Raw genomic sequence first — 57,671 nt, forward strand, 5'->3', positions numbered from 1 at the left:
ACTAAGAAACAGGATAAGCTTCTTCAATACGGCGAACGTATCTGGGGTATAACCAGCGGAACTACCGAAGAAAGGGTTGCCCTGGCTATCAAAAAAACAGAAGATTTCTTCCGTAGTCTCGGTCTGCATACCCGGTTGAGTGAGGAGAATATCGGTGATGCGACCATAGACGAGATTACACGTAGGTTTACAGAACGGAATGTTGCCTTTGGCGAAGACCGCGATGTTACTGCCCAGGTTGCCCGCGAAATATTGATAAGCTGCAAGTAAGATATGAGAAAAGAACGGATTCATGAGTTGAACAACCGGACTTATCTGCCGGGCAGGTATGTGCTTTACCGTATGCAGGCTTCGGTCCGGATAAGAAATAATCAGGCGTTGTTTCATGCAATCCGTTTGGCAAACGAATTGAACTTGCCCCTGAAGGTCGTGTTTCGGCTGGATGCTTCCTTCCCGGAGGCAAACTACCGTCATTTCGAGTTTCTTATTCAGGGATTAAAAGATTTTGCTTCCGGGGTATCACTCCTGGGTTGTGAATTTGAAATAAGAACGGGTACGTTGGAAGAGGCTTTCTTAGAGCCTCTTTCAAATGCTGCCTGTGTTGTTACCGACAAAGGGTACCTGCGCATCCAGCGCGATTGGTCCGGATGGCTTGGCGAACATGCACCCTGTAAGGTGATTGAGGTGGAGGATAATCTGATTGTGCCTGTCGAATCTGCTTCTCATAAAGGGGAGTGGGCGGCAAGGACATTGCGTCCTAAAATTACGGATAAACTACCTTACTTCACTTCAGAGCTGGAGGATGAGATACCTGTCTTGACCTGCCGTAAAGAGGCATCACCGGAACTGTCCGCACTAAATGAACGGATTCTGACCAATACACTTGAGAAGCTGCGAAGTGATGCGTGGTTGATTCCTGTTGCGATGAAGGGGGGAGAACAAGAGGCGAACCGATTGCTGAATGTTTTTGTTAAGGATAAACTTGCCTCGTACGATAATGACCGGAACGATCCGTCGTTGGTTGCCACATCAAGGTTGAGTGCTTATTTGCACTTCGGATTTATATCGCCCGTGGAGATATGGAAGGCAGTAGAGACATATCCGGAGTCGGCTCCGTTTATTGAACAATTGGTGGTTCGCAGGGAGCTGGCTCATAATTACATCTGGTTTACAAAGAACTACGATTCCTATAATTCATTACCCGAATGGAGTCGTAAAAGTCTGGAGCTACATGAACCGGACAAGCGTCCGTTTGTTTACGACCTCAACCTGTTAGAAGAGGCTGCAACGCATGATGCTTCCTGGAATGCCGCTATGAGAGAAATGATACAGACCGGCTTTATGGAAAACACCATGCGTATGTATTGGGGGAAGAAACTGATAGAATGGTCGGCCACTCCCCAAGAGGCCTATCATCGTATGAGCTATCTGAACAACCGTTACTTTTTGGATGGTCGCGACGCCAATTCTTTTACCGGGATAGGATGGTGCTTTGGTCTGCACGATCGCCCCTGGCAGGAAAGGCCGGTATTCGGTATGGTACGGTATATGAATGAAGCCGGATTATACCGAAAATACAACATGAATGCCTACATCGGGAAGTGGAGCTGACAGCTTTGTCTGTAACATTGCTTACCTGTTATTCTTTTCGGCCCAATCGTGAAGTAAATGTATGGCTTTTGCCAGTACCCCGGCCGATCCTTTAAAATTACCGGAACCACTGGGTATATTTCCCATACCATACCACTCATAAAAGCCGTTGTTTTTAATAACCCGATTTATCATCGGATTTATTTCCTGGTATGCTTCCTCAACAAATCCGTTGAGAATCAATTGTTGGATCATCCTTCCGCCAAACCAGGTCCAGTCGCCGCCGTTCTGATAGCCATAGGGATACATTCCCTTATTTTGGAAGAATCCTTCGGGGTAGGGAGGATAGAGTGTTAGTCCGATTGTTGGAGCACCCGATGCCTTTACATTGGCCACCATGGTTGCATTGGCTGCCGCAATTTCCTCCTTTGAAAGCAATCCGGCTTCGATCGCCATGGCTGTTCCGCCGTGGTAATAAATTGAATTCTCATCGAAATCGGATGGAAAAGGCGAGTCTTTTAAGTAAATGTGTGGAATAAACTTCTGTTTCGCTTCGTCCCATAGATATTTGCGCGTATTTACCTTAATATCGTCGCGAACCTTTGCCCAGCGCTCTTTAGCTTCGGGACGGTCGGTCAGCTCAATAAAGTGATTCAACGCAATGATAAAAAAGGCATTGTCGTAAATGTCTATTGCAAGATGTGAGTTCTCGTCCAGCTCCACTCCCCAGGGATGCTCCGGCTGTACGTCTCCCCAATCTGCTGTGGTTGTACCCCAAATCAAACCGTATGTTTTGTCCAGTCGCTCGTTCATTAAAAACTCCAGGGCCATCTCCAAACGTTTCTCTACCGTCTGGCCATTAATCTGCTTTTGCAAAAAGGATTTGTTACCACTTTTATTCACGTAGCGCCAAACAGCCTGCACTAGGGATGCCTCGTGATCTGTCTCCACCGTATTCTTATGTGCGGCATAGCGAGGTTCCGTATCGGATAATCGGTATTTATATCCTCCTTTATTATTCAGATCGGCCTTATTGATGTCGATAAATCCATCCACGATATCACCCGTTTTCCCTTGAAAATGGAAGAAGGTGATCAGATTGTCCTGTATGGTACTGTCCGGCATTACCTCCATGGCTAGCTCTATAAAGGTATTGTAGTCGCGAATCCAGACCTCGCCATAGCCGTCGCCCGCATTGAAACCTCCTTTTACAACCTCTCTGGCCATCGAATCCACCTTATGCATGAGGGTGTCATTCGTAATTTGATAAGCCAATTGTTGTTCCGGCGATTTAGTTTTTGCTCCGCTGCAGCCGGCAGTCAGGCATACAAGTGCTGCGGCAAGTGATAAGAAAGTGTGCTTAATCATCGTTTATTGTGCTTTTGTAAGTTGTTTATTCTGTGGCAAATATAGAGGGTTGTCCCGTTTTGCCCATTGTGTTTTGTTCCTATTCACTTATACAATCTTACTTTTTTCTTTACTTTTGTAGGTGTGAAACGAACATGTGTACAACTTTCTACCTGTTTCGGACCTTCCATCTTAAAATGTTATTCGTATGAAAGCAATGACTGATACAGACTATATATATTCTCTGATAGCCGAAGGAGAACATCAGAAGCAGGATTTTAAATTTGAGATTTCGGATGCAAGAAAGATTGCCCGTACTTTATCGGCATTTGCCAATACGGATGGAGGAAGATTGCTTATCGGAGTTAAAGATAACGGCCGCATTGCCGGTATTCGTTCGGATGAGGAGATTTATATGATTGAAGCTGCCGCACAGATGTATTGTGTGCCGGAGGTAAAGTATTCCATGCAGGTATACAAAGTGGAAGGTCGTTCGGTCTTGCTGGTCAACGTGGATCAAACTGATAAGAAACCTGTTTATGCGAAAGACGAATCCGGTAAAGAGCTCGCTTATGTACGCGTGAAAGACGAAAATATCCTGGCTACGACCGTTCATTTGAAAGTGTGGCAACAGAGTGGAAGTCCCACAGGCGTCTTGGTAGAATTTACCCAGAAAGAGCAACTTCTGCTTGATCTGCTTGAGCAGAATGAATATATTTCTCTCAATCAATATTGTAAACAGGGAGGTATTCCCCGCAGGGCTGCCGAGAATCTGATGGCCAAATTTATCCGTTTTCAATTAATCGAACCTGTTCTGGTAAATAGAAAATTCTATTTTAAACGAACAAATGAACCTAAATAATAACGAAGAAAATCATTTTACTAATTGAAGTATATGGAGTGTAGGCTTTATTGTACCCTGCGACAGCCTGTCAAATCTGACAGGCTGTACGAAGGTAATTGATGAATAGTGTTTAATCACAGGTAGAATCAGTGTGATGCATTGCATATATATAACAAGAAAAGGGTAAAACAAGTTACAAACTTTTCGAAAAAATGAATTTTAACAGTGAATTTAAAAGCTAATTTTATGTATCGTTAATAATTTAGTGGCTTGAAATTTGGGTTTGTGAAATATTTTTTTAATTTTGTAAACTAAAATTAAAGTTTTGACTGCTTACCTATTTTATATGCTATGAAAACTGTGACTCTGATTGGTTCAGGTTTTTCCTCTTTATCCGCAGCTTGCTATATGGCAAAGAATGGATACAAGGTCACTCTGTTCGAAAAGAATGAGACGATCGGAGGGCGGGCGAGGCAGTTTACCGAAGAGGGGTTTACATTCGATATGGGACCTACTTTCTATTGGATGCCTGATCTTATAGAACGTTTTTTTAATGATTTCGGTAAAACAAGTGCCGACTATTATGAATTGATTCGGCTGGATCCCGGATATAAGATCTATTTTTCAGAGAAGGAAGCGCTATCAGTATCTGCCGATTTAACGGAGATATATGCCATGTTCGATTCCCTGGAGCCCGGAAGCAGTCGGTTTTTACGTTCTTTTTTACAGGACGCCGAGTTTAATTACCGGGTGGCAGTTGATAAAGTATTGTATAAGCCGGCTAATTCATTTTCCGAACTTATCATGCCCGATACTGTAAAACGGCTTTCTCAATTTTTTACTACGATCAGTGCGCGGGTTAAACAACATATTAAACATCCTTATTTAAGGCAATTGCTGGAATTCCCGGTAATCTTTCTGGGAGCAAAGCCAAGTAATACCCCTTTGTTCTATTGCCTTATGAATTATGCCGATATGGTGTTGGGCACCTGGCATATCAAAGGTGGTATGTTCCGTCTGGCGGATGCTATGAAGCAGGTGGCCGAAAGTCTGGGGGTGGAGATCGTGACACAAAGTCCGGTCGACAAAATTGTGGTAGAGAAGGATAAAGCAACCGGTGTTGTGGTAAAGGACACTTTTCATGCAACCGACCTGATCATATCAGGAGCCGACTACCATCATACCGAATATCTGCTGGATGAATCATTCCGCAATTATAGCGAAACCTATTGGCAAAAAAGAGTGATGGCTCCTTCGGCTTTGTTGTATTATGTAGGCTTTGACCGGAAAATAGATCAGGTGGCACACCACACCTTGTTTTTTGATACCGACTTCACGCTTCATGCGGAGAATATATACGATCGTCCCGGTTGGCCCGATAAACCGCTGTTCTATACAAGTTTCCCCAGCATAACGGATCCTCAACTGGCTCCTGAAGGTAAAGAGACGGGTATATTCCTGATTCCTATCGCCCCGGGAATTACCGATTCCGAAGAGATTCGTTCTTTTTATTTCAATCAGCTTATCGACCGGATGGAGAATATCACGGGGCAATCGCTTAAAAAGGATGTGTTATTTTATAAGTCGTATGCCGGAGCTGACTTTATGCGCGACTACAATGCATACAAGGGTAATGCCTACGGATTGGCAAATACCCTGTTGCAGACGGCTTTCCTTAAACCGTCTGTTCACAATAAACAGGTGAAGAACCTTTTCTATACCGGACAACTTACGGTTCCCGGGCCGGGTGTTCCTCCGGCTATTATTTCCGGTAAAATAGCAGCGGGAGAAGCAAGTAAATACTTTAATAAATAGAATATGGATCCACTATACAGCACATTGTCTTTCGACATAAGCCGACTGGTCACCCAAAGGTACAGCACCTCCTTCTCTTTGGGCATTACCTGTTTCGATCCTCAGATAAGAGGTCCCATTTACAGCCTGTATGGTTTTGTAAGGTTTGCCGACGAGATTGTGGATTCTTTTCATGAATACGATAAAGCAAAACTACTGGACGATTTCGAAAGGGATTTCTATAAGGCCAAAGCCGAAGGGATAAGCCTGAATCCGATATTGAACTCATTTCAGCAAACAGTTAAGAGGTATAACATAGACGATGATTTGATTCAAGCATTTATTTCAAGCATGCGGAGCGACTTACTCAGAAGCAGTTATTCGGAGAAGGAGATAAAGGATTATATCTATGGCTCGGCCGATGTAGTGGGACTAATGTGCCTGAAAATATTTGTGGATGGTAATCAATCGGAATACGAACGGCTTAAGCCCTATGCCATGCGCCTGGGGTCTGCGTTTCAGAAAATAAATTTCCTTCGGGATATCGGTCACGATATCCAGGAGCTGCATCGGATCTATTTCCCCGTTTTGAGAAATCAACCTTTAAATGAATCGACAAAGAAGGAGATTCTTGAAGAAATTGAAGAAGACTATAAGGTAGCCATGCAAGGGATAAGGCAATTGCCTAAATGCGCTTATGCCGGAGTATACACGGCTTACCTGTATTATTATACGCTGACACGAAAAATAGAGAAAACCCCGGCAAACATTTTGCTTACCAAACGCGTGAGAGTCTCAGACTATGAGAAGATCTGGCTGTTTGTTAAAGCTTTTGTTTCCACAAAATTCAATTAATTATGGTGATACTGGTCGATGAAAATGATAATCCCATAGGGACGATGCCGAAGATGGAAGCACACGAGAAGGCAATGCTTCACAGAGCTTTTTCTGTTTTTATATTGAATGCAAACGATGAAGTACTGTTGCAGCAGCGAGCCAATGATAAGTATCATTCGGCCGGACTGTGGACAAACACCTGTTGCAGTCACCCGCACCCGGGGGAAGATACCCTCGGCGCAGCCCGGCGACGGTTGAAGGAAGAGATGGGAATGGAGGCGGATCTGCAGTTTGTGTTTAAATTCATGTACAAGGCTCCCTTTGATAATCTGCTTACGGAGCATGAGATTGACCACGTATTTATTGGCAAAACCAATCAATTGCCAGTAATCAACCCCGAAGAGGTTGCTTCTTATAAATACATGAAACCGGAAGAAATAAAATTGGATATGGAGCAGAATCCCCAATCATATACCGTCTGGTTCCGTATTATCTTCAACGAATTCTATAAAGAAATTTTTACCCACAAGTTGGCTGTGTAATGAAAATCGCTGTCGTTGGCTCGGGAATCGGCGGGTTGGCTTCGGCCATTCTGCTGCAAAGAAAAGGACATCAGGTAACTGTGTACGAAAAAAACAGTTGCCCTGGAGGGAAGATGGGCCAAATCAACGTGGATGGGTACCGCTTCGATACCGGTCCGTCGCTCTTTACGCTTCCCGAACTGGTGGACGAATTATTTGAATTATGCAGCGTACAGGAAACGGAACGTCTGCCCTATGTAAGGTTGTCCAATAACTGCCGTTACTTTTACCCGGACGGAACGGAGTTCAATTTTTATCAGGACAGGGAAGCCCTCTATTCCGAAATAGAGCGGGTGTTTCCCCATGATGCCGCAGCAGTAAGAAAAAGGTTGCTTCATGCCGAAGAGGTATATAACTTAAGTGCACCGGTGTTTCTTTTCAGTGCTTTCCATAAACTGTCTAATTACCTTACAGAGCCTTACCGCCACATGGTCTTTAAGTTGCATAAGCTCGACTTCTTCCGGACTATGCACGGCGCCAATGCGAAAGACTTTACCGATCCGCGGTTGATACAGCTGTTCGACCGATATGCAACTTATAACGGCTCCAGCCCTTTCCGGGCTCCGGCCACTTTGAATATGATTGCCCACCTGGAGAATAACAAAGGGGCCTTTTTCCCGGTTAAGGGAATGTACTCCATAGCCAACAGCTTATATGATCTGGCCTTGAAACAAGGGGTGAGGTTTGAGTTCAATACCCGGGTGGAGGAGATAATCCGCAACGGTGCTGCCGTGTCGGGTATCAGAACAGCGTCAGGCATCACCTCTGTTGACGCCGTGGTGTCCGACGTTGATGTACGCTCTGTTGCAAATCACCTGTTAAAGCATCCGCTGAAAAGAATCATCAATAAAATTGAACGCTCATCGTCAGCACTCATATTCTATTGGGGGATAAACAGATCCTTTCCCCGATTGGATGTACACAATATATTGTTTAGCAGCGACTACCGGGAAGAATTCAAACACCTGTTCAAAGAGAAAAGTCTTTCGGCAGATCCAACGGTCTACCTGTTTATCAGTTCCAAAATTGTACCGGACGATGCTCCGGCAGGATGCGAGAATTGGTTTGTAATGGTCAACGCTCCGTCCGACTGTGGACAAGCGTGGGATAAGCTGATTGCAGAAGCCCGGGAAAACATTGTCCGCAAAATAGATAAGATGCTGGGTGTAGATATCGGATCGTGTATTGTTACGGAGCGAATTGCCTCGCCACTTACCATCGCCAGGGATACATTCTCGGCAAACGGAGCATTGTATGGCACCTCCTCCAACTCATTGTTAGCGGCATTCTTACGCCACCCCAATACTCTGCCGGGCATTAAGAATCTTTATTTTGTGGGAGGAAGCGTACATCCCGGCGGTGGGATTCCTTTATGTATCGCCAGCGCTAAGATTGTGAGCAATGAAATACCGGATGCCCTATGATTAAGAGACTCAGACAATGGGAGACCGAACTGGGAACCACACATCTGGCCCGTTTCTATGCGGTAGGGTTGTTGATGTTTGTATTGCCCTATACGCGGGATCTGTTTGTGAAGATTATTCCGATTACATTGTTGCTGGTATTCGGACTGGCATTGTACCGGAACAAAGACTGGCGTGTTAAAACGGTGTTATGCTTTCTATTTATTGTGCTGACCTCATTCTTTGTTGAGGCAATCGGGGTAGCTACGGGAGTGCTGTTCGGTGCCTATGCCTATGAGACAGGACTGGGAGTTAAATGGTTGGATACACCACTTCTGATCGGACTCAACTGGCTCTTTTTAGTTTACGCATCCCATTCCATCGTTTCACAAATAACAAGCAATCCCATCCTTCGGATACTAACGGGCGGAATAGCCATGGTGGGGTATGATCTGGTACTGGAGGTTGCGGCACCGGCCATGGAGATGTGGTCGTTCCAAAGCGGCTATCCTCCGTTTATCAACTTCCTTACATGGTTTATTATGGCGGTAATCTACCATAGCCTATTTGTAGCTCTGAAAATTAAAGCGGACAATCCCCTTGCCGGGAAAATCTTCTGGGTTCAGATTGCATTCTTTATGTGTATAAGTCTCTTTCATATATTCTTTATGCCATGATTAAAGCAAATCATACATTCTGGGGAGGCCTGTTTTTTCGTTACTATACAGCGGTTAGGCTTCGAAGGCATTTCAGGTTTATCCGCTTTGAAGGCGATGTTAAGGACAACGGACTTCCCATCCTGATGATTGCAAATCATTTCTCGTGGTGGGATGGCTTTATACAGCTTTATACCAACGAACGTTTCTTTAAGAGACGGTTTTTTGTAATGATGTTGGAACAACAGCTTAAAAAACATCCGATATTAACGTATGCAGGGGCTTTTTCCATCCGGAAGAATGCCCGGGATGTGATTGAAAGTCTGGATTACGCTTTGAAGGTGCTGACCAGCAATCAGCAATTGCTCTTGTTGTTTCCGCAGGGAGAAATAAAGAGTTTATATACATCGGATATACGGTTTGAAAGGGGACTTGAATACCTGCTCGGTAAAAGGATGAATGAGATCCAGCTGGTTTTTAATGTGAACCTGATCGACTATTTCTCGGATAACAAGCCCGGACTTACCGTTTATCTTAAAGAGTTTCCATTGCGAGACATCACCTCGCTGGAACGAATTGAAGACGAGTTTAATCTGTTTGCTGCAGCATGTAAATTAAAACAACGAGAATGATGGTCTATCTGGGATATTTGTTCATGGGACTTACATGCGTACGTTTGCTTGTCTCTTTTTGTAATTGGTGGAGCCGGTGCTACCTTCCAAAGCCAAAGAAGTATACAAGCCGGGGAGGAGTCTCGGTACTGATTCCCGCACGAAATGAAGCGAACGCGATCGGTTTTCTACTTGAAGATCTGATGGGCTGCAAGGATACGATACAGGAGATTTTGGTATATAATGATAACTCGACGGACGATACCGCGAAGGTGGTGCGTACATACATGGAGAGATGTGCATACATCCGGCTGATCGAAGGCGATGAGCTGCCTTCCGGATGGCTGGGAAAGAACCATGCCTGCCACCGCTTGGCTACTGAAGCGCATGGAGACCGGTTGCTTTTTCTGGATGCCGATGTGCGGGTGGAAAGTGATCTGATTGAAAGGGCTGTGTCTTACATGAATGAGCAGGGGCTTACCTTGTTGTCTGTTTTCCCCAAACAGGAGATGACCAGCTGGGGAACACGCATCAGTATTCCGTTGATGAATCTGATCCTGCTTAGTCTGCTTCCCCTTTCGCTGGTACGTTTATCGCCGTGGACCTGCTTTTCTGCCGCCAATGGTCAGTTTATGCTTTTTGATGCGGCAACCTATCTTCATTACATGCCCCATAAGTTGTTTAAACACAACCGGGTGGAGGATATACGTATACTGAAATTCTTTAAAGAACGCAGGTTGAAGGTGGCCACTTTGCTGGGCGACCAATCGATCCGTTGCCTGATGTATCGCGACCTGGGCAGTGCAATCAACGGGTTTACGAAGAATATCTTTTATTTTTTCGGTGGAAGCCAATATTTAACCATCTTTTTTGTTTTATATACTACCATAGCTCCTGGTTGGATTTTTATGTTTAACGGGTTGGAGATGGGTATGATTTATTTGGTTTGTCTGGTGTTGATCCAGCTGTTTGTTTCGTTGGCCAGCAAGCAGTCGGTTTTGTATAATGTACTGTTGATGCCGGTAAAACAAATCGTGCTGGTGAGTATTGTTTATAAAGCGATTCAAAATTTTAGAAATAAAACACTTATATGGAAAGACCGAAATATATTGCAATAAGAATCTGGTTTGTTAGTCTGCTGTTGACCTTTTCTTCCGCCGTTGCGATGGGGCAGACTACCTATCGGGAACCCATCTATCTGGCCTATATACAGGGAGACATGTCCCGGTGGGAGGCTATCATCCGACTGATGGAAGAGCGTTCGGATGATATCACCGACGAAGAACGGAAAGAGCTGGTAGGCTATTACTATGGTTATATTGGCTTTCTTTTAGGAACAGACCAGAAGGATAAGGCCCAGGGCTATATCACTAAAGGAGAGAAACATCTGAACGCCCTGTTAAAGTCGGCCCCCAACGATGTAACCGCCCTTGCCTATAAAGGATCTTTTATCGGTTTCAGGATAGGAACCAATAAGTTTAAAGCCTTAACATTGGGAAATGAAAGTATTTCATATATAAACAGAGCCTATAAGCTGGACTCTCAGAATGTGCAGGCCATCCTGGACAAAGGCAATCTTTTGTATCACATGCCCGGTATATTTGGAGGAGATAAAAAAGAAGCCTTGCGTTTGTACGAGAAAGCGGTGTTACGCATGGAAAAACATCAAAACCTTAAACAAAACTGGTTATATCTGAATGTGCTTACAACCATTGCCAGACACTACGAAGAAGAAAAACAATGGCAGAAAGCAGTACAGGTTTATGAAAAAATACTGCAGCAAGAACCCGAGTTCAGTTGGGTTAAAGATACGTTATATCCTGCTGCGAAGCGGATTGCGGCTAAGAATAAGAAATAAAATTACACCCTCTTCTTTCTTTAACTAAATATTTTAGTTTGTTTAACTATAATATTTAGTTGTAAAACTAAAATGTTTAGTTTATTTGCATTGTGATATTTTTAAATAAAACAATTGCTATAAAATGAAAGAGATAACAACAAGAGAAGAAGAGGTGATGCGCCATTTCTGGTCGGCCGGAGCTTTGTTCGTAAAACAGATCGTTGATATGTATCCGGATCCTAAACCACATTTCAACACCATATCCACCTATGTGCGTAGCCTGGAAGAGAAAGGCTACCTGAACCACGAAGCACTGGGTACAACCTTCCGTTATTTTCCGGTGATAAGTGAAGAAGAATATAAGAAAGGAAACCTGGGAAATGTGATCAAAAAGTATTTCGATAGTTCGTATCTGAATGTTGTTTCTACTTTTATAAGGGAAGATAAGATTTCGGTGGACGAAGTAAAGAGGTTATTGGAAGAGGTGGAAAAACAATCAAAGGAATAAAGCTATGGAACCTTTCTTGTACTTTTTATTGAAGAACAGCATCTGTCTGCTTCTGTTTTACGGCTTTTTCTATCTGTCGGTAAAGCAGAGCGTATTCCACCGCCTGAACCGTTACCTGCTTTTTATCCTTTTTGCCCTTTCGATAGGTCTGCCCTTTTTCCAGGCAGACGGATTATCCCATCTGTATGACCGTGAAAAGATTGTGGTCAACACCCTTATCCTATCCGGCAAGGGGGCGGCAATTCCTGCCGCAGTACATACTGCTTTTCCATGGATGGAGGTTCTTGTTTATCTCTACTTTGCAGGCCTGCTGCTTGTTGCCGCCTATTTCGCGAGAGCCTGTGTACAGGTTGGGAAGATACTACGAGGCAGTAACGTGAGGTTATGGAAGGACGGCACAAAGATCTATGTAACGGAACAGGATGTAACTCCCTTTACCTGGATGAATAAAATAGTGATTTCCAATACAGATCTTGAACGGAACGGCGACCTGATAATCGATCACGAACAGGCCCACATCCGTCTGCGTCATTCAATCGACATAATTATAATAACCCTGCTGAACCTGCTGTTCTGGTTTAACCCCTTCGGCTGGCTGCTCAGACGTTTATTGCTTCAGATACATGAGTTCGAAGCGGACAGGCGTCTACTTAGTGATGGCATCGATGCAACCCAATATAAATTAGTATTAATCCGCAGAAGCGCTGGCGAGCAAACCTTTGCCATGGCAAGCAATCTGTCCTACCGTAGTCTGCAAAAACGTATTGAAATGATGACAAAAAAGAATTCAAGTTCTGCATCCCGACTCATCTATTGTTCGGGTATCCCGGTAGTTTTATTGGCTGCCGTTCTTTTGGCTGCACCGGCCGTTAATGCACAGAAACGTGCTAAGAGCGATCGCCCGGTTTCCGACTCAACCAAAGTTGTAATGAATGTTCAGATGGTTCATCTGGATAACAAACCCGGCTCGAAGGAGAATGTACTGGTAGTTACAGGTGTAAAAGGACAACCAACCAAGCAGGTAACCAAAACGGAAGTTAGAGATAATCAGATTGAGGTAACGGCCGATATCCGCACCCCCACCTCCATTGTTATACGTATGGACACATCCAGCTTGGAAACTCAGGCGGATGGTTCTTTAACACTTAAAGCAACACCGCTATTTATAGTAGACGGACTTCCCGTATCTTCCATCGATGCCATTAATCCGGATGATATTGAAAGTGTAAATGTGCTTAAAGGAGAGTCAGCTACCGCCATTTATGGTAAGCGAGGCGAAAATGGTGTGATTCTTATCACCATGAAGAAAGCGAAAGAGTAAGCCAATCCCAATAGTAAACAGTCCGGAATCTACCGGGACTTAAGCCGGGATCTCTCTATACTTTACTGCAGGACAAGTATAGTTTGTACATTGCGCCCATGGGCCCGTTTAAACGGCTCCATGGGCGCGTTTTATCGTCCCCGTGGGCCCGTGGTGCAGATGTATACTCTTTTGTGCTTAGTTCCTGTTTGTTTATGCCTTCCGGTTCGTATGATATGCGGTTAGATCTCCTGGGTTTGTTGTGGATTCCAGGTAACCCGGATTCGGTTTACACGTATGCCTGAACCTATAAAAATGAAGAGATTAGCGGTTTGTGTAAACGTTTGCCGCCCTTCGATTGTTCTATTCGCAGTTTGGTATTAAAACTTTATTTGTATGAAAACCCTTGTGAATACCCTGATGATGCGTGTGATAGAATATTTTGCATCAAAAGACATGTCTCAGATTACGCATACACTTTGTGTGCACGAATATACGCGTTTGATTGCTTTAAGGGAGGGTTACAAGACCCGCAAAGTATTGTTGCTGGAGCTGGCAGCCTTGTTGCACGACATTGGTTGTCCTCGTTCCAAGGAGCTTTACGGCAATTGCCTGCCCGTTAATCAGGAGCGGATCGGAGCCGAAATTGTGTCCGAATGGATGCCTGCCTATGGCAAACTGGCTCCTAAGGAGATCGATTGGCTGGTAAAGGTAGTAGGTACGCATCATCAGCTGCCCATGGCAAAGGAATATGGATTCGAAGCGTTGTTTGAAGCCGACCTGATTGTGAATCTGATGGAAGGATACTATCCAAAGGAGAAGGCTGCTCTGTACGAAAAGAATATGGTGCGGACAGCCTCGGGTAAGGCCTTGTTCGAATTATTCTTCCATCACGGAAAGATGGATATCAAGTCGGATTAAGCTGCAAGGGGGGATTCCCACTCACCTGGTGGGGAAATAATGTTTATTTAACTATGTTTTCAGTTAAATATCAGGAACATTTTGTTTATTTGCCAGATCTTAATACCTAATAATACACAGTAAGATGAATAAAAGTACCTATCGCAACGTAATTATGCGTGCAATGGCTCCCGCCCTGCTTTTTACCGCCCTCATTTTAAATGCACCATCTGCAGAGGCGCAGAAACGCATCACTACACCGACGTTCGTAAGCGGAGCAGACTCGGCCTCCATTACCTATAAATCGTCTAATTCTACCCTTGGAAATACTTCCGGAAGTTTGAACAGGGGGGTGACCCTGGTTACGAGTGCGGCCAGCGGACTAAAAAAGCCTTTGTATATTGTGGATGGCGAAAAACGGGCTTCCATCGAAGACCTTGATCCCAATACCATCGATATGATAGAGGTTTGCAAGGATAGTACAGCCGTTGAGAAATATGGAAAAGAAGCCGTTTTCGGAGCTGTGGTTATCACCCTTAAAAAGAAAACCTGCGATTGATTTGTGATTTATTGTAATTTGATGATGAAAATGATTTTGAATACTAACCTAAATGATACGGCGCGGTTGCACGCCCTGCAGCCGACAGATGCCGAAGATATTTTTCGGGCAATCGATTCTCAACGGGACTATCTTGGGAAATGGCTCCCTTTTGTAGAGTTTACCCGGTCTGTAGAAGATTCGGTTCAGTTTGTTACGGAGGCTTTGGAGCTTCCGGAAGATAAAAAGGAGCACCTGTTTGCCATACGGGTTAACGACTCCTTTGCCGGCCTTATCGGATTTAAGGATACAGACCGGATGAACCGTAAGACTGAGATCGGGTACTGGCTTTGCGAGCCCTATCAGGGGAAAGGGATTATGACTGCCGCGGTAAAGGCGTTGTGCGATTTTGCTTTTCAGGAATTGAATATGAACCGGATACAGATTAAGTGCGCTGTGGGTAATGAGCCCAGTAAACGCATTCCCCGCCGGCTCGGCTTTACTTTTGAGGGTATCGAGCGGGACGGGGAATTGCTCACCGGTGGCATCTATACGGATATTGAGGTTTACAGCCTGCTGAAGCTGGATGTAGCACCCCAATAAATGGTTTGCATGTTGCTTGAGTCTGCTTTAACTTTTCACTGTTTCGGCTCTTCGGCTTTTTAATGCGGCACTTATCTCCAGCATCTTTTTCTCGCTGAGGGGATACATGCTGATAAAGACGATGGAAAGCAGGGTTCCTGCGGCAGGCAGAAAACTCATAAACATCTTGATTCCCTGAATAGCTTCCGCTTGCTGCACTTCGTTGGCTACGAATCCGAAGTAGGAGAGCAGCCAGCCTGTTAGCGCACTTCCTATGGCCCATCCGAATTTCTGACTCATCGAAGAGGAGCTGAATATTAATCCGGTGGCTCTGTTGCCGGTCTTTAGCTCCGAATAGTCGGTACAATCGGCATACATAGACCACAACAGCGGGAAAATGCTGCCTGCACAAATGCTTATCAGTATCTGAAAGGTAAAAATCAGGGGCAGGTTATCCTTGTCGAACCAGAAAAAGAGAATACTTAGAACGGTGGCTATAGCCATCGAACCCATATAGGTCTGCTTTTTCCCGATACGGTTGCTTACGGGTGCTGCCAGTATCACTCCTGCGATGTTGGCTATCTGGCCCACCGACAGATAGAGTCCGCTCAACACAAACGACACCCCGAAGAATGAAATGGTCTGGAAGTCTTCTTCAACAATGAAGTATTTAAAATAATACACAGTGGCTCCGTCGCGGATGGAGTTAAATACCAGGGCGGCAACTCCCGCACCCAGAAGAATCCACCAGGGGCGGTTTTTCCATAGATCTTTAAGATCCTCCTTTAAGGGCGCCTGCTTTTCGTGAAGCGCCTTGACCCGTTCTCTGGTAAGGGCAAAACAACCGATAAACAGAAGGGCGCACATTACGGCTATCACTGCCACCGCTAGGGTCCAGCCTTGTTGCTGAGCGGCAATTTCTTTACTGTGACCGCTCCAGAAGTTTACCATCGGCATAAAGAGGAGCAGTGCAATGAAACTTCCGATATAGGCAAATGCCATCCTATAGGTGGACAATGTGTTACGCTCTTTCGGATTGTCGCTCATCACCCCAAGCAAAGAGGCATAGGGTACGTTGATGGCCGAATAGACCATCATCATCAACGAATAGGTAACGTAGGCATAAATCAGCTTTCCGTTATCGCCGAACGGAGGGGTGACGAAGGTAAGCACTCCGATTACAGAAAAGGGAATGGCCAGAAAAAGCAGGTAAGGACGGAATTTACCCCAGCGGGAATGGGTGCGGTCGGCCACCACACCCACAATGGGATCGAATGCCGAGTCCCACACGCGGGTTACCAGAAACAGGGTGCCAACTACCGCAGCAGGCAACCCGAACACATCCGTATAGAAAATCATCAGGTAGGAACCGAACAGTTTCCAAAACATGGACGAGGCCATGTCGCCGAAGCCATAGCCTATCTTTTCCTTTAATTTAATCATGGTATAGAGGGAGGGAAGGAATTACTCCCTTCCCAATGTTTTAAGATTCCGTGCAATCAAGTCTTTAAGTGTTTCAACCGAAGCGGCGGTGGTAAGTCCGTCGGCCGGCGTGTTCATGCAATAGTCCACCAGCTTGTCGACAGTCGACGTAGCCACATGCATCCGTGTGTCGGACGATGCGTAATAGATATACACGGTTCCGTCTTCGTCTTTGATCCATCCGTTTGTGAACAACACATTTGATACATCGCCAATCCGTTCTTCACCCTCCGGAGCCATAAAGAAACCGCCCGGTGTGGCTATCAGTCTGGTAGGATCTTCCAGGGAGGTCATATACATATAAAGTACATAACGCAATCCGGCGGCACAGCCTCTTACTCCGTGAGCCAGATGCAACCAGCCCTGAGGTGTTTTTATGGGATGCGGACCCTCACCGTTTTTAACCTCTTTGATGGTGTGGTAGTATCTGAGGTCTATTATCTTTTCTTCCTTCACTTCGGCGCAGGTCATATCATCCACCAGTGCCCAACCGATTCCGCCTCCGCTGCCGGCATCTATAAAGCCATCTTGCGGACGGGTATAAAGGGCATACTTGCCGTTTACAAATTCCGGGTGAAGTACAACGTTGCGTTGCTGACTTTTAGTCTTAAGATCCGGCAGTCGTTCCCAGTCGACAAGGTCTTTGGTGCGGGCTATGGCAGCCGTGGCTGTAGCCGACGACAAATCGCCTGCCGCTGCTTTGGGATCGTGCCGTTCTGCGCAGAAGATTCCGTAAATCCATCCGTCTTCATGGGCCGTAAGCCGCATATCATAGATGTTGGTGGCCGGATCTTCCGTGTCGGGCATGGTGATGGGGTAATCCCGGAAGCGGAAGTTGTCTATTCCGTTGGGACTTTCTGCTACGGCAAAAAAGGATTTACGGTCGGCTCCCTCTACACGCACCACGAGTATATATTTGCCATTCCATTTCATCGCACCCGAATTAAAGGCTGCATTCATCCCGATACGTTCCATCAGGTATGGATTGGATTGCTCGTTGAGGTCGTAACGCCAGAAAACAGGTGTATGTGCACCCGTAAGAATCGGGTTCTTGTAGCGTGTATATACTCCGTTGCCTCCGGCAACCGGTTCGTTCTTTGCCGTAACCAACACTTCGTGCTCGTGCATCAGTCTGGCCACTTTGTCTTGAAAAGTCATCATCAGATTTTATTTGTATAAGTTTAAATTATCCTGACTAAACAGGGTTTTCGGGTTTTCGTAGAATTTCACAAAATCGGCAGCCGAAGCCTGACCGGGATACGGTGCATAGAAATGATTATCACGTTCGCGGGCATTCCGCCATACCAGTACATAAGCAACCGGATACTTTTCAACAACAGGCAACAGAACCTCCGTCCACCAGTTACTCATAGGCAGAGCCTCCAGTCCCGTTTCCGTAAGGGCGATGGGCTTATCCAGCTCTTTTCCCTTTTCGGTCATAAAGGCCAGCATCATATCCAGTGTCTTTATATAATTATCGGTTCCTGCAACACCGCCGAACTGATACCCGTCCACACCCAGCAGATCCACATATTCGTTGCCCGGATAGCGTTCCATATACACATCTCCGATACCTTCCGTTCCCGGAGAATAGGCATAAAGCAGGTTATCTACCTTTTTCTCGTCCAGGCGGCTGCGCGTCAGCTGCCACAGCTGTTTATACTGATCGGGTGTACAAAGATTCTTTCCCCACCAGAACCAGCTTCCCGTATGTTCGTGCCAGGGACGGAAAAGCACAGGCACCTTTTCGCCGTCGTCTGTCTTCAACTGATTGAAGAAAGCTGCAATCCGGTCCAGCCAGGTAATAAACAGTTCGTGTTTTGAACCGCCGGGTAGAATCGCCGTTACTGCGCCCGGAGTTTTAACATCCCACGAATCTCCTCCGGTAAGGGGATTGTCCAGGTGCCAGCTTACAGAGACCATTCCACCGCGTTTGTATTGATTTATCATTTCAGTCCGGATTTTATCGAAGGAAATCTTATCCAGACTCTCTTTGCTGCCCAGTTCGATGTGTCCTAAATCGAAGCTCATCACTGCCGGATAATCTCCGCACACACTTTTAACATCGGAGCGGCTGGCATCACCTTCCCATTTGATTCCGTACAGCGGATCATCATGGTGACCAAACATAAACCCGGTTTGATGGATTTTTTTCAGATTCTTAAGCAGATTTTCGGTCTGGACGGTACGTTGTACTGTCTTCCCGGCATCTTCCTGTTGCTTGCCCTCGGCATTACATGCTAATAGCAGAAAGGATGCACAAACGATGGTTGCGATTTTTTTCATTTTTCCTACATTTCTTTGATTCCTGAAAGTCGGATGTGTGATCCGACAGGTCTTTACTCTTATGGACGCAAAAGTAGGTGAATGAGGCAGATTAAACCACGCATTATTTATCTAAAACCGATACAATTTTAACCAGCTTACTAAAAGAGGATTTTAGTCTTCCGGTAATTGTCTCTGAACTCTTTGGGCGAACATCCTTTTTTCTTCTTGAATATCCGGTTGAAATTGGACAAGTTATTGAATCCGCAGGCAAAGCAGATCTCGGATATGGAGTGGGTGGAGTCTACCAATTGCCTGGCGGCATAGCCCAAACGGATATCAATTATGAAATCGGAAAGACTTTTTCCGGTACGAAGTTTGAAGAACCGGCTGAATGCCACCGGGGTCATTCCGGCTAGATCTGCCATTTGGTGTAGCCTAATCTCTTCCGTATAATGGCTGTTTATATACTCCTGTACCTTCTTAACCCGCCGGCTGTCGGCATTCAGCTCAATCCGGGCAAAGGATGAGCTTGCCAATGTACGGGCATTTTCGTAATGAGAGAGTTCATACAGGATGGTAAGAAATTTAATGACCGCATAGAAACCCTCTCTTTCCGAAGCAAGGGTGTTTAGTTTATCGTACACTTTAAGAATGGCATCCATGGGAAAACTTATACCCATGGATGCCGATTCGAGCATTTTATGAATACTGTCGAACTGATTCTTGTTTAAAAGGCTTTGATTAAACAGATCGGATGAGAACTGAATTGTGATCTCCCTTATCTTAGAAGATACACACGTATGCTGCTCCCAAACATGTTCAAGGTCTTTGCCGGTAATCAACACCAGGTCGTAGTCGCCAATCACCTCTACCGAGTCGCCAACGATACGCTTTACACCTGCGCCTTTTTCGATAAATGTAAGTTCGTATTCGGCATGACAATGGAGCGGATATGTAAATTCCGTTTTATATCGTTCAACGATATAAAAACAGTCTTTATCCGAAAGCGGTGTTATTTCGCGAATAATATGATTCGAGTCTCCGGTTGTTGTCATCCTCTAAAAGGCGATGTTATGTTTTTATGTACAACTATTCAGTGTCAAAGGTACGATTCTGCGTCAATAAGCATAATCAAACCAGTCGAAATCTGCGTAGGCTTTCGACGATGATGAAGAGGCCGTCGCATAGAGTCCGATGTAGATGCCTGTAAATCCGCCTGCCGTTTCAGTGCTTATCAGCTTGGTATCCATTTTTCCTGCTTCATGAAAGGTAACATTGTCAGTCGAGTAAAGGAAGGTGTAATGCTCATTTCCTCCCTTCACGCGCAGATACAGTTTCCCTTTCGGTAGCGTTATCTCTTTTTCGATGTGGTTCATCAAGCCCAACCGGTAACGTAATACAAGCGACTGTTTGCCGTTGCCGAGCTGCCTGCAATACAGATCGTAATGAAAATCAGGGTTCATATAGAGTGTTACACCCGCCTCATCGTTTGCCGACCCTTGTTGTAACTCCAGGGCGGTAGTTGCCGTAAATGCAATGTGCTCCTGCCTTCTGCCCACAAAAGTAGGAGATGCGACCTGGTCTAACGTAACAGACGAAGCCTTTAGTCGCAGGAAACCTTTCCTCTCATCAAGGCTATAGCGTTTTTGATCCGGATTACGCAGGTAATTCCATTCAAAACCCAGATACGGTTCATTAAAATCGGTCCGCACCGGCTTATCCGCAGTTTTCTGTTGAGGGAGTGTAGGCACATCCATCTGCAGGGAGATGGTTCCGTTTCCATTCACCACCGGCCACGCATTCTGATCCCAGCGAACAGGAGCAAGGAATGTTTCTCTTCCCAAAAGATGGTGCGTTCCGGATTGAGGACGGAAGCCCAGCAATACCATCCACCAGGAACCATCGTGTGCCTGTACGATATCGGCATGACCGGTTCCCTGAATCGGATTATTCTGTGCATTTTCATTTCTGTGGGTAAGGATCGGATTAGCAGGATTCGATTCGTACGGTCCGTCTATCGATCTGCTCCGGGCTATGGTTACCATGTGTCCGTATTCGGTTCCTCCTTCGGCAATCAGCAGATAATACCAGCCATCCTTCTTGTAAATATGAGGGGCTTCGGGGTATCTTCCGCCGGTTCCGTTCCATATCTTCTTCGATTCGGTGAGTTGTTCTCCGGTAAGAGGATTGATTTCGCACAAACAGATTCCGTTGGGTATGGAAACCATGTAGCATTTATCTCCTTCAAAATAGAGAGAAGGGTCGATACCCTCTTGTTTCAGCCAAACAGGCTCCGACCATTCGCCGGCGGGATCTTGAGTATGAACAATGAAATTTCCTTTGTCCGAAACGTTGGTCGTTATCATGTAAAATGTTCCGTTATTATACCGGATCGTTGGGGCATAGATTCCACCAGATGCACCGCTTTTATCCAGTTTTAACTGCGATGGCTTTGTTAAGCAATGTCCTATCTGTTCCCAATGGATCATATCCTTACTATGAAACACCGGAACTCCGGGAAAGAATTCGAAGCTGCTTGTAACCAGATAATAATTGTCTCCAACCCGACAGACGCTTGGATCCGGGTGAAATCCGGGAATAACCGGATTCTGAAATCCGTCTTGTGCATGCATGTCCATAAAAGTTCCCAAAAGAACCCCCAATAATAATACTAGATTTCTCATTTTTTACAAATTGCAATTGTTTTTACTCTGTTATTGTGATCTTTAACTCATTGTGCTTGTCTGTGATATATGTCAACCGCCGCTGTTATATTACTTCGTACAGCTAAAAAAACACTGCAAGTATAGGTATTTACAGGCTGAAATACAAATCAATCCGGCTGGAATCCTATTTCTGAGATATTGAATGATAGCTAAAATAGACATCATTTAATAGATTTTATCTATTTCTTCCGGAACATTTTATGTTGTAAAACAGTTTAAGTGTTGTATCAAAAAGAAGAATCATAAATAAATATATTGAATAAAACGATGGAATTATTAAAAGTGCTCAACGAGCGATATGCAACGAAGAAGATGAATGGCGCAACCGTGCCTCAGGAAAAAGTGGAAGCAATTGTAGAGGCGGCCAGATTGGCTCCTACCTCTTCCGGTTTACAACCTTTCAAGGTGATCGTTATAACAAACAAAGAGCTAAAGGAAAAAATTGTACCGATTGCCTTTAATCAATCTCAGGTTGCTGATTGTTCGCATTTGTTGGTTTTTGCTGCGTGGGATAATTATACAAACGAACGTATTACACAGATATTGGATTATACCGTAGCGGAAAGGGGACTACCAACCGGTACGATGGATGAATACAAAAACAGACTTTTAAGTATATATGGTAACCGCGATGCCGAACTGAACTTTATCCATGCGGCTCATCAATCTTACATTGCCTTTGGATTAGCGATTGCTGCTGCAGGCGAATTAAAAGTGGATGCCACCCCTATGGAGGGTTTTGATGCCGAAGCATTGGACAAGCTACTGGGACTTCGCGAGCAGGGTTTGCGTAGCGTAACCATGTTGCCATTGGGCTATCGCGACGAGGCCAACGACTGGCTGGTAAATCTAAAGAAAGTAAGACGTCCGAAAGAAGAGTTTGTTTCCGAAATTAAGTAATGCCTTTTATAAGGTCAGTGCTTGATTATTAGATTGTTGTTTACATTTACGCTTTATTAATTTGACGACGGGGATGGATCATATGAGATGATTCATCCCCGTTTCTTTCTGATTTATTGGAGTAGGTTGCTTTATAGAATCAATTTGTGCCCTGTTTTTACATAATATATGTATATTTGGCCCGGTTAAATGCCAGAAGAAATTTACTTAATGCTAAACAAATAATATCATGAACAACACACTTATCGGTTGTCTCGGGGTGGGAGCCGCTGTTTTGTCTTCTCTGCAGGCTACCCATGCACAACAATCAGAACGTCCAAATGTTATTTTTATCCTTGCAGACGATATCGGTTACGGAGATTTGAGCTGTAACGGCGAGAAGACTATTCATACACCCAACGTAGATGCGTTGGCTTCACGGGGTGTCCGTTTTACGGATGCACATGCAGTTGCCGCAACCAGTACGCCGTCGCGTTATTCATTGCTTACCGGACAATATGCGTGGCGCAGGAATGATACCGGTATAGCTACGGGCGATGCTGGTATGATTATCAGACCAGAACAGCATACAGTGGCTGATATGTTTCAGTCGGGGGGATATGTTACAGGTGCTGTGGGAAAATGGCATCTGGGTTTAGGTGATAAGACCGGTACACAGGACTGGAATGGATTTATTACACCCGGATTAAAGGATATCGGTTTCGATTATTCTTATATCATGGCGGCCACAGGTGATAGGGTTCCATGTGTATTTGTTGAGAATCAGCGGGTAGTAAATCTGGATCCCAATGATCCGATTGAGGTAAGTTATACGACGCCATTCCCCGGAGAGCCATTGGGTAAAGATCATCCCGAATTGCTTACGGTATTGAAACCCAGTGTAAATCATGGTCACGACCAGGCCATCGTTAATGGGGTTTCTCGAATAGGATATATGAAAGGAGGAAAGCAGGCTCTTTGGAAAGATGAAAATATAGCCGATAGCATCACAACCAAAGCGGTTCAATTTATAGAAGATAATCAGCACAAACCATTTTTCCTTTATTTTGCAACGAATGATGCCCATGTGCCCCGTGTTCCTCATCCACGATTTGTGGGAAAAAGCGGAATGGGTGCCCGTGGTGATGCCTTGTTGCAGTTCGACTGGAGTGTAGGTGAGATATTGAAGGTGCTTGATAAGTTGGGGATGACAGAAAATACGTTGATTGTTTTAACCAGTGACAACGGTCCGGTAGTGGATGACGGTTATCAGGATAAGGCTGTTGAGTTGCTAGGGAAACACCGTCCTTGGGGCGATTTCAGGGGAGGAAAGTACAGTAATTTCGAAGCGGGTACGAGGGTTCCTTTTATTGTAAGCTGGCCGGCTAATGTAAAGCCTGCAGTGTCTTCTGCTCTGGTTTCGCAGTTGGATTTGTTTGCTTCCATGGCCTCCTTGTTGAATACAACTTTGCCCGAAGGATCAGCGCCGGATAGCAGGGACTTCTTAAATACATTGTTGGGAAAGACTAAGCTGGGACGCGAATATATTATAGAGCAAGCCGGATCGCTTTCTGTTACAACCAGCAACTGGAAATACATTGCTCCGGGTAATGGCCCTGCCTATAATAAACTAACCAATACGGAGTTGGGCAACAGTAAACTTCCTCAGCTTTATAATTTGAAAAAAGATAAGGGCGAGAAACTGAATCTGGCAGATAAATATCCCGATAAAGTGAAAGAATTGCAAGCCATACTGGATAAAGAAAAAAATAAGAATAACGACTGATTATCCTTAAGCATCTATATGCTGCTTCAGGGAATGAGTCCTATGTAATGAAATAAGAGGGTGAATCGTACGGCCGATTCACCCTCTTGAATTTTAACTTTTATGTTTTAGCAAAAGAGAGTGTTCCTTCATCCTATAGTCCGGATACAGATCAATGAATGGAAATATTATGAAAGAACTCCACGGATGCGGTCTTCAAAAGCAGAAAGAGCTGCTTTGGCTCCTTCGCCCATGGCAATGATAATTTGTTTGTATGGTACTGTAGAAACATCACCGGCGGCATAAATACCCGGAATGTTGGTCCGGCAATTGGAATCGATATTGATTTCGCCCGAATGATTTGTTTTTACAACATCCTTAAATACACTGCTATTGGGAGCCAACCCAATCTGTACAAAGACGCCATCCAGCTTTACCTGCTCTTCTTGTTCGGTTTCCCGGTTTTTATATTGGATCGCATTTACTTTACTACCGTCTCCAATAACCTGAGATGTTTGAGCCTGAAGAATGATTTCAACGTTTGGCAGACTCATCACTTTATCTTGCAATACACGGTCGGCTTTCAGCTCGTCGGCATATTCGAGAATGGTAACCTTGGAACAGATTCCTGCCAAATCGATTGCAGCTTCTACGCCGGAGTTTCCTCCACCTACCACAGCAACGTGTTTACCTTTATAGAAAGGACCATCGCAATGCGGACAAAATGCCACTCCTTTCCCGATATGCTCTGCTTCACCCGGAACATTGAGTCGGCGCCAGCTGGCTCCGGTAGTTATTATCAAGGCCGGCGTCACGTAAGTTTCACCTCCGGAAACTTTCAGTATCTTATTTATCCCTTCGGTGGCTACCTTCTCAACACGACGATGCTCCAATAGATCGATGGGATAATCATTGATGTGTGCCATAAGGTTGTTAGCCAACTCTTGTCCGGTTGTTACCGGTACAGAAATCAGATTTTCAATTCCTACCGTTTCTCTTACTTGTCCACCGATACGTTCGGCTAAAAGGGCAACCTTTAATCCTTTACGTGCGGTATAGATCGCTGCGGCAACGCCAGCAGGTCCTCCTCCCACAACAACCACATCGTAATTTTTAGCAGGTTTTTCTTCATTGATTTCATTTACCCCAAACTCGGCTTCCAGTTTGCTCAGTAGCTCACCAAAATCACTTCGTCCCACATGAATCAGTTTACCATTGGCAAAAACCGAGGGAACTCCCTGGATTTTTAAAGCTTCCACCTCTTTCTCATTGATACCGCCATCTACCATCTCGTGGCTGATTTCACTGTTTAAGGTCGTCATGGCATTCAGGGCCTGTACAACATCGGGACAGTTCGTGCAGGTAAGTGATACGTAGGTGGTAAGCTTAATCGGACCTTTTAAAGATTTTACCCGAGACTGAATATGCTCGTCGGGGATGTTTTTCCCTTTTTTATCCAGGTTAAGAAGTGCAAGCAGCAAGGAGGTAAACTCATGGCCGGTCGGTATCCCGCGAAATGATATGCCTGTAGGTTCTCCATTTTTCAACAGAGTAAATGAAAGGCCTTCGCCAGCAGATTCTTCGCAGGATATCATGGTAGAGCATGCTTCGACCCCACGTAGCAGATCCATTAATTCTTCGCGGCTATCGTGTTGAGGCGATGCCGTTACTGCCAGGGTATAGTTATTTTCCAGTCCGGCGAAGATGCTCTTTAATTGCTCTTTAAGAGAACTATCTAACATAGTATATTTTTTTTGTAGTTAAAAAAAGAGGCTGTATCCAATTGGTACAGCCTCCGAATGATTGTTATCAGATTTTACCAACCAGGTCGATGCTTGGTTTGAGGGTTGTTTCTCCCTTTTTCCATTTAGCCGGACAAACCTCGCCAACGTGTGTGGCTACAAACTGAGCAGCTTCTACTTTACGTAGTAATTCATCAGCATTACGACCGATGCCATTGTCGTGGATTTCTGCGATTTTAATCTGTCCTTCCGGATTTACAAGGAAGGTTCCGCGGTAAGCCATACCCTCTTCTTCTATCATAACTCCGAATGCACGGCTTAAAGCTCCCGTTGGATCGGCCAACATCGGATATTTTATTTTACGGATGGTATCTGATGCATCGTGCCATGCTTTGTGTACAAAGTGAGAATCGGTGCTGACAGAATAAATTTCTACTCCCATTTCCTGAAACTTAGCATACTTGTCTGCCATGTCTTCCAACTCTGTAGGACATACGAATGTGAAATCGGCTGGATAAAAGAAGAAAATACCCCATTTACCTTTTACATCGCTGGATGAGATTGTCTTGAATTTTCCTTGATGGAAAGCTTGAACACTAAATTCGGGAACCAGAGAATTGATAATTGAACTCATAGTTTTTTATTATTTAAATGTGTTTGTTTATGTTTTACGACACAAAATTAATCGCCATTTTAGGAATCGGGCTATATTTTCAATTGATTGATTTTATGTGCTGATAGATGAAATTAATATGATTGTGTAATTGCTTGGATCCCAAGTCTGGGTTTAATTCTAATTGACTGAATCTCAATAATTGTAAATCGAAAAGTATTGCAATTTATTTTAACAAATAAAAAAAGTCTTACTTTTACAAAATGTTTCCTTGTGTTAATTAAAGGAAGGACGACCACTATTGTTTTATGAACTATTATTTATTTATCATCTATTAAAATTCTATCTATATGAAAAAGATCATTTTGGGTTTTATCCTCTTTCTTGTATGTTCGGCAGTCTCGTTTGCGAAAGTCAAGCTTCCGGATATAATTGGTGATAACATGGTTTTACAGCAGAACACTAAGGTGAAACTGTGGGGAGAAGCTACTCCCAATCGGAAAATTGCGATTACAACCTCGTGGAACAACCTTACTTATAATGGAGTTTCGGATGCAAAAGGAAACTGGGTTGTGTTGATTGCTACCCCAAAGGCAAGTTATCAAAAACATGAAATTGTTATAAACGATGGTGAAAAGACTACGCTGAAGAATGTTTTGATTGGTGAGGTTTGGTTTTGTTCCGGACAATCTAATATGCAGATGCCTCTGAATGGTTTTTGGAATTGTCCCATTGAAGGAGCCAATGCCTTGATAGCTACTTCCGGTCAGTTTAAACATATCAGGGTGGCTACCATCCCGAATGTCGGGAAGACCGAGCCTCAATCTTCCTGTGAAGGAAAGTGGATGGAAAGTAATCCCGAGAATGCCGCCCAGTTCAGTGCAACTGCTTTTCATTTTGCCATGATGCTTACTAAATCTCTGGATATACCGGTTGGAATCATCAACTGTAGTTGGGGAGGTTCAACGGTAGAAGGTTGGATGAAAAAGGAAATACTTCAGAACTATCCGGACGTGGATTTATCGTTGGCGGGTACTGATAAAATTCACCCAATGTTGCAACCTATGATTATGTACAATGGAATGTTGAAGCCATTGGTAAACTATACTATCAAAGGTTTTTTATGGTATCAGGGAGAATCGAATGTAGGCAGGCATCAGACCTATGCCGACCGGCTGGCAACCATGGTTAAGCTTTGGCGTGAGGAATGGGGATTAGGTGAATTGCCTTTTTACTTTGTAGAGATTGCTCCGTTTGAATACGGAGAAGGGGATGCGGCTGCCTATCTTAGGGAGGCTCAATTCAATGCACAAAGGTTAATCCCGAATAGCGGTATGATCAGCACGAACGACCTGGTTGAAGATTACGAACGGAAAAATATCCATCCCAAAAATAAGACGAAGGTGGGAGAGCGGCTTTGCTATATGGCTTTGGCCAATACCTACGGGTTTAAGAATAGTGTGTGGTGTTACGGCCCTTCTTATAAATCTATGGAAATAAATGAAGGTAAAGCATATATAAGCTTTGACCATGCCCAGGAGGGATTCAGCAGAGAAGAGGGAATTATAGGTTTTGAGATGGCTGGAGCCGACAAGATATTCTATCCTGCCGAAGCCAAAGCCGACCTAAATAAAAAGATAGTGGTTGTTTCTTGCGATAAAGTGAAGGAGCCAGCAGCAGTTCGCTACTGCTTTCGTAACTTTCTGATTGGAAATCTGTACAATCACAGGGAGTTGCCGGTGGTTCCGTTCCGTACCGACAATTGGTAAGACGTATCTGTTTGTTTATCCCTTACAGCAAAAGAGGAATGAATCTCAGGGATTCATTCCTCTTTTGTACTGTTCAGAAAGTAGCATCAGGATCTGTTGGGCGTAGCGCTTGGGGTTATAAAATCCTCTTATATTCTGTTCAGAATGTTTCATCGGGCCAGGGAGCAGGTTTCCCTGTTGCTTTGAACGAAGGACGTTGACCGCCTGATTTTCGTAGAAACTTACCTAGCTTCGTGGATAACTCATTTACCTTTTCAGGATTTGTTAATGCCAGATTGGTTGCTTCACCCAGATCATCTTTTAGATTGAATAACTCTTTAGCGCCCGTTTCGTAATAATAAATAAGTTTCCAGTCTCCCTGTCTGATGGCGCAGGTAGCCGCAATACCCGGACCAGTTGGTCCCCAGTTGTTAGGTGTGTTCCAATACAAAGCCCGGTTTAGTGAAGGATTCTTTCCTTTACCGGTAAGTAGTGGAATAAAACTTTTTCCGTCGACTGGCTGTACTGTTTTGACTCTTTTAACTTGTGCCATTTCAAGTATCGTAGGATAAAAGTCTTCAATAATCAGATAATCTTCACAAACCGACTCCTTCTTGGTAGTCCCGGGCCACGAAACAATCATCGGTTCGCGAATACCTCCTTCGTAGGCAGATCCCTTTCCACTTTTAAGCGGCAGATTGTGTGTGTTAGCATCACCCCCTCTTCCGGTTCCAGCAGCACTTAATCCGCCGTTATCAGACATGAAGATAATAATGGTATTGTCTGTCAGCTTGTTCTCTTCCAGGTAATTCATCAGATCGCCCAGACTTTTATCCATCCCTTCTATCAAACCAGCATAGGCTGCCTCAATGGGATCCATTCCTTTGTCCAGGTATTTCTGATAATACCGCTTGTCTTTATTTATTGGAATATGTACGGCATAGTGAGCCATATAAAGGAAGAATGGCTTCCTTGGGTCGCGGCTGTCCAGAGCATGGATAGCCTCTCTGGTCAGAGCCTCGGTAACAAAAACATCGGTACCGTGGTATTTTTCCAGTCCCGGAACGGCAAATGGAGAAGACTTAGTCCCATCTTTTTTATTTCCATAGTTTTCTTCACCCAGATAACTGGCTAATCCCCCGGCTGCATGTCCGGCAATATTTACCTGGAATCCCAGATTCTCAGGATCGGCTGCGGGAGTCGATATGGCACCAAAGTGTGCTTTACCGCAATGGATGGTATAATAACCATTGTCCTTAAGCAGTTGAGGTAACGGAGTTGCTACACAAGTATGCTCAACCCCTTGAGTCGGACTCATACCGTTGAGGTTCCATTCGGGATACTTCAGCACATCACTTTTCCCGTCAACACTCTGGTTATAATTTAATGTCCAGTTGGTAACACGGTGACGGGCGGCATTCATCCCTGTAAGCAGACTTACCCGGGTAGGGGAACTGATGCTACAGGCATAGGCATTGGTAAATTTAACCCCCTGACGAGCCAATCGTTCCATATTAGGCGTTTCATATAGGCGGTTAAAGGGTGTTTTCTCCGGACCAAATGGAACGGATGTGTCCTGCCATCCCATATCATCTACCATAAAAAGAATGATATTGGGCTTTTCTTTTGGTGTAGCAGCATTCAGCATTCCAGTTAAACCTGCCAAAGGAATGGCGGCCATGGATAGAATTCTTTTTTTATTCATCAGATTGTGTGTTTAGATGTAAGCAATGGATTTTATTATAAATTATATCGTTATTCGACATTGAAAACACTGAAGTTAACTATGTCCGGGATAGATGTAGATTGATTTATTGTAAGGCGAAATTCGCTGGCTGAAATTGATTTGATTTTTTTAATTCGCTTATGCCCAACCGACTCTCCTTCGGAAACGACTAGCCATTTGCCTTTTACTTTTGCTTCAATTGTATATCGACGGATACGCTCTCCCTTTTTAATATTTTCCTGGATCATATAATAGTTTATTTGTTGATCCTTCTTGGTGTTTAACGTGAGTACCTTTTTTTGTCCGGATGTTTTAGCGACCGGAGCAGAGAAACGACGATTAATTTCCTGGCCCATCTCCTGTAAACGTTTAGCATCTCCCGCAGGAAGCAAACCTGTGGTATCAGGTGTAAGTCCTAATATCAGAGTTGCATTACGCCCTACTGACTTTTCGTATTTATCCATCAATTCATTTAAGGAATAAATATTGTTTTCATCGCCGGGTTCCCAGAACCATTCATGTCGGCCGTTGGCACCCCTAAGCGGCGTATCCGCCATAGCAGGCACCCAATATGCCCCATCTTTATCTCCATGCTTTAGTAAATTAAGATGATTGGAAGCCGATTCGATTTGTTTATGATGTGAGCATGGATAAGGGAAAGCCGACCAGCAGGGATATTCCACTGTTCCGGATTCGGAGCCTCCCCAACGGAAATCTGCCCGGTTTACATTGTGATAAAAAAGACAGTTGGGTTGATACTTATTCACAATGGGCTCAACATCAGGTCCATCACCTTGCGGATCATCGGCGCCCCCATCAAACCAAATCATGTAAAGCTCGCCATAACGGGTACAGATTTCTTCAACCATCTTTTCGCAATAACGTTTGTACCAAATTTGACGGTTGCGGGCGAACTCGCCCTCTCCTTCTGTCTTGAAGTTATGAATACCTAGTAAAGAGTTCCAGCGAATACCAATGTAAATGCCCGGCTCAACACCGTACTTGCGACAAGAATTAACAAAGTCGCGAATAATATCACCTTTACCATCTCTCCACTTTACGGCTTTAAGACAATATGGATTCACATCACTTTGCCACAGCCCGAATCCTGTTTCATGGGTTGCAGTCAGTACGGCGAACTTACATCCGGCATCTTTTGCCGCTTTTATCCATTGGTCGGTATCCAATTTTGTTGGATTGAATATATTATAATCATCAACCGGAGTGGTCCGGTTGTTTCCTTGTCCGTATCGTATGCCATCGAATACATGCAGATCGTAATGAAAAACCGCACCCATTTCTGCTTCATGCCATTTCAGTTGCCTGGGCGCAGGGGTTGGCTGTACTTTGTCAGTTTGAGCATTTCCATCCAGAAATATACCGAATGCTAAGATTAATAAATAGAATAAATTGTTTTTTGTCATCGTATTTAGTTTATGTAATTTGCAAACGGGTCGTTGGTTCGCTGCAGGTGTGCTTTTAATTGGCTTGTAAGCTTTTTGACCAGTTCCGGATTTTTGCTGGCAACGTTGTTTAATTGCCAGGGATCGGTTTGTCTGTCGAACAGGAAGTACTCTTTGCACACCCCTTTTTCGGCACGAATAGCAAAAGTATAGCGTTTATTGCGTAATCCGCGGCGTCCCGAAGATAGATCGGACGACACAATAAAATAGTAAGGCTGAACTACCTCTAATTCATTGTCTGCAGATAACACCCCCGAGGCCAGGTTGTAGGTCTGAGTCCCTTCCGGAATATCTTTTTCGAAGCCCATTATGGATAATAGCGTAGGACCAAGATCTGAGAAACCGATCATTAGATTTTCATCTTTACGAGGTTTAAGCTTATCGGGCCACGAGATAATCATCGGAATGCGCATAGACTCCTCGTACATTGTATTTTTGCCGATAGTTTCGTGCATTCCCATGGCATCGCCATGATCTGAAGTAAATACAACGATTGTATTATCGAACACCCCCTCTTCTTTAAGAGATTCTATGATACGGCCTATCTGATCGTCCACCCCGGTCATACATGCATAATAATTCAGGACATTGGCTTTATAGAATTCAACAAATTTTTTGTCGCCAGCCAAAAGACTCTCAGGAATAGCAAGAGAATCGACATTTACATGCTGGTATACCGCTTTGTATTTTTCGGGAACAAGCTCGTATCCGGTATGCGGAGGATTCATCGAGACAACCAGGGCAAACGGCTTTTCCGGATTACGGAACCGGCCATCCTCGTTCTTGATATATTCGATGGCACGGTTGGCTTCGAATGTAGGTCCCCATTCAGAAACATAGTAAAAGCTGTCGCGGCTGCTATGGGTATCCCAGTACATAGGTTTGAGATGATCGTCGTATGTGCCGTAAGCAGTCCATAAGTCAAAACCATGACGGCGATTGGAGGGGCACCACTCGTTCCATGCCACTTTCCCTTTGTTATTGCTTGTATTCACATAGGGAGCAACGGGTGCATCCAAGTGCCATTTGCCAAGGTATCCGGTGGCATATCCTTTCTCTTTCAATACATCACTCCAGCAACGAACATCTGTTTCCAGTTCGACACCATGAGGTGTATTGTCTGAATTGCAGTTGCCGGTAACTTTGTTTGATACAGGATATAAGCCGGTCATCAACATGGCTCTGGCCGGAGACGATACCGGATAGCAACTAACAGCATCTGTAAAGTGAACCCCTGCCGAGGCAAGCTTATCCAGATTAGGAGTTTTAACCGGCTCAATGTTGAGATACCCTATGGCATTTCCCCTCCATTGATCGGCCATTATAAACAAGAGATTAGGAGTTTTTCCTTTTTCTTTGGCGCTGAGAGACGTTCCCATCAAACAGACTGATGAGAGCAGCAGACTTAGTTTTGTGTAGTTTAACATGGTGTATTCAGATAAAGTGAGACGTTTATAGAGGGCAAAGATAGTAAACAAAACAGCAAACAAAAAAAAGAAGCAAGAAACAGGCGGATAGACTGTTCTTGCCTCTTAATCATAGTTAACATTTTGTCAGCCTTTAACTCTGAAAACCGGAATTTTCATTCATTACCGCTGATGAAGCAAATGTATACTTAAGCTTTTATTTACACAAGTTTGTAGTTAATAAATTAGCTAATCCTGCTGTTAAACATATAACTAATTCTTCTTCCCTTCAATCCACTGCACAATCTTATCGGAAAGGGGACTTTCTTTGGGTGCCACAAAGTCCACCCAGTTTCCGTTTTCGTCTATCATAAACTTCTGGAAGTTCCATTGAACCTCAGCATCGGCCTTCCCATTTTCACTTTTTTGTGTCAGCCATTTATAAAGAGCGTCCATATCATCTCCCTTTACCGATATTTTTGACATAACAGGAAATGTTACATTGTAATTCAAAGTACAGAATTCCATAATCTCCTCGTTGGTGCCGGGTTCCTGACCATTAAAGTTGTTGGCCGGAAAGGCGATGATTGTAAACTTATCTCCACCATACTTTTCAAACAACAACTGTAACTTTTCGTACTGGGGGGTAAGCCCACATTTGGATGCGGTATTCACCACAAGCACTTTTTTACCTTTTAGAGACGAAAGGTGGAAGTCCGTGCCATCCATAGCCTTGACTGTAAAGTCGTGAAATGATTTTGTCTGTGCCATTGTAAATAGAGGCAATATTGCCATACATAAAATGAATGTAAAAGTCTTCATACAATTTTCGTTTTCTATTCTAACAGAAAAAGCTATTCGAAGGTTCTTACATCCTTACAGATGGTATCCCTGACTGCTCATCTCCGTAGCGAGGAACATGCGGTATTGATCCTCTTTAAAAGGATAATCCCAGCATCCCATCTGATGGAAAAGCTGTCCCCCGAATCCCATTTTGAATTTATACAATCCATACATCGGATGCGAAGGTTCCGGTCCGGGTGATACGCCAAACATGTCGTATTCTGTACAACCGCTTGCCTTGGCAATCCGTATTGCCTCCCATTGCAAAGCATAGGTAGGCATACAATTCCGATGCTGCGATGAGGATGCTCCGTAAAGATAGGTTCCTCTGTTGCCTGACAGAACTAAAAATATGGCAGCCAAGGCTTCTCCATCTTTCTCTGCCAGAAGAAGCTCCACCGTAGCAGGCGAAAGCGTGTCGTCTGCTTTAGCTGCAAGAACAGATTTAAAATATTCTATATCGTTCAGAAAGATCCCGTTGCGCTGGGCCGTATCGCTATAAAGCTTATACCATAGCGGAAGTTCTTCCATTCCGGCACGTCGTACGGTCACCCCTTTTCTGGCAGCCAGATGAATGTTGTAACGGGTTTTAGGTTTCATGCGGGCCAGCAACGTCTGTTCGTCCGGAATCAAATCCAGATAAACGGTATGAGCCGGCAGAATGTCGGAGTTGGCACGCTTCAGGTTCCAGTTATTGGTGTTATAATTTAGACGGAACTCCTGGTATTTTCGGTCGGGCGGACCTTCCCAGGTATTGGACTCATTGTAATTCTCCGGTTTGTCCCAATGGGATTGCCAGGCAAGATCATACCGTATACCAATACACGACTTAGGCAGGTAGGAGCGAAGTATTTCGGATAGCTCTTCCAGAAATTCGCCTTGCACCTCTTCGGATGGTTCCAACTCAGGACCATACGGAACGTAGGCAATGCTGGTATCTTTGTTCAGTGCTTGCTGGAGAATCAACAAATCGGCGTATGTGGATGTTTTTGTCAAGTCATCCACATACACCTCACTGTTCTTTACTTTAAAATCAAAAGCTTTAGACTCTATGCCCTGGTATGATTTTACTTCCGCCCAGAATGCGGTTTGTTGTACGATTGGGGTCAGCGCCACCGCCCTGATCTCTTTCTTTTCAACATCGATTGTCATTTCTATTACTTCTTTGTTTCAGCCTGCAAAGGTAGCCAATCTAATAATAGAAAGCAATTTGTTAGCTGTTTCCGCCTTTTTGCTTTGTACACTGGTCCACCAGGTAAACAATTGACAGGTAAGGAATGTCTGAGTTGGTTGTGAGTCCGATCTCGCAAGTCCGGCTATTGGAATACCCCACCTCAATACCCGCTTTCTCTAGCTGAGGCCGAAGCTTCCTTAAAGCATAGGCATTCACTTCGGGATGAGTAAATCCCTTATCTCCGGCAAAGCCGCAACAGCCCACCTCTTCGGGTACAAGAACCTTTTCAGAACAAAGTCCGGCTAAAGCAATCAACTGTTTTTCCAGCTTCATTTTTTTCATGGAACAGGTTATATGAATGGCCACCGGTTGTTTTATGGGCGTAAATTCCAGCTTGTCGCACAAGAAGGTAAGAATAAATTCGGCCGGTTCGTATAGCTTTACACTTTTCATGGTGTTACGCATCCGGTACAGGCAAGGACTTTGGTCACATAAAACCGGATACCGGCCGTTTTCGGTTGCGATGTACAGCGCCTCTTCAAGCTCTACAGCTTTACGGTCAGCTATTTCGGGCATACCTTTGCTTTCCCATATGGTGCCACAACATAACTTATTCATGTTAGAGGGGAATATCACCTCGTATCCCGCCTTTTCGAGTAAGGCGACCGTCTTGTCGACCAGAGGCGTATGGTCCGGCGAACTATGGGCTGTACCCATGGTTTGATTCAGACAACTGGGGAAGTACACCACCTTCAGTTCGCTTTTTAGCGATCCGGTTGCTTTGGGTGTATAGGCTTTGGGCATGGCTGATGTCCATAAAGGAATGGAGTTGCCTGAAACAGAACGGAGACCTTTTGCTAATGCGGTCATATTCCGGGTGCCGATAATTGAGTGAGCTGTATCGGCCAATGTGAGAACCGGACGAAGCATCGCTTTTACACCGGCAAAGTGATTGGCAGTCCACATCCCCAACTGATACCCAATACTGTCCTGGGGCAGAAGTTCGGCCCTGAGGTCATGGGTAAGATGCCCCGTGTTTATATTCATCGGACAGGAGGTGGCGCATAAACCGTCTCCTGCACAGGTGTCGTTGCCGGCATAAGCGTATTGCTTTTTCAATCGCTTCAATCTTTCCTGTTGTTCGGGGATGTTCTTGATGCGGGTGATTTCGCGCTGAGCAACGATCCGTTGTCGTGATGACAAGGTAAATCCTGCCGTAAGACAATTTACTTCGCAGAATCCGCATTCAATGCATTTATCCACATGTTCGTTGGTCAGAGGCATCGGTTTGAAATGGCGGATATGGCAATGAGGATCATCGTTGAATATCACTCCCGGATTTAGCAAGTTCTTAGGATCAAACAAAGACTTGATCTCTTTCATCAAAGCGAATGCCTTTTCGCCCCATTCATACTGAACAAAAGGAGCCATGTTTCGCCCTGTACCGTGTTCGGCTTTGAGTGAACCGTCGTATTTATCCACTACCAGTGTTTTGATCTCGTTCATGAGGCTTTCGTATTGAGCCACCTGCTCACGGGTGTCGAACGACTGGTTGATAATGAAGTGATAATTCCCTTCCAGCGCATGCCCGTATATACAGGCATCCGGATAGCCATGTTTTTCTAACAATTGCTGCAGATCGGCCGTTGCTTCAGGCAGATCTTCAATATGAAAGGCCACATCTTCAATCAGGGTGGTGGTACCCGGTTTGCGGGTTCCGCCTACCGAGGGGAAAATACCCGAACGGATGGCCCAGTAAGGGGCATACTCTTCCTCTTTATCGGTAAATTTTACAGGAACGGCTGTTTTAAATGCGCTCAAGATACCTTCAATCTGTTCAATCTGACCGTAAAGCTCTTCCTTTGTGTTAGCCATAGTTTCGGTAAGAACAGCTGTAAGTCCCCTTCCGGTTGGGTCATTAACCGACTCAAGCGATTTCTTATCCAGCAGTTCGGCCCCCATTACCGGTCCTTTCTTCATCGCTACTACAGCCCTGCAAGCCTCTTTGATGTCATTGAAATAAAGCATTGCGCTGGCCTTGAACGGATAATCTTTACCGGTTTTCATGGTAAATTCCGATAAAAAAGCCAATGTCCCTTCCGATCCCACCAGTAAATGGGTGATGATGTCGAAGGGATCCCGGTAAATTGCCAGGGGAAGTATATTCAGTCCGGTTACATTCTTGATGGAATATTTGTGAAGAATACGGGAAAGGAAAGGCTCGTCTGCTTGCACATAATCGCGTAACTGCTCAATCTTCTCTATAAAACCGGGTTTAGATTTGCGGAAATTTTCTTTACTCTGCTCGCTGGAAGTGTCAAGAATGGTTCCATCGGCAAATACGATGCGTGCCGTGAGCAACATTTTGTCGCTGTTGGCATGAGTTCCACAGTTCATACCGGAGGCGTTGTTCATCACGATGCCACCCACCATGGCCGATTTGACCGAGGCAGGATCTGGTGCAAATTTCCGGCCGAAGGGTTTTAAAATCTGATTAACCCGTTCGCCAATGATTCCGGGTTGCAGTGTAATTGTTTCAAGATCTTCGGAAATAGAATACTTTTCCCAATGTTTGCCAGCTACGATCAGAATCGAATCGCTGATACTTTGTCCCGAAAGGCTGGTGCCAGCCGCTCTGAATGTAACAGGAAGATTGTGTTTGTCTGCCAGCGCCAACAAGCGGGAAACCTCGTCTTCGTTCATCGAGCGTACAACAATCTGGGGAATCAACCGGTAAAATCCGGCATCTGTGCCCCAGGTAAGCAGACGAAGATCGTCTGTGTAGATGCGCTCATCCGGAATAAATCCAGAAATTTCATGTAAATAAGCTTTATATGCTTCCATGTTGTGATTTGATTTAAAGTTTGCATCGCTTTTCCGTCGAAAAGGATACGGCTGCGAAGGTCTTCACTTCCATTCATTTTATCAAGTAAATCAGCCTGTTTTTTCTATTCCATTTAAATTTGTTGTTCAAAAGTTTTTAGAGTGATAATAGAAGTTGGCTTATGTAAAAAACTCCCCTTTTAGTGAAGGATAATTAGAATAGTGAAATAAAAAGTGAAGGATATTTGATGGAAAGTGAAGGATATCAGGTGGAAAGTGAAGGATATTTGTTTGTGTAGTAAATGTAACTATCAGGTAGCTAGTTGTTTGTGTTGAAAAGTGAAGGATGTGAAGGATTTTTTTGCAAAATTGGATGTAAAACGAGCAAGCAGCGCTTTATTTGTATTCCGGCTTGGATAATGAAAATAAAATAGCATGCTATCAACTATTACTTTGCTTTAAGTCTTTTAATGTTTTCAATACGAGGAACTATTCGTTTGCCAATTGGATACCTTGCGTTTGACAATTGTTCAACGCAAAGTATCCATATGTTGACTTTGCGTTGAACAATTGTCAAACGAATAGAGCATCGTTATAAAACAAATAGTTCTTCGTTATAAAACAAATAGATGTTCGTTGTGAAGCAAATAGATGTTCGTATTCTAAAAAAGAAAGCGTCCTGTCTGGTGTGTCTCACCTGGCAGGACGCTCGTTAATGTAATAAGAAGTAGAGTTTTTTTAAAGTATCTCGTTGGTCACAATGTCAAAATATTCAAGGCATTTCTTGATGTCGGGAACGGAATTATCCCAGTTGTTCTCGTATTCGACAATAAAATATCCCTTAAAGTTCTGGCGCTTCAGCTCCTGAAGCATACCTTTCACATTGAGGATACCTTTACCCCAAATAACATCTTCCTGCTCTTTTACACCCGCTTTCTTTTCTGCAATATCTTTAAAGTGCAGAGAAATAATCCGGCTGTCTAGTTTCTTCAGGCATTCAATCTGATCAAGTCCCTCGCGTCTCCAGTGGCCCACATCGGCAGAAGAGCCGATTTTAGGATTTCTTCCTACAATCGCATTCAGCAGATTATCCGGTGTCCAGTATTGAGAAGGTTGCGGATGGTTGTGAACGGAGATGCCGATGTCGTACTTGCGTACCAGACTTTCAACCAAATCCCAGTCGGCCATGGCCGGTTCGCAGGAGATATAAGCCATACCCATGTCTTTGGCAAATAGGAACAACGGTTCCCATTCCGAAGAACTTTGAGTAACTACGACTCCTGTAGAAATGATCTTCACACCTTTAGAGGCTGCATATTCTTTCAACTCCAATCTGGTTTGCGCAGAAAGTTGCGGACCAAAAGTAACGTCTCCCCATTTTCCTCCCAACTTATGGCCGGGATATACCTCTATATACTTCATCCCAAGCTGGTTGGTCTTGTCTATCGCTTCGGTAAGCGTAAACTTATGGAAAGAATAAGACTGCATCCCTAAACGCCATCCCTGCTTTTCGGCTTTAGTCTGCGCCTGAAGAGTCAGACTCATCAACATACAGGCCATCAGGCAGAGTATTTTATAACTGTTCTTTATCATAATTTCAAAAATTAATTATTTATCTGGGCATATCAGGTAAAGAGAAACCATTCTGATACGTATGTTTTATCCATTCGTTGGCCATATCCAGTGCGTTGAATTCGGCAAAGCGTCTGTCGAAACGAGGATCGCCGTCTATTACCTTATATTCGTCTACCGTAACAAGCTTAATTTTGTCGCTTGGCGAAATATTGGTAAACTTCATGTTTTCGCCATCCCACATCAATTCCCTGTGCAGACCTTGTAATCCGGACAGACGAGTGGCTAATACACCCATTACAACCATTTCGTTGAAAGGACCGGAGAAGCTGAAGTTGGACGAAGCCTCTTTTCTGTTCTCTGGTGATTCCTTACATGCACGGATCCAGTCTTGTTCGTGTGCGTTGGTATTCCAGATGTCACCGTTACCACCCTTAACACGTGGAATAGTAGGATCCGGTTGTTTGAAATGATTCATGGCCGATTTGGGAAGCAATGTTGGGTTCATACCATAACAACCTGTCATGATCTTACCTTTACTTCCAACGAAGATGATACCACCGTTTTCGTCGCCCATCATTTCGCCGTCTTTTAATTCGGAAGGCCTTTCAGGCAACAATCCACCATCATACCATAATACCTTAACTTCCGGCATCTTCACTTCACCTTTTGGCTTGCGGGCAGGGAAAGTATAGGTAACAATCTGTGCCTGGGGTGGAGAATAAAGGTTGCTTAAGGTAGAGCTTCCTATTACGCTGGTCGGGTATTTAAGATCCAAAGCCCAATAAAGCGGATCCATGATGTGGCATGCCATATCGCCTAAAGCTCCTGTTCCGAAATCCCAAAAACCGCGCCAGTTCCATGGAGTATAAGCTTCGTTGTAAGGTCTCATCTTAGCCGGACCAATCCAAAGGTTCCAATCCAGTGTGCCAGGCACCTTGGGAGTTCCTTTAGGTTCTGATAATCCCTGCGGCCAGATAGGACGGTCGGTCCAGCAATGAACTTCGGTTACCTCGCCGATAATACCAGATTGAATCCACTCGGCAATTTGTCTGCACCAGTCGAATGAATTTCCCTGGTTACCCATCTGGGTGGCTACACGGTATTTTTGAGCAAGCTTGGTGAGCAGGCGTGATTCGTAAACAGAGTGGGTGAGGGGTTTCTGTGTATAACAATGTTTGCCCAATGTGATAGCATGAGCTGTTACACCGGCATGTGTATGGTCTGGTGTGGCAACCATAATGGCATCGATTGATTTGCCGAATTGGTCGAACATGACCCGCCAGTCTTTAAACTTCTTTGCAGCAGGATAATCTTTGAAGGTTTTATCGGCATATTTCCAATCAACGTCGCAAAGGGCAACGATGTTTTCTGTCTTCATGTTGGCCAGGTTACGGCGTCCCATACCTCCAACACCAATGCCGGCTATGTTCAGTTTGTCACTTGGAGCCGTATGCCCGAATGCTTTTCCCATAACCGTTCCCGGTACGATGGTCAGACCAGCAGCTGCAACTGCGCCTGATTTAAGAAAATTTCTTCTTGAGATGTTTTTCATATCATTATTAAATAAAAGTGATTTCAAAGTTTGCTCTTCATTGAATCCGGCAACACAATCATGCTATCGGAACAATGTGGATCAACATATACATCTTTATATACACCATTTCTTTAAAATAGTACTCAATAAATACCTCTTTAAATGTAAAAACTATTTATTTGTTTGCTTGTTTCAAAGATATATGGAGCAATGTGTACTCATAACATGAGTCCCTCCAGACCCTGCTATACTACAAAGACACGCCATCTAACTAAAATACCTACCCTGATATCTGTTTTTTTAGTTTTTTTTACAATCAAGGTACTGCTTATTTAAGAATAAATAGTTGCTTGAATGTGGTAATATTCGTACATTTGCCTGATTTTTAGTGATATATGTATGACTGGGTATTGTTTTGGTAGCAAGCAGGTATCTTATTTAATGTTTTGTCTTTTAGTGACTGGTGTTGGTTTTTAAAGAAATACTACAGGTGATTGAAGATTAAAATCATAAAAAAATACGAATATTTGTAAGAATGTTTTGAATATCACGAAACAATGTCTAATTTTGCTGCCCATTTAGAGGATATACTAATTAAATATTATAATAAATTAAATTATGATCGTAGTTCCATTGAAAGAAGGCGAAAATATTGAAAAAGCGCTTAAGAAATTTAAGAGAAAATTTGAAAAAACAGGTGTTGTTAAAGAACTTAGAAGTCGTCAGGCTTTCTCTAAACCTTCTGTGGTTAAAAGAAAACAGAATATGCGTGCGGTATATGTTCAGCAACTTCAATTGGTTGAAGAATAAATATAGCCTCAACTTGTTTAATTGAATTTTTATCGCTACATTCGTTGCATTAAATGTTGATGCGGCGTGAATGAGTTGATAACTTCTTTTTTACAATATATACGGTATGAGCGGAATTATTCCGATCATACCATTGGCGCGTATTGTAATGATCTGTGTCAATTTGAATTATATCTTAAAGAAGAGACGGATTTGTCCGGATTTACGGATGTAGGTCCGGATGTTGTAAGGAATTGGATTGTTGCATTGCTAAACGATAAAATTTCTCCAGTATCAGTTAACCGTAAATTGAGTTCTTTGAAGTCGTTTTATAAGTTTCTTCTGAAACTTGGAATAGTTGAGTCGAGTCCCATGCGCTTGATAAGCGGGCCGAAAACTAAGAAACCTTTACCTTATTTTATAAAGGATTCCGATATGGAATCTTTGCTGGATGGGGATGGTTTTGAAGATGGATTTGAGGGAGTGAGGGATCGCCTGATTATCGAATTGTTCTATGATACCGGTATCCGGTGTTCGGAACTGACCGGTATAAGGTTGTCTGATATAGACTTTGAATCGTCCCTGCTTAAAGTGACAGGGAAAAGAAATAAACAACGCCTGATTCCATTTGCGTCCGGATTAAAGGATATGATACTTGCTTACAACGAGATAAGAAAAAAAATACCGGAAACAGAAAGTGAGTGGCTTTTTGTTAAGAAAAACGGAAACCAATTATCTTCCGGAATTGTTTATCAAATAGTAACAAAGAGACTCTCGGAGATACCGGCGCTGGCAAAACGGAGTCCTCATGTTCTAAGACATTCATTTGCGACAAGTATGTTGAACAACGGGGCAGAGTTGAATGCTGTGAAAGAGTTACTAGGACATAGTAGTTTAGCTTCAACCAGTGTTTACACGCATACAACCTTTGAGGAATTAAAAAAAGTGTATCATGCTCATCCCAGAGCAAAAAAAAAGGAGGTTATTATGGACATTCGAATTCAGTCTATCCACTTTGATGCTTTCACACAGTTAGAAGCATTTACTCAGAAGAAAGTTTCCAAACTGGAACAGTATTATGATGGAATATTACAGGCCGAAGTATTTTTTAAAGTGACAAAGCCAGAAACATTTCAGAATAAGGAGGCGTCAATAAAGCTTAAGATTAAGAGTGGGGAGTTGTTTGCTGAGAAAGTGAGTGATACTTTTGAAGAATCAGTTGATAGTTGTGTTGAAGCATTATCTAAACAATTACTTAAATTCAAGGAAAAAACAAGAGCTAAATAAAATATTACCTCATAAGTTTGGTATATTAGAAAAAATATCTAAATTTGCAGCCGTTTCGCCGTTGTGACGAAACGGCTTCTGTTAGAAAAATATTGAATGCCTCTTTAGCTCAGTTGGCCAGAGCACGTGATTTGTAATCTCGGGGTCGTTGGTTCGAATCCGACAAGAGGCTCAAAAAAAAAGCAAGCGTGCTTTTTTGTTTTAAAAAAAAATATTTTGGGCAGTTACCAGAGTGGCCAAATGGGGCTGACTGTAACTCAGCTGACTTACGTCTTCGGTGGTTCGAATCCATCACTGCCCACTTACTGAAAAATAAAGATGCGGAAATAGCTCAGTTGATAGAGCATTAGCCTTCCAAGCTGAGGGTCGCGGGTTTGAGTCCCGTTTTCCGCTCTATTGCCTATGTAGCTCAGCGGTAGAGCACTTCCTTGGTAAGGAAGAGGTCCCGGGTTCAAGTCCCGGCATCGGCTCAAAATGATAGAAGTACAGATCATTAATCATATAAAGAACAATTAAGTTATGGCAAAAGAGAAATTCGACAGATCGAAACCTCATGTGAACATAGGTACGATTGGTCACGTTGACCACGGTAAAACAACGTTGACAGCTGCTATTACAACCGTATTGGCAAAAAAAGGTCTTTCTGAAGTAAAATCATTCGATCAGATTGATAATGCTCCTGAAGAAAAAGAAAGAGGTATTACTATCAATACTTCTCACGTAGAATATCAGACAGCTAACCGTCACTATGCACACGTTGACTGTCCGGGTCACGCCGACTACGTTAAGAACATGGTAACTGGTGCTGCTCAGATGGACGGTGCTATTATCGTTGTTGCTGCAACTGATGGTCCTATGCCTCAAACTCGTGAACACATCCTATTGGCACGTCAGGTAAACGTTCCTAAATTGGTTGTTTTCATGAACAAATGTGATTCTGTTGATGACGAAGAAATGTTGGATCTTGTTGAAATGGAAATGAGAGAACTTCTTTCATTCTACGATTTCGACGGCGACAATACTCCTGTTATCCGTGGTTCTGCTCTTGGTGGTTTGAACGGCGATGCTAAATGGGAAGATAAGATCATGGAATTGATGGATGCATGTGATACATGGATTCCTCTGCCTCCGCGTGAAGTTGACAAGCCTTTCTTGATGCCTGTTGAAGACGTGTTCTCTATCACTGGTCGTGGTACTGTAGCTACAGGTCGTATCGAAACTGGTATCATCAAAACAGGTGAAGAAGTTCAGATTATCGGTTTAGGTTCTGAAGGAAAGAAATCAGTTGTAACTGGTGTTGAAATGTTCCGTAAGATTTTGGACGAAGGCCAAGCTGGTGACAACGTAGGTTTGTTGCTTCGTGGTGTTGACAAAACTGAAATCAAACGTGGTATGGTTATCACACACCCGGGAAAAGTAACTCCTCACACTACAATCAAGGCTGAGGTTTATATCCTGAAGAAAGAAGAAGGTGGTCGTCACACTCCATTCCATAACAAATATCGTCCTCAGTTCTACATCCGTACATTGGACGTAACTGGTGAGATCACTTTGCCAGAAGGAACTGAAATGGTTATGCCAGGTGACAACTTGACAATCACTGTAGAATTGATCTACCCGGTTGCTTGTAGCGTAGGTCTTCGTTTCGCTATCCGCGAAGGTGGACGTACAGTAGGTGCTGGTCAGATTACTGAATTGATCGACTAATTCAATCTAAATAATAGTCAGCCTTTCGGGGCTGACTATATACGGGTCTAGCTCAGTTGGTAGAGCACTGGTCTCCAAAACCAGGTGTCGGGAGTTCGAGTCTCTCGACCCGTGCTAAAAATCTATAGATTCAATGAAAAAGATAATTGCTTATATTAAAGAATCTTATAACGAACTTGTTTATAAAGTTTCTTGGCCTACAAGATCAGAACTATCCAATAGTGCTGTGGTTGTCATGTTTGCTTCCCTTATGATCGCTGCACTGATTTTTGTGATTGATTTGGGTTTTGAGACAGTAATGCGCTTCTTCTACGAAACAATTTTTTAATTCAGTTTTTCATGTCTGACATACAAAAGAAATTTTATGTTCTCAGAGCCATTAGTGGCAAAGAGAATAAAGTTAGAGAGTATCTGGAAGCTGAACTTAAGAATACGGATCTGGGAGAATATGTATCTCAAGTCTTAATTCCTACAGAAAAGACTTTTACAGTACGTAATGGTAAGAAAGTGATGAAAGAAAGAGCTTACTTACCTGGATATGTACTTGTTGAAGCAGCTCTGGTAGGAGAAGTTGCTCATCGATTGAGAAATATCCCCAACGTAATTGGTTTCCTTGGAGGATCGGATAATCCGGTTCCCCTTCGTCCTTCTGAAGTGAACCGTATCTTAGGTACGGTTGATGAGTTTCAGGAACAACAGGAAGAAATGGATATCCAGTTTTATGTTGGCGAAAATGTCAAAGTTACCTTTGGTCCATTTAGTGGCTTTAGTGGCTTAATCGAAGAAGTCAACACCGAGAAAAAGAAACTGAAGGTGATGGTCAAGATCTTCGGACGTAAGACCCCCCTTGAGTTGGGTTATATGCAAGTGGAGAAGGAATAGTACTTTTGTTACGAATTGTGTATTCTTTCCGTTTTTAGTGTTATATATCTAAATTTTAGAAAAATGGCAAAAGAAGTTGTTGGACAAATTAAATTGCAGATTAAAGGAGGAGCGGCAAACCCTTCTCCCCCTGTTGGACCTGCTTTAGGTTCTAAGGGTATTAATATTATGGAGTTTTGCAAGCAATTTAATGCCAGAACTCAAGACAAAAGCGGTAAGATATTACCAGTGGTAATTACTTACTATGCTGATAAGTCTTTCGACTTTGTTGTTAAAACACCTCCTGTTGCTATCCAATTGTTGGAAGTAGCAAAATTGAAAGGTGGTTCTGCAGAGCCAAACCGTAAGAAGGTAGGCGAAATTACTTGGGAACAGGTAAAAGCTATCGCAGAAGACAAGATTGTCGATCTTAACTGTTTTACTGTTACTTCAGCCATGAAAATGGTTGCTGGTACTGCCAGAAGTATGGGTATCAATGTTAAAGGGGCATTCCCTGAAAATAACTAATAAACTTCAATTGAGATGAGTAAACTTACAAAAAATCAAAAGTTGGCTTTGGGCAAGATTGAAGCTGGGAAATCATATTCATTAAAAGAGGCTTCAGCTTTAGTAAAAGAAATTACTACAACAAAGTTTGATGCTTCTGTAGATATTGATGTTCGTTTAGGAGTTGATCCCCGTAAGGCAAACCAGATGGTGAGAGGTGTTGTTTCACTTCCTCATGGAACAGGTAAGCAAGTTAGAGTTCTTGTATTATGTACTCCCGACAAAGAAGCTGAAGCTACTGAAGCTGGTGCTGACTATGTAGGGTTGGATGATTATATTGCAAAAATTAAAGGTGGTTGGACTGATATTGACGTTATCATTACAATGCCTTCTATCATGGGTAAGATTGGTGCTTTAGGTCGTGTATTAGGTCCTCGTGGTCTTATGCCTAACCCAAAGAGCGGTACAGTTACTAATGAAGTAGGTAATGCTGTGAAGGAAGTTAAACAAGGTAAGATCGACTTTAAGGTAGACAAGACAGGTATCGTTCATACATCTGTAGGTAAAGTTTCTTTCGACGCGGAACAGATTCGCGACAATGCAAAGGAATTCATTTCTACACTTATGAAATTGAAACCGTCTGCAGCTAAGGGAACATACGTAAAGAGCATTTATCTTTCAAGTACAATGAGTGCGGGTATTAAAATTGACCCTAAATCAGTTGAAGAAAATTAATAAAACAATTGAACAATGAGAAAGGAAGATAAAAGTGCTATTATAGACCAGCTTACAGCAACTGTTAATGAATATGCAAATTTCTATTTAACAGACATCGAAGCTCTTAACGCTGAAAAAACAAGCGCTTTGAGAAGAGAATGCTATAAGAAGGAAGTAAAGTTGGTTGTTGTTAAGAACACCCTGCTTAAAAAAGCGTTAGATAATGTAGAAGGTGATTTCTCGCCTTTATTCAACTCAATGAAGGGAAACACCGCTGTGATGTTTTCTAACGTTGCTAACGTTCCTGCTAAACTTATCAAAGACTTTACAAAAGATACTAAAGGTGAAGGTAAGCCTCAGTTGAAGGCTGCTTACGTACAGGAATGTTTCTACGTAGGTGCACAGAACCTGGATGCTCTTGTAAATGTTAAGGGTAAGAACGAGCTTATCGGAGAAGTTATCATGTTGTTGCAATCTCCTGCTAAGAACGTTATCTCTGCTCTTAAGTCGGGCGGAAACACAATTCATGGAGTATTGCAAACTCTCCAGGAAAGATAATTATAAAATATTACAAAGAATAACAATCATTTAATTCATACAAAAATGGCAGATTTGAAAGCTTTTGCAGAACAATTAGTAAACTTGACCGTAAAAGAAGTTAGTGAACTGGCAACTATCCTTAAAGAAGAATACGGAATCGAACCTGCTGCTGCAGCTGTTGCTGTAGCCGGTCCCGCAGCTGCTGCTGAGGTTGTTGAAGAAAAAACATCTTTTGATGTTGTTTTGAAGAGCGCAGGTAGTGCAAAACTTCAGGTAGTTAAAGCAGTTAAAGAACAATGTGGCCTTGGATTGAAGGAAGCTAAGGATCTTGTTGATGCTGCTCCTTCTGTAGTTAAGGAAGGTGTTGATAAAGCAACTGCTGAAGCATTAAAAGCAAGCTTAGAAGAAGCTGGAGCTGAAGTTGAGCTTAAATAGTATTTCTAGCCTGGTAATCAGGTGATTTGGTTAAGAATCTTTGCAAACAAAGATTCTTAACCTTTTTGTGTCTATATTTTCATTAAGTTCAATAAATTCCTTACTAGATGTCTTCAACAGCTGAAAACCAAAGAGTTAATTTTGCTTCGATAAAGAATCCACTTCCTTATCCGGACTTTCTCGAAGTACAATTGAAGTCATTTCAAGACTTTCTTCAACTTGACACACCCCCCGAAAAGCGCAAGAAGGAGGGATTGTATAAGGTGTTTGCAGAGAATTTTCCCATTGCAGATACTCGTAACAATTTTGTGTTGGAGTTCTTAGATTATTATATCGATCCGCCCCGCTACACTATCGACGAATGTATTGCACGTGGATTAACCTATAGTGTGCCTTTAAAAGCAAAGTTGAAACTTTACTGTACCGATCCAGATCACGAGGATTTTGATACGGTTATTCAGGATGTTTATCTGGGTCCGATTCCATATATGACAGAGCGTGGTACGTTTGTTATAAATGGAGCAGAGCGCGTTGTAGTTTCGCAGTTGCACCGTTCTCCGGGTGTATTCTTTGGTCAAAGCATCCATGCCAATGGTACTAAATTATATTCGGCACGTATCATTCCATTCAAGGGTTCCTGGATTGAATTTGCAACAGACATCAATAATGTCATGTATGCATACATTGACCGTAAAAAGAAATTACCTGTAACTACACTTTTACGTGCTATTGGTTTTGAAAGTGACCGGGATATCCTCGAAATCTTTAATCTTGCTGAAGAAGTAAAGGTAAACAAAACTAATCTTAAGAAACTTTTAGGCCGTAAACTTGCTGCGCGTGTATTAAAAACGTGGGTAGAAGATTTTGTTGATGAAGATACCGGAGAGGTGGTTTCTATTGAGCGAAATGAAGTTATTATCGACCGTGAGTCGGTTCTGGATGAAGATAATGTTGTTTCTATCCTTGAATCTGGCGTGCAGAATATATTGTTACACCGCGAGGACCAGAATCTTTCTGATTTTGCTATTATCTATAATACACTTCAGAAGGACCCAAGTAACTCAGAAAAAGAAGCTGTACTTTATATTTACAGACAGCTGCGTAATGCTGAACCTGCTGATGATGCAAGTGCACGTGAAGTTATCAACAATTTATTCTTCTCAGAAAAGCGTTACGATCTTGGGGAAGTAGGTCGTTATCGAATTAATAAAAAACTAAATCTTTCAACAAGTGAAGACGTTAAAGTCTTGACGAAAGAAGATATTATCGAGATCATCAAGTATTTGATTGAGCTTATTAACTCAAAGGCAATTGTTGATGATATCGACCACTTAAGTAACCGTCGGGTTCGTACGGTTGGCGAGCAGCTATACAACCAATTCGGTGTTGGTCTGGCTCGTATGTCTCGTACGGTTCGCGAACGTATGAACGTAAGAGATAACGAAGTGTTTACTCCGATCGATCTTATTAATGCTAAGACCATTTCTTCGGTAGTAAATTCATTCTTCGGTACTAATGCGCTTTCTCAGTTTATGGATCAAACCAATCCATTGGCTGAAATTACACATAAACGTCGTTTATCTGCATTGGGACCAGGCGGTCTATCGCGTGAGCGTGCGGGCTTTGAGGTTCGTGACGTTCACTATACGCATTATGGTCGTCTTTGTCCGATTGAAACACCGGAAGGTCCGAATATCGGATTGATCTCTTCATTATGTGTATATGCAAAAATCAATGATTTAGGCTTCATCTCAACACCTTATCGTAAGGTTGAAAATGGTAAAGTTGATTTCTCTGACGAGGGTCTGCAATACTATACGGCAGAAGAAGAGGAAGAGTTGACCATTGCTCAGGGTAATGCTCCATTAAATGATGAAGGTAAATTTATCAGGGATAAGGTTAAGTCTCGTTTTGAGGCCGACTTCCCCGTAGTTTCTCCGGATGAAGTAGATTTAATGGACGTATCTCCTACACAGATTGCATCTATTGCCGCCTCTTTGATTCCTTTCCTCGAACATGATGATGCAAACCGTGCGTTGATGGGATCGAACATGATGCGCCAGGCTGTTCCTTTGTTGCGTACCGATGCCCCGATTGTAGGTACTGGTATTGAAAAACAGCTTGTACGTGATTCACGTACTCAGATTATGGCTGAACGTGAAGGTGAGATTGTATTTGTAGATGCAACATGTATCAAGATTAAATATGACCGTTCTGAAGAAGAAGAATTTGTAAGCTTCGAAGATTCGGTTAAAACTTATATTATACCAAAGTTCAGAAAAACGAACCAGGGTACAACGGTCGACCTGCGTCCTATTTGTCGCAAAGGTCAGCGCGTAACAGCCGGCGATATTCTGACAGAAGGTTATTCAACTCAAAATGGCGAACTTGCTTTAGGTCGCAACATCAAGGTGGCTTACATGCCTTGGAAGGGATATAACTATGAGGATGCTATTGTATTGAATGAACGTATGGTACGTGAAGACTTCTTCACATCTGTTCATGTTGATGAGTATATCCTTGAAGTTCGTGAAACCAAGCGAGGAATGGAAGAACTTACCTCCGATATTCCCAATGTGAGTGAAGATGCAACAAAAGATCTTGATGAAAGAGGTATTGTTCGCGTTGGTGCTCGTATCGAACCGGGTGATATTATGATTGGTAAAATTACTCCTAAAGGAGAATCCGATCCTTCACCTGAAGAGAAATTGCTTCGTGCGATCTTTGGTGATAAGGCGGGAGATGTTAAGGATGCCTCTTTGAAAGCCAAACCTTCTTTGCATGGTGTGGTTATCGGAACAAGCCTCTTTTCAAAGGCTGTTAAAAAGAGAAAATCAAGACTTACCGACAAGGCTATTTTGCCAAAGCTTGATGAAGATTACGAACACAAAATGGCCGAGCTTAAAGGTCAGTTGGTAGAAAAACTTTTAACCCTTACTGCTGGAAAAGTATCACAGGGTGTGAAAGATTACATGAATATGGAAGTTGTAGCCAAGGGTGCCAAATTTAGCCGTAAGGCATTGGAGGAACTTGACTATGAATCAATCCAGGTAAGCAAATGGACTGCAGACGCTCAGAAGAATGATATGATTAAGGCTGTAATTCTGAATTACTTAAAGAAAAATAAGGAATTGGATGCAGAGCTTAAACGTAAGAAATTCGACCTTACAATTGGAGACGAACTTCCTACTGGTATTGTTCAGATGGCAAAAGTATATATTGCTAAGAAACGTAAAATTCAGGTGGGTGATAAGATGGCAGGACGTCACGGTAACAAGGGTATTGTTTCCAAGATTGTTCGCCAGGAAGATATGCCTTTCCTTGAAGATGGAACGCCGGTTGATATCTGTTTGAATCCTCTTGGTGTGCCTTCTCGTATGAACCTTGGCCAGATTTTTGAAGCGGTTATGGGTTGGGCCGGACGCGAATTGAATGTTAAGTTTGCGACTCCTATTTTTGACGGAGCGTCTATTGATGACATGAATGAGTGGACTGATAAGGCTGGAATTCCTCGTTACGGTAAGTCATATTTGTATGATGGAGGTACAGGAGATCGTTTTGACCAACCAGCAACTGTGGGTGTAACCTACTTCTTGAAACTTGGACACATGGTTGACGACAAAATGCATGCCCGTTCTATTGGTCCGTATTCTCTTATTACGCAACAACCTCTTGGTGGTAAAGCTCAATTTGGTGGTCAGCGTTTCGGGGAAATGGAGGTTTGGGCACTTGAGGCATTCGGTGCGGCACATATCTTGCAGGAAATTCTTACAATCAAGTCGGACGACGTAGTAGGTCGTTCAAAAGCTTATGAAGCAATTGTGAAAGGTGATCCAATGCCACAACCTGGTATTCCGGAATCATTGAATGTATTGCTGCATGAACTTAGAGGTCTTGGTTTAAGCTTTACACTGGATTAATTCAACATTATATAAGTAGATGAGCTTTGCTCATCTACTTTATCAATTGATAACTCTTTATAAAAAAAAAATATGGCCTTTAGAAAAGAAAACAAGATAAAGAGTAACTTTTCAAAAATAACCATCGGTCTTGCCTCACCCGAAGAGATTCTCGAAAACTCAAGCGGCGAAGTGCTAAAACCGGAAACGATCAATTATCGTACATACAAACCGGAAAGAGACGGGTTGTTTTGCGAACGCATCTTTGGTCCTATTAAGGATTATGAGTGTCATTGCGGAAAATACAAACGTATCAGATATAAAGGTATTGTTTGTGATCGTTGCGGGGTTGAAGTTACAGAGAAGAAAGTTCGTCGTGAACGTATGGGGCACATCCATTTGGTTGTACCTGTAGCTCATATCTGGTATTTCCGCTCACTTCCTAATAAGATTGGTTATTTATTGGGTTTACCTACTAAAAAGCTTGACTCAATCATTTATTACGAACGTTATGTGGTTATCCAACCGGGATCTGTTGATACTGTAGCTGAGTACGACCTGCTTTCTGAAGAAGAATATCTTCAGATTTTGGACTCACTGCCAAGAGAAAATCAGATGTTGGAGGATTCTGATCCAAATAAGTTTATTGCTAAGATTGGAGCAGAAGCTGTTTATGATATGTTGGCACGCTTGGATCTGGATACTTTATCTTATGATCTTCGTCACCGTGCGAGCACTGATACATCGCAACAGAGAAAAAATGAGGCTTTGAAACGATTGCAGGTGGTGGAATCTTTCCGTTCGTCAAAGGGTAGAAATAAACCCGAATGGATGATTGTACGCGTTGTTCCTGTTATTCCTCCAGAACTTCGTCCTTTGGTTCCATTGGATGGAGGTCGTTTTGCTACATCCGACTTGAATGATTTGTATCGTCGTGTTATTATCCGTAATAACCGTCTGAAACGATTAATTGATATTAAAGCTCCTGAAGTAATTTTACGTAATGAAAAACGTATGTTGCAGGAAGCTGTCGATTCATTGTTTGATAATTCAAGAAAGTCAAGTGCAGTTAAAACAGATGCTAACAGACCTTTGAAATCACTTTCAGATAGTTTGAAAGGAAAGCAAGGGCGTTTCCGTCAGAACTTATTGGGTAAACGTGTTGACTATTCAGCCCGTTCGGTAATTGTTGTTGGTCCGGAATTAAAAATGCATGAATGCGGTTTGCCAAAGAATATGGCTGCCGAATTATATAAACCATTTGTTATCCGCAAACTTATAGAAAGAGGTATTGTTAAAACAGTTAAATCTGCAAAGAAGATTGTTGATCGCAAAGAACCTGTAGTTTGGGATATTTTGGAACACGTAATGAAAGGACATCCTGTTCTTCTTAACCGTGCTCCTACATTGCACCGTTTAGGTATTCAGGCTTTCCAACCTAAATTAATTGAAGGAAAGGCAATTCAGCTGCACCCGTTGGCTTGTACCGCATTTAACGCGGACTTTGACGGTGACCAGATGGCTGTTCACTTGCCTCTTGGTAATGAAGCTGTTTTGGAAGCTCAAATGTTAATGCTTGCTTCTCATAACATTCTGAATCCGGCGAATGGTGCACCAATTACTGTTCCTTCACAGGATATGGTACTTGGTCTGTATTATATCACTAAGATTCGTCAGGGATCTCTTGGTACCGGACTTGTATTCTATGGTCCTGAAGAGGCTACTATTGCTTACAATGAAAAGAAAGTTGACATTCATGCTCCTATCAAAGTATATGTGGATGACGTGGATGAAAATGGTAACTTCGTAAAAGTGATGGTTGAAACTTCTGTTGGCCGTTTGATGGTTAATGAGTTCGTTCCAAAAGAAGTAGGTTATATCAACGAAGTTTTGGGTAAAAAATCCCTTCGTGATATTATTGGTAAGGTTATAAAGGTTTGTGGAGTTGCCAGAACGGCTCTATTCCTTGATGATATTAAGGATTTGGGTTATTACATGGCCTTTAAGGGTGGATTGTCGTTCAACTTGGCCGACGTTCTTATTCCTGTTGAGAAAGATGAGCTTATTAAAGAAGGATATGCCGAAGTTGAACAGATTTTGGCTAACTATAGCATGGGTTTCATCACTTTCAACGAACGTTATAACCAGATTATCGATACCTGGACACACGTTAACAGTAAGTTGTCTAACATCCTGATAAAACAACTTACCAACGACAATCAAGGGTTCAACTCTGTATTCATGATGATGGATTCAGGTGCCCGTGGTTCGAAAGAACAGATTCGTCAGTTGTCAGGTATGCGTGGTTTGATGGCTAAACCTCAGAAAAGTGGATCAGAAGGTGGTCAGATTATTGAAAACCCGATTCTTTCGAACTTTAAAGAAGGTTTGTCTGTGCTAGAGTACTTTATCTCTACCCACGGTGCCCGTAAAGGTTTGGCGGATACGGCGTTGAAAACAGCTGATGCTGGTTATCTGACACGTCGTTTGGTTGACGTTTCACATGATGTTATCATCAACGAAGACGACTGTGGAACATTACGTGGTCTTGTTTGTACAGAATTAAAGAATAATGAAGAGGTGGTTGCCTCTTTGTATGAAAGAATATTAGGTAGAGTTTCTGTTCATGATATTCAACATCCGTTAACAGGAGACATTCTTGTTGAGGCTGGAGAAGAAATCAAAGAAGATGCAGCTAAGAAGATTCAGGATTCACCAATTGAAAGCGTAGAAATCCGTTCTGTTCTTACTTGTGAATCGAAGAAAGGTGTTTGTGCAAAATGTTATGGACGTAACCTTGCAACAGGCCGAATGGTTCAAAAGGGAGAAGTGGTTGGTGTTATTGCTGCACAATCCATCGGTGAGCCGGGAACTCAGCTTACATTGCGTACTTTCCACGTCGGTGGTATTGCTTCAAACATTGCAACAGAAAATAGTATCTCTTCTAAGTTTGACGGTATTCTTGAGATTGACGAGCTTCGTTCGGTTGAGGCTGTAGATGAAGCTACCGGCTCAAAATATCAGGTGGTAGTTAGCCGTTTGGCCGAAATGCGTATTGTGGACCCTAATACAAAGATTGTATTGCTTACTCATAATATCCCCTACGGTTCTAAATTGTTCTTCTCAAATGGAGCATTGGTTAAGAAGGGTGATGTTATTATTGAGTGGGACCCATTCAATGCCGTTATTGTATCGGAAGTAGCTGGTAAGATTGAATTCGAAAGTGTTGTTGAAAATGTGACCTACAAGGTAGAGAGCGATGAAACAACTGGTTTGAAAGAAAAGATTATCATTGAATCTAAAGATAAGACCAAAGTTCCTTCAGCACATATCGTGGATGAGAACGGAAATTACCTGAAGACTTATAGTTTACCTCTTGGTGCACACGTTATCAAGGAGAATGGCGATAAGGTTAAGACTGGTGAAGTATTGGTTAAGATTCCTCGTGCAGTAGGTAAGGCTGGTGATATCACCGGTGGTTTGCCTCGTGTAACTGAAATGTTTGAGGCTCGTAATCCGTCTAACCCTGCAGTTGTATCCGAAATTGATGGAGAAATCGGTTTTGGTAAGATTAAGAGGGGTAATCGTGAAATTACAGTAACATCTAAGCTAGGAGAAGTTAAGAAGTATATGGTACCTCTGTCTAAGCAGTTGTTGGTACAAGAAAATGACTATATCCGTGCGGGTATGCCGCTTTCTGACGGAGCTACAACTCCTTCGGATATCTTGGCAATCAAGGGTCCTACAGCAGTCCAGGAATACATTGTGAACGAAGTTCAGGATGTTTACCGTCTGCAGGGTGTGAAGATTAATGACAAGCACTTTGAAGTTATCGTTCGTCAGATGATGCGCAAGGTAGAAGTTGTTGATCCGGGAGATACACGTTTCCTTGAACAGCAGGTGGTTGATAAATTGGATGTAATGGATGAGAATGATCGTATCTGGGGTAAGAAGGTTGTCATGGATGCCGGAGATTCTCAGACTATGGTTGCAGGGCAGATTGTTACAGCTCGTAAGTTAAGAGATGAAAACAGTATGTTGAAGCGCCGAGATCTTAAATTGGTTGAAGTACGTGATGCAGTTCCTGCTACTACGAACCAGATTCTTCAGGGTATCACCCGTGCTGCATTGCAAACTAACAGCTTTATGTCTGCTGCATCCTTCCAGGAAACTACGAAGGTATTGAACGAAGCTGCTATCAATGGTAAAGTAGACCGTTTGGAAGGTTTGAAGGAAAACGTTATTTGCGGACACCTCATCCCTGCTGGTACTGGTCAGCGAGATTTCGACAAACTTGTAGTAGGCGCAAAAGACGAATTCGAACGTATTTTTGCTACCAGAAAGAATGTGGTCGACTTCAAGACTGTAGAGCATGATTAATATTTAATCTGAATAAATAAAAAAGGGATTTCGGGTAACTGAAATCCCTTTTTTTATTGATACAATTTGTTTTATTTAACCTATCCTATTAAATTTGTGAACAACAATTCTTAGATGTAAAAATAGTAATCAAATATGAAAAAGTTACTTCTTCTTTTAGTGCTGTTAGCACAATACGCTGGTTTTTTATTTGCACAAGGTCAGATAACTCCTCAACCCATTAATGTGATGAGTTATAACATCCGGATGGACAATGCGGGTGACGGTGATAATCAATGGAAATTCAGAAAGGAATTTGCCGCGAATCTGGTGAAATTCCATGAAGCGGTTTTGATTGGTATGCAAGAAGTTCTGCATAATCAGCTAATGGATATGGCCTCAAGATTACCTGATTATGGTTATATTGGAGTTGGTAGAGAAGATGGAAAAACAAAAGGAGAATATGCCTCTATATTTTATAATAAGAAGAGATTTAAAGTAATTGATTCCGGTAATTTCTGGTTATCTGAAGATTGTGATGCCGTAGGAAAGAAAGGATGGGATGCTGCTTGTGAAAGAGTGGCAACCTGGGGTGTCTTTGAAGATAAAAGTACCGGAAAACGACTGTTTATGTTAAACACTCACCTGGATCATATGGGAAAAGTGGCACGTCACGAAGGTGCTTTGCTTGTGATCAACAAGGTCAAAGAATTATCTCGCAATTATCCGGTAATAGTTACCGGAGACTTTAATGCTGTCCCCACCGATGATCCTATCCAGGTGTTGACTAATTCTCCGGAAGGATATTCTTTAACAGATACGCGTTCAGTATCTCCGCTTGTTTATGGTCCGAACTGGTCTTTCCATGATTTTGGCCGCGTTAAAATGGCTGAGCGCTCGCTTATAGATTATATTTTTATAAAAGGAAATATAAAAGTAATGCGTTACGGAGTTCTTACAGATATGTTAAATACCTTGTATCCTTCGGATCATTGTCCTGTACTTTCGACTTTGATTATTCAGTAGAGTATTCTGTATGGAACCTGCAGAAGATTACCTAAAGGAGGTAACCCCATTGGGTGAAGACGATTGTTTCGTTATAATTCATCGTCCACAGAAAAGAGGGTTCGAATACCCGTTGCATATACATCCGGAATTTGAGCTCAATTATCTGGAAGGAGCGAAAGGTGCATTGCGAATTGTTGGTGATTCGATGGAAGAGATTGGCGACCAAGATTTAGTCATGGTTGCCGGTGGAACGAAGCATGCATATTCTAATCATCATTGTGCTGCAGAGACAGTTTGTGAAATAACCATTCAATTTCGGGCAGATGTATTTGATAGTATTCTTAATACACGCCACTTCAAATCAATTAGGCAGATGTTTGAGGATGCTTCCAAAGGATTGGTTTTTTCTTCTGATATGTTGGATCGGATTATACCTGAATTGAAAAAGCTAACAAAAGATGATT

47 protein-coding genes, 5 tRNA genes and 2 pseudogenes (2 of these 54 cut by a window edge) are annotated in these 57,671 nt (G+C 43.0%); 38 read left to right on the top strand and 16 right to left on the bottom strand.

Going from position 1 to position 57,671, the window contains the following annotated elements:
- Together F5613_RS15160 and F5613_RS15165 are read left to right on the top strand one after the other, a co-directional pair.
- On the top strand, positions 1-270 hold the final stretch of the coding sequence (locus tag F5613_RS15160) for an iron-containing alcohol dehydrogenase (RefSeq protein ID WP_179400397.1). 873 nt of this gene lie to the left of the window's left edge; only the last 270 of its 1,143 coding nucleotides appear in the window; its start codon lies off the left edge, out of view; its stop codon occupies positions 268-270.
- A gap of 3 nt (positions 271-273) precedes the next feature.
- Positions 274-1,611 (top strand): deoxyribodipyrimidine photo-lyase, encoded by a 1,338-nt coding sequence (locus F5613_RS15165; RefSeq protein WP_179400398.1) that lies wholly within the window; start codon positions 274-276, stop codon positions 1,609-1,611.
- A gap of 21 nt (positions 1,612-1,632) precedes the next feature.
- Here F5613_RS15165 and F5613_RS15170 read toward each other — a convergent pair whose 3' ends face one another.
- A complete protein-coding gene (locus F5613_RS15170; protein WP_179400399.1) occupies positions 1,633-2,958 on the bottom strand; it encodes a glucosidase family protein in 1,326 nt (441 codons plus the stop codon).
- A 187-nt stretch (positions 2,959-3,145) separates the two neighbouring features.
- Here F5613_RS15170 and F5613_RS15175 point away from each other — a divergent pair, with 187 nt between their 5' ends.
- From F5613_RS15175 to F5613_RS15240, 14 genes are all read left to right on the top strand, one after another.
- On the top strand, positions 3,146-3,799 hold the full coding sequence (locus F5613_RS15175) for an AlbA family DNA-binding domain-containing protein (RefSeq protein WP_179400400.1): 654 nt from the start codon (positions 3,146-3,148) through the stop codon (positions 3,797-3,799).
- Positions 3,800-4,132: 333 nt separating this feature from the next.
- A complete protein-coding gene (locus F5613_RS15180; protein ID WP_179400401.1) occupies positions 4,133-5,596 on the top strand; it encodes a phytoene desaturase family protein in 1,464 nt (487 codons plus the stop codon).
- A gap of 3 nt (positions 5,597-5,599) precedes the next feature.
- Positions 5,600-6,430, top strand: coding sequence for a phytoene/squalene synthase family protein (locus F5613_RS15185; protein ID WP_179400402.1), 831 nt, complete (start codon positions 5,600-5,602; stop codon positions 6,428-6,430).
- A 2-nt stretch (positions 6,431-6,432) separates the two neighbouring features.
- On the top strand, positions 6,433-6,954 hold the full coding sequence (gene idi, locus F5613_RS15190) for an isopentenyl-diphosphate Delta-isomerase (RefSeq protein WP_179400403.1): 522 nt from the start codon (positions 6,433-6,435) through the stop codon (positions 6,952-6,954).
- A complete protein-coding gene (crtD, locus tag F5613_RS15195) occupies positions 6,954-8,417 on the top strand; it encodes a 1-hydroxycarotenoid 3,4-desaturase CrtD (protein WP_179400404.1) in 1,464 nt (487 codons plus the stop codon). The genes idi and crtD overlap by 1 nt, the downstream gene beginning before the upstream one ends.
- The gene (locus F5613_RS15200; protein ID WP_179400405.1) at positions 8,414-9,073 is read left to right on the top strand and encodes a carotenoid biosynthesis protein; all 660 of its coding nucleotides are present in this window, start codon (positions 8,414-8,416) and stop codon (positions 9,071-9,073) included. Before crtD ends, F5613_RS15200 begins: the two co-directional genes overlap by 4 nt.
- A complete protein-coding gene (locus F5613_RS15205; protein WP_179400406.1) occupies positions 9,070-9,684 on the top strand; it encodes a lysophospholipid acyltransferase family protein in 615 nt (204 codons plus the stop codon). The genes F5613_RS15200 and F5613_RS15205 overlap by 4 nt, the downstream gene beginning before the upstream one ends.
- Positions 9,681-10,781, top strand: a complete 1,101-nt coding sequence (locus F5613_RS15210; protein ID WP_179400407.1) for a glycosyltransferase family 2 protein — start codon at positions 9,681-9,683, stop codon at positions 10,779-10,781. The genes F5613_RS15205 and F5613_RS15210 overlap by 4 nt, the downstream gene beginning before the upstream one ends.
- On the top strand, positions 10,754-11,521 hold the full coding sequence (locus tag F5613_RS15215; RefSeq protein ID WP_179400408.1) for a tetratricopeptide repeat protein: 768 nt from the start codon (positions 10,754-10,756) through the stop codon (positions 11,519-11,521). Before F5613_RS15210 ends, F5613_RS15215 begins: the two co-directional genes overlap by 28 nt.
- A gap of 124 nt (positions 11,522-11,645) precedes the next feature.
- Positions 11,646-12,011, top strand: a complete 366-nt coding sequence (locus F5613_RS15220) for a BlaI/MecI/CopY family transcriptional regulator (RefSeq protein WP_079683919.1) — start codon at positions 11,646-11,648, stop codon at positions 12,009-12,011.
- A 4-nt stretch (positions 12,012-12,015) separates the two neighbouring features.
- Positions 12,016-13,332, top strand: coding sequence for a M56 family metallopeptidase (locus F5613_RS15225; protein ID WP_179400409.1), 1,317 nt, complete (start codon positions 12,016-12,018; stop codon positions 13,330-13,332).
- A gap of 375 nt (positions 13,333-13,707) precedes the next feature.
- Positions 13,708-14,232, top strand: coding sequence for an HD domain-containing protein (locus F5613_RS15230; RefSeq protein ID WP_068184995.1), 525 nt, complete (start codon positions 13,708-13,710; stop codon positions 14,230-14,232).
- A gap of 124 nt (positions 14,233-14,356) precedes the next feature.
- Positions 14,357-14,770 carry a hypothetical protein gene (locus F5613_RS15235; RefSeq protein WP_179400410.1) on the top strand — a complete coding sequence of 138 codons (414 nt, stop codon included), beginning with the start codon at positions 14,357-14,359 and terminating at the stop codon, positions 14,768-14,770.
- Positions 14,771-14,791: 21 nt separating this feature from the next.
- Positions 14,792-15,352 carry a GNAT family N-acetyltransferase gene (locus F5613_RS15240; RefSeq protein ID WP_246303437.1) on the top strand — a complete coding sequence of 187 codons (561 nt, stop codon included), beginning with the start codon at positions 14,792-14,794 and terminating at the stop codon, positions 15,350-15,352.
- A gap of 27 nt (positions 15,353-15,379) precedes the next feature.
- Here F5613_RS15240 and F5613_RS15245 read toward each other — a convergent pair whose 3' ends face one another.
- The 5 genes from F5613_RS15245 to F5613_RS15265 all read right to left on the bottom strand — a co-directional run bounded on the left by F5613_RS15245 (position 15,380) and on the right by F5613_RS15265 (position 21,765).
- Positions 15,380-16,774 (bottom strand): MFS transporter, encoded by a 1,395-nt coding sequence (locus F5613_RS15245; RefSeq protein WP_179400411.1) that lies wholly within the window; start codon positions 16,772-16,774, stop codon positions 15,380-15,382.
- A gap of 21 nt (positions 16,775-16,795) precedes the next feature.
- Positions 16,796-17,974 (bottom strand): glycoside hydrolase family 130 protein, encoded by a 1,179-nt coding sequence (locus F5613_RS15250; protein ID WP_079683923.1) that lies wholly within the window; start codon positions 17,972-17,974, stop codon positions 16,796-16,798.
- A gap of 6 nt (positions 17,975-17,980) precedes the next feature.
- On the bottom strand, positions 17,981-19,099 hold the full coding sequence (locus tag F5613_RS15255; protein ID WP_179400412.1) for a glycoside hydrolase family 26 protein: 1,119 nt from the start codon (positions 19,097-19,099) through the stop codon (positions 17,981-17,983).
- Positions 19,100-19,239: 140 nt separating this feature from the next.
- Positions 19,240-20,136 carry an AraC family transcriptional regulator gene (locus F5613_RS15260; RefSeq protein WP_179400413.1) on the bottom strand — a complete coding sequence of 299 codons (897 nt, stop codon included), beginning with the start codon at positions 20,134-20,136 and terminating at the stop codon, positions 19,240-19,242.
- A 63-nt stretch (positions 20,137-20,199) separates the two neighbouring features.
- Entirely contained in the window at positions 20,200-21,765 is a 1,566-nt protein-coding gene (locus F5613_RS15265; protein WP_179400414.1) for a glycoside hydrolase family 43 protein, read from the bottom strand.
- 309 nt (positions 21,766-22,074) lie between these two features.
- Between F5613_RS15265 and F5613_RS15270 the strand changes: the two genes are divergently transcribed.
- On the top strand, positions 22,075-22,707 hold the full coding sequence (locus tag F5613_RS15270; protein ID WP_179400415.1) for an NAD(P)H-dependent oxidoreductase: 633 nt from the start codon (positions 22,075-22,077) through the stop codon (positions 22,705-22,707).
- Between the two features lie 229 nt (positions 22,708-22,936).
- Positions 22,937-24,472 carry a sulfatase family protein gene (locus tag F5613_RS15275; protein ID WP_179400416.1) on the top strand — a complete coding sequence of 512 codons (1,536 nt, stop codon included), beginning with the start codon at positions 22,937-22,939 and terminating at the stop codon, positions 24,470-24,472.
- A 167-nt stretch (positions 24,473-24,639) separates the two neighbouring features.
- Here F5613_RS15275 and ahpF read toward each other — a convergent pair whose 3' ends face one another.
- Positions 24,640-26,193, bottom strand: a complete 1,554-nt coding sequence (gene ahpF, locus F5613_RS15280) for an alkyl hydroperoxide reductase subunit F (protein ID WP_179400417.1) — start codon at positions 26,191-26,193, stop codon at positions 24,640-24,642.
- A gap of 67 nt (positions 26,194-26,260) precedes the next feature.
- Complete coding sequence (ahpC, locus tag F5613_RS15285) at positions 26,261-26,827, bottom strand: alkyl hydroperoxide reductase subunit C (RefSeq protein WP_079683930.1); 567 nt, start codon at positions 26,825-26,827, stop codon at positions 26,261-26,263.
- A gap of 329 nt (positions 26,828-27,156) precedes the next feature.
- Between ahpC and F5613_RS15290 the strand changes: the two genes are divergently transcribed.
- The gene (locus F5613_RS15290) at positions 27,157-28,575 is read left to right on the top strand and encodes a sialate O-acetylesterase (RefSeq protein ID WP_179400418.1); all 1,419 of its coding nucleotides are present in this window, start codon (positions 27,157-27,159) and stop codon (positions 28,573-28,575) included.
- Positions 28,576-28,714: 139 nt separating this feature from the next.
- Here F5613_RS15290 and F5613_RS15295 read toward each other — a convergent pair whose 3' ends face one another.
- From F5613_RS15295 to F5613_RS15330, 8 genes are all read right to left on the bottom strand, one after another.
- Complete coding sequence (locus F5613_RS15295; protein ID WP_179400419.1) at positions 28,715-30,259, bottom strand: sulfatase; 1,545 nt, start codon at positions 30,257-30,259, stop codon at positions 28,715-28,717.
- A gap of 50 nt (positions 30,260-30,309) precedes the next feature.
- A complete protein-coding gene (locus F5613_RS15300) occupies positions 30,310-31,704 on the bottom strand; it encodes an alpha-L-fucosidase (protein WP_179400420.1) in 1,395 nt (464 codons plus the stop codon).
- A 5-nt stretch (positions 31,705-31,709) separates the two neighbouring features.
- Positions 31,710-33,170, bottom strand: coding sequence for a sulfatase family protein (locus F5613_RS15305; protein WP_179400421.1), 1,461 nt, complete (start codon positions 33,168-33,170; stop codon positions 31,710-31,712).
- Between the two features lie 252 nt (positions 33,171-33,422).
- Positions 33,423-33,971: a glutathione peroxidase gene (locus tag F5613_RS15310; protein ID WP_179400422.1), complete on the bottom strand. Its 549-nt coding sequence runs from the start codon at positions 33,969-33,971 to the stop codon at positions 33,423-33,425.
- Between the two features lie 54 nt (positions 33,972-34,025).
- Positions 34,026-35,144 carry a lipid II:glycine glycyltransferase FemX gene (locus F5613_RS15315; RefSeq protein WP_179400423.1) on the bottom strand — a complete coding sequence of 373 codons (1,119 nt, stop codon included), beginning with the start codon at positions 35,142-35,144 and terminating at the stop codon, positions 34,026-34,028.
- Between the two features lie 61 nt (positions 35,145-35,205).
- Positions 35,206-38,010 (bottom strand): FAD-linked oxidase C-terminal domain-containing protein, encoded by a 2,805-nt coding sequence (locus tag F5613_RS15320; RefSeq protein WP_179400424.1) that lies wholly within the window; start codon positions 38,008-38,010, stop codon positions 35,206-35,208.
- A 717-nt stretch (positions 38,011-38,727) separates the two neighbouring features.
- Positions 38,728-39,582 (bottom strand): sugar phosphate isomerase/epimerase family protein, encoded by an 855-nt coding sequence (locus F5613_RS15325; RefSeq protein WP_179400425.1) that lies wholly within the window; start codon positions 39,580-39,582, stop codon positions 38,728-38,730.
- Positions 39,583-39,601: 19 nt separating this feature from the next.
- Positions 39,602-41,116, bottom strand: a complete 1,515-nt coding sequence (locus F5613_RS15330; protein ID WP_179400426.1) for a Gfo/Idh/MocA family oxidoreductase — start codon at positions 41,114-41,116, stop codon at positions 39,602-39,604.
- 600 nt (positions 41,117-41,716) lie between these two features.
- On the opposite strand from F5613_RS15330, the gene rpsU reads away from it, so the two are divergent.
- The 19 genes and pseudogenes from rpsU to F5613_RS15420 form a co-directional block, all read left to right on the top strand.
- Positions 41,717-41,908, top strand: coding sequence for a 30S ribosomal protein S21 (rpsU, locus tag F5613_RS15335; protein ID WP_179400427.1), 192 nt, complete (start codon positions 41,717-41,719; stop codon positions 41,906-41,908).
- A gap of 66 nt (positions 41,909-41,974) precedes the next feature.
- Positions 41,975-42,856, top strand: a pseudogene (locus tag F5613_RS15340) (tyrosine recombinase XerC); the annotation flags it as partial.
- Positions 42,857-42,892: 36 nt separating this feature from the next.
- Positions 42,893-43,174, top strand: a pseudogene (gene hpf / locus F5613_RS16715) (ribosome hibernation-promoting factor, HPF/YfiA family); the annotation flags it as partial.
- A gap of 98 nt (positions 43,175-43,272) precedes the next feature.
- Positions 43,273-43,346: transfer RNA gene (locus tag F5613_RS15345), tRNA-Thr, on the top strand.
- A 46-nt stretch (positions 43,347-43,392) separates the two neighbouring features.
- A tRNA-Tyr gene (locus F5613_RS15350) sits at positions 43,393-43,475 on the top strand.
- A 19-nt stretch (positions 43,476-43,494) separates the two neighbouring features.
- Positions 43,495-43,567 (top strand) — tRNA-Gly (locus tag F5613_RS15355).
- A 5-nt stretch (positions 43,568-43,572) separates the two neighbouring features.
- Positions 43,573-43,644, top strand: a tRNA-Thr gene (locus F5613_RS15360).
- Between the two features lie 49 nt (positions 43,645-43,693).
- Positions 43,694-44,881, top strand: a complete 1,188-nt coding sequence (tuf, locus tag F5613_RS15365) for an elongation factor Tu (protein ID WP_179400429.1) — start codon at positions 43,694-43,696, stop codon at positions 44,879-44,881.
- Positions 44,882-44,922: 41 nt separating this feature from the next.
- Positions 44,923-44,995 (top strand) — tRNA-Trp (locus F5613_RS15370).
- Positions 44,996-45,014: 19 nt separating this feature from the next.
- A complete protein-coding gene (secE, locus tag F5613_RS15375; protein WP_068185062.1) occupies positions 45,015-45,209 on the top strand; it encodes a preprotein translocase subunit SecE in 195 nt (64 codons plus the stop codon).
- 11 nt (positions 45,210-45,220) lie between these two features.
- Complete coding sequence (nusG, locus tag F5613_RS15380) at positions 45,221-45,763, top strand: transcription termination/antitermination protein NusG (RefSeq protein ID WP_068185063.1); 543 nt, start codon at positions 45,221-45,223, stop codon at positions 45,761-45,763.
- A gap of 63 nt (positions 45,764-45,826) precedes the next feature.
- Positions 45,827-46,270 (top strand): 50S ribosomal protein L11, encoded by a 444-nt coding sequence (gene rplK, locus F5613_RS15385; RefSeq protein WP_079683941.1) that lies wholly within the window; start codon positions 45,827-45,829, stop codon positions 46,268-46,270.
- Between the two features lie 15 nt (positions 46,271-46,285).
- Entirely contained in the window at positions 46,286-46,984 is a 699-nt protein-coding gene (gene rplA / locus F5613_RS15390; RefSeq protein ID WP_068185069.1) for a 50S ribosomal protein L1, read from the top strand.
- A 15-nt stretch (positions 46,985-46,999) separates the two neighbouring features.
- Complete coding sequence (gene rplJ / locus F5613_RS15395) at positions 47,000-47,524, top strand: 50S ribosomal protein L10 (RefSeq protein ID WP_179400430.1); 525 nt, start codon at positions 47,000-47,002, stop codon at positions 47,522-47,524.
- A gap of 45 nt (positions 47,525-47,569) precedes the next feature.
- A complete protein-coding gene (gene rplL / locus F5613_RS15400; protein WP_068185074.1) occupies positions 47,570-47,941 on the top strand; it encodes a 50S ribosomal protein L7/L12 in 372 nt (123 codons plus the stop codon).
- 107 nt (positions 47,942-48,048) lie between these two features.
- Positions 48,049-51,861: a DNA-directed RNA polymerase subunit beta gene (rpoB, locus tag F5613_RS15405; RefSeq protein ID WP_179400431.1), complete on the top strand. Its 3,813-nt coding sequence runs from the start codon at positions 48,049-48,051 to the stop codon at positions 51,859-51,861.
- Between the two features lie 72 nt (positions 51,862-51,933).
- Complete coding sequence (rpoC, locus tag F5613_RS15410; protein ID WP_079683945.1) at positions 51,934-56,220, top strand: DNA-directed RNA polymerase subunit beta'; 4,287 nt, start codon at positions 51,934-51,936, stop codon at positions 56,218-56,220.
- 135 nt (positions 56,221-56,355) lie between these two features.
- Entirely contained in the window at positions 56,356-57,225 is an 870-nt protein-coding gene (locus tag F5613_RS15415; protein WP_179400432.1) for an endonuclease/exonuclease/phosphatase family protein, read from the top strand.
- Between the two features lie 10 nt (positions 57,226-57,235).
- On the top strand, positions 57,236-57,671 hold the 5' portion of the coding sequence (locus tag F5613_RS15420; protein WP_179400433.1) for an AraC family transcriptional regulator. 452 nt of this gene lie beyond the right edge of the window; only the first 436 of its 888 coding nucleotides appear in the window; it begins with the start codon at positions 57,236-57,238; the stop codon falls past the right edge of the window.

Origin of the sequence: Macellibacteroides fermentans (assembly GCF_013409575.1) — a bacterium.
Taxonomy (GTDB): Bacteria; Bacteroidota; Bacteroidia; order Bacteroidales; family Tannerellaceae; genus Macellibacteroides; species Macellibacteroides fermentans.

Coding starts and splice junctions, on each gene's coding strand:
- F5613_RS15165 (WP_179400398.1), top strand. CDS start 274: ATGAGAAAAGAACGGATTCATGAGTTGAACAACCGGACTTATCTGCCG.
- F5613_RS15170 (WP_179400399.1), bottom strand. CDS start 2,958: ATGATTAAGCACACTTTCTTATCACTTGCCGCAGCACTTGTATGCCTG.
- F5613_RS15175 (WP_179400400.1), top strand. CDS start 3,146: ATGAAAGCAATGACTGATACAGACTATATATATTCTCTGATAGCCGAA.
- F5613_RS15180 (WP_179400401.1), top strand. CDS start 4,133: ATGAAAACTGTGACTCTGATTGGTTCAGGTTTTTCCTCTTTATCCGCA.
- F5613_RS15185 (WP_179400402.1), top strand. CDS start 5,600: ATGGATCCACTATACAGCACATTGTCTTTCGACATAAGCCGACTGGTC.
- idi (WP_179400403.1), top strand. CDS start 6,433: ATGGTGATACTGGTCGATGAAAATGATAATCCCATAGGGACGATGCCG.
- crtD (WP_179400404.1), top strand. CDS start 6,954: ATGAAAATCGCTGTCGTTGGCTCGGGAATCGGCGGGTTGGCTTCGGCC.
- F5613_RS15200 (WP_179400405.1), top strand. CDS start 8,414: ATGATTAAGAGACTCAGACAATGGGAGACCGAACTGGGAACCACACAT.
- F5613_RS15205 (WP_179400406.1), top strand. CDS start 9,070: ATGATTAAAGCAAATCATACATTCTGGGGAGGCCTGTTTTTTCGTTAC.
- F5613_RS15210 (WP_179400407.1), top strand. CDS start 9,681: ATGATGGTCTATCTGGGATATTTGTTCATGGGACTTACATGCGTACGT.
- F5613_RS15215 (WP_179400408.1), top strand. CDS start 10,754: ATGGAAAGACCGAAATATATTGCAATAAGAATCTGGTTTGTTAGTCTG.
- F5613_RS15220 (WP_079683919.1), top strand. CDS start 11,646: ATGAAAGAGATAACAACAAGAGAAGAAGAGGTGATGCGCCATTTCTGG.
- F5613_RS15225 (WP_179400409.1), top strand. CDS start 12,016: ATGGAACCTTTCTTGTACTTTTTATTGAAGAACAGCATCTGTCTGCTT.
- F5613_RS15230 (WP_068184995.1), top strand. CDS start 13,708: ATGAAAACCCTTGTGAATACCCTGATGATGCGTGTGATAGAATATTTT.
- F5613_RS15235 (WP_179400410.1), top strand. CDS start 14,357: ATGAATAAAAGTACCTATCGCAACGTAATTATGCGTGCAATGGCTCCC.
- F5613_RS15240 (WP_246303437.1), top strand. CDS start 14,792: ATGATGAAAATGATTTTGAATACTAACCTAAATGATACGGCGCGGTTG.
- F5613_RS15245 (WP_179400411.1), bottom strand. CDS start 16,774: ATGATTAAATTAAAGGAAAAGATAGGCTATGGCTTCGGCGACATGGCC.
- F5613_RS15250 (WP_079683923.1), bottom strand. CDS start 17,974: ATGATGACTTTTCAAGACAAAGTGGCCAGACTGATGCACGAGCACGAA.
- F5613_RS15255 (WP_179400412.1), bottom strand. CDS start 19,099: ATGAAAAAAATCGCAACCATCGTTTGTGCATCCTTTCTGCTATTAGCA.
- F5613_RS15260 (WP_179400413.1), bottom strand. CDS start 20,136: ATGACAACAACCGGAGACTCGAATCATATTATTCGCGAAATAACACCG.
- F5613_RS15265 (WP_179400414.1), bottom strand. CDS start 21,765: ATGAGAAATCTAGTATTATTATTGGGGGTTCTTTTGGGAACTTTTATG.
- F5613_RS15270 (WP_179400415.1), top strand. CDS start 22,075: ATGGAATTATTAAAAGTGCTCAACGAGCGATATGCAACGAAGAAGATG.
- F5613_RS15275 (WP_179400416.1), top strand. CDS start 22,937: ATGAACAACACACTTATCGGTTGTCTCGGGGTGGGAGCCGCTGTTTTG.
- ahpF (WP_179400417.1), bottom strand. CDS start 26,193: ATGTTAGATAGTTCTCTTAAAGAGCAATTAAAGAGCATCTTCGCCGGA.
- ahpC (WP_079683930.1), bottom strand. CDS start 26,827: ATGAGTTCAATTATCAATTCTCTGGTTCCCGAATTTAGTGTTCAAGCT.
- F5613_RS15290 (WP_179400418.1), top strand. CDS start 27,157: ATGAAAAAGATCATTTTGGGTTTTATCCTCTTTCTTGTATGTTCGGCA.
- F5613_RS15295 (WP_179400419.1), bottom strand. CDS start 30,259: ATGAATAAAAAAAGAATTCTATCCATGGCCGCCATTCCTTTGGCAGGT.
- F5613_RS15300 (WP_179400420.1), bottom strand. CDS start 31,704: ATGACAAAAAACAATTTATTCTATTTATTAATCTTAGCATTCGGTATA.
- F5613_RS15305 (WP_179400421.1), bottom strand. CDS start 33,170: ATGTTAAACTACACAAAACTAAGTCTGCTGCTCTCATCAGTCTGTTTG.
- F5613_RS15310 (WP_179400422.1), bottom strand. CDS start 33,971: ATGAAGACTTTTACATTCATTTTATGTATGGCAATATTGCCTCTATTT.
- F5613_RS15315 (WP_179400423.1), bottom strand. CDS start 35,144: ATGACAATCGATGTTGAAAAGAAAGAGATCAGGGCGGTGGCGCTGACC.
- F5613_RS15320 (WP_179400424.1), bottom strand. CDS start 38,010: ATGGAAGCATATAAAGCTTATTTACATGAAATTTCTGGATTTATTCCG.
- F5613_RS15325 (WP_179400425.1), bottom strand. CDS start 39,582: ATGATAAAGAACAGTTATAAAATACTCTGCCTGATGGCCTGTATGTTG.
- F5613_RS15330 (WP_179400426.1), bottom strand. CDS start 41,116: ATGAAAAACATCTCAAGAAGAAATTTTCTTAAATCAGGCGCAGTTGCA.
- rpsU (WP_179400427.1), top strand. CDS start 41,717: ATGATCGTAGTTCCATTGAAAGAAGGCGAAAATATTGAAAAAGCGCTT.
- tuf (WP_179400429.1), top strand. CDS start 43,694: ATGGCAAAAGAGAAATTCGACAGATCGAAACCTCATGTGAACATAGGT.
- secE (WP_068185062.1), top strand. CDS start 45,015: ATGAAAAAGATAATTGCTTATATTAAAGAATCTTATAACGAACTTGTT.
- nusG (WP_068185063.1), top strand. CDS start 45,221: ATGTCTGACATACAAAAGAAATTTTATGTTCTCAGAGCCATTAGTGGC.
- rplK (WP_079683941.1), top strand. CDS start 45,827: ATGGCAAAAGAAGTTGTTGGACAAATTAAATTGCAGATTAAAGGAGGA.
- rplA (WP_068185069.1), top strand. CDS start 46,286: ATGAGTAAACTTACAAAAAATCAAAAGTTGGCTTTGGGCAAGATTGAA.
- rplJ (WP_179400430.1), top strand. CDS start 47,000: ATGAGAAAGGAAGATAAAAGTGCTATTATAGACCAGCTTACAGCAACT.
- rplL (WP_068185074.1), top strand. CDS start 47,570: ATGGCAGATTTGAAAGCTTTTGCAGAACAATTAGTAAACTTGACCGTA.
- rpoB (WP_179400431.1), top strand. CDS start 48,049: ATGTCTTCAACAGCTGAAAACCAAAGAGTTAATTTTGCTTCGATAAAG.
- rpoC (WP_079683945.1), top strand. CDS start 51,934: ATGGCCTTTAGAAAAGAAAACAAGATAAAGAGTAACTTTTCAAAAATA.
- F5613_RS15415 (WP_179400432.1), top strand. CDS start 56,356: ATGAAAAAGTTACTTCTTCTTTTAGTGCTGTTAGCACAATACGCTGGT.